General features: G+C 71.7%; 54 protein-coding genes and 1 tRNA gene (1 of these 55 cut by a window edge). 29 read left to right on the top strand and 26 right to left on the bottom strand.

From position 1 onward, the window contains the following. Window positions 1–653 carry the 3' portion of a proline--tRNA ligase gene (locus ABZX11_RS43865; RefSeq protein WP_354924578.1) on the top strand. The gene continues 1,096 nt to the left of window position 1, outside the view, so 653 of the gene's 1,749 nt are visible here — the last part of the coding sequence; its start codon lies beyond the left edge, outside the window; it ends in the stop codon at window positions 651–653. A gap of 1 nt (window position 654) precedes the next feature. Further along, window positions 655–1,470 carry a hypothetical protein gene (locus tag ABZX11_RS43860; RefSeq protein WP_354924576.1) on the top strand — a complete coding sequence of 272 codons (816 nt, stop codon included), beginning with the start codon at window positions 655–657 and terminating at the stop codon, window positions 1,468–1,470. Here the strand turns inward: ABZX11_RS43860 and ABZX11_RS43855 are convergent. Both ABZX11_RS43855 and ABZX11_RS43850 read right to left on the bottom strand, forming a co-directional pair. After that, complete coding sequence (locus ABZX11_RS43855; RefSeq protein WP_354924574.1) at window positions 1,467–5,429, bottom strand: NACHT domain-containing protein; 3,963 nt, start codon at window positions 5,427–5,429, stop codon at window positions 1,467–1,469. The two genes, ABZX11_RS43860 and ABZX11_RS43855, sit on opposite strands and share 4 nt — an antisense overlap. Beyond that, window positions 5,426–5,896 (bottom strand): DUF4231 domain-containing protein, encoded by a 471-nt coding sequence (locus tag ABZX11_RS43850; protein WP_354924572.1) that lies wholly within the window; start codon window positions 5,894–5,896, stop codon window positions 5,426–5,428. Before ABZX11_RS43850 ends, ABZX11_RS43855 begins: the two co-directional genes overlap by 4 nt. 76 nt (window positions 5,897–5,972) lie before the next feature. Here ABZX11_RS43850 and ABZX11_RS43845 point away from each other — a divergent pair, with 76 nt between their 5' ends. Beyond that, window positions 5,973–6,647 carry a hypothetical protein gene (locus ABZX11_RS43845; RefSeq protein ID WP_354924570.1) on the top strand — a complete coding sequence of 225 codons (675 nt, stop codon included), beginning with the start codon at window positions 5,973–5,975 and terminating at the stop codon, window positions 6,645–6,647. On the opposite strand, the gene ABZX11_RS43840 is transcribed toward ABZX11_RS43845, so the two are convergent. Further along, entirely contained in the window at window positions 6,625–8,751 is a 2,127-nt protein-coding gene (locus ABZX11_RS43840; protein WP_354924568.1) for a DUF2156 domain-containing protein, read from the bottom strand. The genes ABZX11_RS43845 and ABZX11_RS43840 overlap by 23 nt on opposite strands. Before the next feature lie 109 nt (window positions 8,752–8,860). Next, entirely contained in the window at window positions 8,861–9,556 is a 696-nt protein-coding gene (locus tag ABZX11_RS43835) for a haloacid dehalogenase-like hydrolase (protein ID WP_176172043.1), read from the bottom strand. Between the two features lie 105 nt (window positions 9,557–9,661). Between ABZX11_RS43835 and ABZX11_RS43830 the strand changes: the two genes are divergently transcribed. Then, window positions 9,662–10,654 carry an ABC transporter permease gene (locus ABZX11_RS43830; protein WP_176172042.1) on the top strand — a complete coding sequence of 331 codons (993 nt, stop codon included), beginning with the start codon at window positions 9,662–9,664 and terminating at the stop codon, window positions 10,652–10,654. Here the strand turns inward: ABZX11_RS43830 and ABZX11_RS43825 are convergent. The 6 genes from ABZX11_RS43825 to ABZX11_RS43800 all read right to left on the bottom strand — a co-directional run bounded on the left by ABZX11_RS43825 (window position 10,592) and on the right by ABZX11_RS43800 (window position 15,801). Beyond that, window positions 10,592–11,002, bottom strand: a complete 411-nt coding sequence (locus ABZX11_RS43825) for a secondary thiamine-phosphate synthase enzyme YjbQ (RefSeq protein WP_014466759.1) — start codon at window positions 11,000–11,002, stop codon at window positions 10,592–10,594. The two genes, ABZX11_RS43830 and ABZX11_RS43825, sit on opposite strands and share 63 nt — an antisense overlap. A gap of 36 nt (window positions 11,003–11,038) precedes the next feature. Beyond that, window positions 11,039–11,683 (bottom strand): response regulator transcription factor, encoded by a 645-nt coding sequence (locus ABZX11_RS43820; RefSeq protein WP_354924566.1) that lies wholly within the window; start codon window positions 11,681–11,683, stop codon window positions 11,039–11,041. Window positions 11,684–11,692: 9 nt separating this feature from the next. Continuing rightward, window positions 11,693–12,982, bottom strand: coding sequence for a sensor domain-containing protein (locus tag ABZX11_RS43815; RefSeq protein WP_354924564.1), 1,290 nt, complete (start codon window positions 12,980–12,982; stop codon window positions 11,693–11,695). A 425-nt stretch (window positions 12,983–13,407) separates the two neighbouring features. Next, a complete protein-coding gene (locus ABZX11_RS43810; protein ID WP_176172040.1) occupies window positions 13,408–13,608 on the bottom strand; it encodes a hypothetical protein in 201 nt (66 codons plus the stop codon). A gap of 7 nt (window positions 13,609–13,615) precedes the next feature. Continuing rightward, window positions 13,616–14,722 carry an acyl-CoA desaturase gene (locus tag ABZX11_RS43805; protein ID WP_354924562.1) on the bottom strand — a complete coding sequence of 369 codons (1,107 nt, stop codon included), beginning with the start codon at window positions 14,720–14,722 and terminating at the stop codon, window positions 13,616–13,618. An 11-nt stretch (window positions 14,723–14,733) separates the two neighbouring features. Next, on the bottom strand, window positions 14,734–15,801 hold the full coding sequence (locus ABZX11_RS43800) for an FAD-binding oxidoreductase (RefSeq protein WP_354924560.1): 1,068 nt from the start codon (window positions 15,799–15,801) through the stop codon (window positions 14,734–14,736). A 93-nt stretch (window positions 15,802–15,894) separates the two neighbouring features. On the opposite strand from ABZX11_RS43800, the gene ABZX11_RS43795 reads away from it, so the two are divergent. The 5 genes from ABZX11_RS43795 to ABZX11_RS43775 all read left to right on the top strand — a co-directional run bounded on the left by ABZX11_RS43795 (window position 15,895) and on the right by ABZX11_RS43775 (window position 20,211). Beyond that, complete coding sequence (locus ABZX11_RS43795) at window positions 15,895–16,554, top strand: TetR family transcriptional regulator (RefSeq protein ID WP_176172037.1); 660 nt, start codon at window positions 15,895–15,897, stop codon at window positions 16,552–16,554. Between the two features lie 123 nt (window positions 16,555–16,677). Further along, window positions 16,678–17,790, top strand: coding sequence for a Re/Si-specific NAD(P)(+) transhydrogenase subunit alpha (locus tag ABZX11_RS43790; protein ID WP_176172036.1), 1,113 nt, complete (start codon window positions 16,678–16,680; stop codon window positions 17,788–17,790). Between the two features lie 5 nt (window positions 17,791–17,795). Beyond that, the gene (locus ABZX11_RS43785; RefSeq protein WP_093952148.1) at window positions 17,796–18,098 is read left to right on the top strand and encodes an NAD(P) transhydrogenase subunit alpha; all 303 of its coding nucleotides are present in this window, start codon (window positions 17,796–17,798) and stop codon (window positions 18,096–18,098) included. Beyond that, a complete protein-coding gene (locus tag ABZX11_RS43780) occupies window positions 18,095–19,483 on the top strand; it encodes an NAD(P)(+) transhydrogenase (Re/Si-specific) subunit beta (RefSeq protein ID WP_176172035.1) in 1,389 nt (462 codons plus the stop codon). The genes ABZX11_RS43785 and ABZX11_RS43780 overlap by 4 nt, the downstream gene beginning before the upstream one ends. Next, a complete protein-coding gene (locus tag ABZX11_RS43775; protein ID WP_176172034.1) occupies window positions 19,480–20,211 on the top strand; it encodes a lipoate--protein ligase family protein in 732 nt (243 codons plus the stop codon). Before ABZX11_RS43780 ends, ABZX11_RS43775 begins: the two co-directional genes overlap by 4 nt. Before the next feature lie 15 nt (window positions 20,212–20,226). On the opposite strand, the gene ABZX11_RS43770 is transcribed toward ABZX11_RS43775, so the two are convergent. Next, window positions 20,227–20,691, bottom strand: coding sequence for an Lsr2 family protein (locus ABZX11_RS43770; RefSeq protein ID WP_354924557.1), 465 nt, complete (start codon window positions 20,689–20,691; stop codon window positions 20,227–20,229). 143 nt (window positions 20,692–20,834) lie between these two features. Here ABZX11_RS43770 and ABZX11_RS43765 point away from each other — a divergent pair, with 143 nt between their 5' ends. Then, window positions 20,835–22,223, top strand: a complete 1,389-nt coding sequence (locus tag ABZX11_RS43765) for an NAD(P)/FAD-dependent oxidoreductase (RefSeq protein WP_354924555.1) — start codon at window positions 20,835–20,837, stop codon at window positions 22,221–22,223. Window positions 22,224–22,227: 4 nt separating this feature from the next. Here the strand turns inward: ABZX11_RS43765 and ABZX11_RS43760 are convergent, their stop codons facing one another. Beyond that, complete coding sequence (locus ABZX11_RS43760) at window positions 22,228–24,381, bottom strand: hypothetical protein (protein WP_354924553.1); 2,154 nt, start codon at window positions 24,379–24,381, stop codon at window positions 22,228–22,230. Between the two features lie 269 nt (window positions 24,382–24,650). Here ABZX11_RS43760 and ABZX11_RS43755 point away from each other — a divergent pair, with 269 nt between their 5' ends. Both ABZX11_RS43755 and ABZX11_RS43750 read left to right on the top strand, forming a co-directional pair. Further along, complete coding sequence (locus ABZX11_RS43755; RefSeq protein WP_013223984.1) at window positions 24,651–25,154, top strand: DUF3145 domain-containing protein; 504 nt, start codon at window positions 24,651–24,653, stop codon at window positions 25,152–25,154. 32 nt (window positions 25,155–25,186) lie between these two features. Further along, window positions 25,187–25,783 carry a hypothetical protein gene (locus ABZX11_RS43750; protein ID WP_354924551.1) on the top strand — a complete coding sequence of 199 codons (597 nt, stop codon included), beginning with the start codon at window positions 25,187–25,189 and terminating at the stop codon, window positions 25,781–25,783. A gap of 51 nt (window positions 25,784–25,834) precedes the next feature. On the opposite strand, the gene ABZX11_RS43745 is transcribed toward ABZX11_RS43750, so the two are convergent. The 5 genes from ABZX11_RS43745 to ABZX11_RS43725 all read right to left on the bottom strand — a co-directional run bounded on the left by ABZX11_RS43745 (window position 25,835) and on the right by ABZX11_RS43725 (window position 30,840). Further along, entirely contained in the window at window positions 25,835–27,085 is a 1,251-nt protein-coding gene (locus ABZX11_RS43745; protein ID WP_176172030.1) for a beta-ketoacyl-[acyl-carrier-protein] synthase family protein, read from the bottom strand. 28 nt (window positions 27,086–27,113) lie between these two features. Beyond that, window positions 27,114–27,359, bottom strand: coding sequence for an acyl carrier protein (locus ABZX11_RS43740; RefSeq protein WP_004559006.1), 246 nt, complete (start codon window positions 27,357–27,359; stop codon window positions 27,114–27,116). 74 nt (window positions 27,360–27,433) lie between these two features. After that, a complete protein-coding gene (locus ABZX11_RS43735) occupies window positions 27,434–28,417 on the bottom strand; it encodes a beta-ketoacyl-ACP synthase III (protein WP_176172029.1) in 984 nt (327 codons plus the stop codon). Next, a complete protein-coding gene (locus tag ABZX11_RS43730) occupies window positions 28,414–29,337 on the bottom strand; it encodes an ACP S-malonyltransferase (RefSeq protein WP_176172028.1) in 924 nt (307 codons plus the stop codon). The genes ABZX11_RS43735 and ABZX11_RS43730 overlap by 4 nt, the downstream gene beginning before the upstream one ends. Before the next feature lie 288 nt (window positions 29,338–29,625). Continuing rightward, complete coding sequence (locus ABZX11_RS43725) at window positions 29,626–30,840, bottom strand: helix-turn-helix domain-containing protein (RefSeq protein ID WP_176172027.1); 1,215 nt, start codon at window positions 30,838–30,840, stop codon at window positions 29,626–29,628. 119 nt (window positions 30,841–30,959) lie between these two features. Between ABZX11_RS43725 and ABZX11_RS43720 the strand changes: the two genes are divergently transcribed. The 5 genes from ABZX11_RS43720 to ABZX11_RS43700 all read left to right on the top strand — a co-directional run bounded on the left by ABZX11_RS43720 (window position 30,960) and on the right by ABZX11_RS43700 (window position 35,713). Then, window positions 30,960–31,868 (top strand): ATP-binding cassette domain-containing protein, encoded by a 909-nt coding sequence (locus tag ABZX11_RS43720; RefSeq protein WP_176172026.1) that lies wholly within the window; start codon window positions 30,960–30,962, stop codon window positions 31,866–31,868. 23 nt (window positions 31,869–31,891) lie between these two features. Then, entirely contained in the window at window positions 31,892–33,085 is a 1,194-nt protein-coding gene (locus ABZX11_RS43715; RefSeq protein ID WP_176177855.1) for an ABC transporter permease, read from the top strand. A 260-nt stretch (window positions 33,086–33,345) separates the two neighbouring features. Continuing rightward, window positions 33,346–34,122 carry a hypothetical protein gene (locus tag ABZX11_RS43710; protein ID WP_176172025.1) on the top strand — a complete coding sequence of 259 codons (777 nt, stop codon included), beginning with the start codon at window positions 33,346–33,348 and terminating at the stop codon, window positions 34,120–34,122. A 202-nt stretch (window positions 34,123–34,324) separates the two neighbouring features. Then, entirely contained in the window at window positions 34,325–35,020 is a 696-nt protein-coding gene (locus ABZX11_RS43705) for an MOSC domain-containing protein (protein ID WP_354924547.1), read from the top strand. A gap of 54 nt (window positions 35,021–35,074) precedes the next feature. After that, a complete protein-coding gene (locus ABZX11_RS43700; protein WP_176172023.1) occupies window positions 35,075–35,713 on the top strand; it encodes a nicotinamide mononucleotide transporter family protein in 639 nt (212 codons plus the stop codon). Here the strand turns inward: ABZX11_RS43700 and ABZX11_RS43695 are convergent. Beyond that, window positions 35,694–37,304: an L-lactate permease gene (locus ABZX11_RS43695; RefSeq protein ID WP_354924545.1), complete on the bottom strand. Its 1,611-nt coding sequence runs from the start codon at window positions 37,302–37,304 to the stop codon at window positions 35,694–35,696. The two genes, ABZX11_RS43700 and ABZX11_RS43695, sit on opposite strands and share 20 nt — an antisense overlap. Before the next feature lie 110 nt (window positions 37,305–37,414). Next, window positions 37,415–38,008, bottom strand: coding sequence for a TetR/AcrR family transcriptional regulator (locus tag ABZX11_RS43690; protein ID WP_354924543.1), 594 nt, complete (start codon window positions 38,006–38,008; stop codon window positions 37,415–37,417). An 83-nt stretch (window positions 38,009–38,091) separates the two neighbouring features. Here ABZX11_RS43690 and ABZX11_RS43685 point away from each other — a divergent pair, with 83 nt between their 5' ends. Further along, window positions 38,092–38,835, top strand: coding sequence for an SDR family oxidoreductase (locus ABZX11_RS43685; RefSeq protein ID WP_354924541.1), 744 nt, complete (start codon window positions 38,092–38,094; stop codon window positions 38,833–38,835). On the opposite strand, the gene ABZX11_RS43680 is transcribed toward ABZX11_RS43685, so the two are convergent. Together ABZX11_RS43680 and aceE are read right to left on the bottom strand one after the other, a co-directional pair. Beyond that, entirely contained in the window at window positions 38,832–40,043 is a 1,212-nt protein-coding gene (locus ABZX11_RS43680; RefSeq protein WP_354924539.1) for an alpha-hydroxy acid oxidase, read from the bottom strand. The two genes, ABZX11_RS43685 and ABZX11_RS43680, sit on opposite strands and share 4 nt — an antisense overlap. A 74-nt stretch (window positions 40,044–40,117) precedes the next feature. Next, entirely contained in the window at window positions 40,118–42,913 is a 2,796-nt protein-coding gene (gene aceE, locus ABZX11_RS43675) for a pyruvate dehydrogenase (acetyl-transferring), homodimeric type (protein WP_176172018.1), read from the bottom strand. Window positions 42,914–43,328: 415 nt separating this feature from the next. On the opposite strand from aceE, the gene ABZX11_RS43670 reads away from it, so the two are divergent. The 4 genes from ABZX11_RS43670 to ABZX11_RS43655 all read left to right on the top strand — a co-directional run bounded on the left by ABZX11_RS43670 (window position 43,329) and on the right by ABZX11_RS43655 (window position 44,907). Beyond that, a complete protein-coding gene (locus ABZX11_RS43670; protein ID WP_003084504.1) occupies window positions 43,329–43,760 on the top strand; it encodes a DUF3052 domain-containing protein in 432 nt (143 codons plus the stop codon). Window positions 43,761–43,833: 73 nt separating this feature from the next. Further along, window positions 43,834–44,295, top strand: coding sequence for a peroxiredoxin (locus ABZX11_RS43665; protein WP_176172017.1), 462 nt, complete (start codon window positions 43,834–43,836; stop codon window positions 44,293–44,295). Window positions 44,296–44,335: 40 nt separating this feature from the next. Continuing rightward, window positions 44,336–44,407, top strand: a tRNA-Val gene (locus ABZX11_RS43660). Between the two features lie 71 nt (window positions 44,408–44,478). Beyond that, complete coding sequence (locus tag ABZX11_RS43655) at window positions 44,479–44,907, top strand: hypothetical protein (RefSeq protein WP_354924537.1); 429 nt, start codon at window positions 44,479–44,481, stop codon at window positions 44,905–44,907. On the opposite strand, the gene ABZX11_RS43650 is transcribed toward ABZX11_RS43655, so the two are convergent. Next, window positions 44,894–46,339 carry an MFS transporter gene (locus ABZX11_RS43650; protein ID WP_354924535.1) on the bottom strand — a complete coding sequence of 482 codons (1,446 nt, stop codon included), beginning with the start codon at window positions 46,337–46,339 and terminating at the stop codon, window positions 44,894–44,896. The two genes, ABZX11_RS43655 and ABZX11_RS43650, sit on opposite strands and share 14 nt — an antisense overlap. A 124-nt stretch (window positions 46,340–46,463) precedes the next feature. On the opposite strand from ABZX11_RS43650, the gene ABZX11_RS43645 reads away from it, so the two are divergent. Together ABZX11_RS43645 and ABZX11_RS43640 are read left to right on the top strand one after the other, a co-directional pair. Further along, on the top strand, window positions 46,464–47,045 hold the full coding sequence (locus ABZX11_RS43645; protein WP_354924533.1) for a short chain dehydrogenase: 582 nt from the start codon (window positions 46,464–46,466) through the stop codon (window positions 47,043–47,045). 175 nt (window positions 47,046–47,220) lie between these two features. Next, window positions 47,221–48,063, top strand: a complete 843-nt coding sequence (locus ABZX11_RS43640) for a hypothetical protein (RefSeq protein ID WP_354924531.1) — start codon at window positions 47,221–47,223, stop codon at window positions 48,061–48,063. Window positions 48,064–48,104: 41 nt separating this feature from the next. On the opposite strand, the gene ABZX11_RS43635 is transcribed toward ABZX11_RS43640, so the two are convergent. Next, window positions 48,105–48,599, bottom strand: coding sequence for a carboxymuconolactone decarboxylase family protein (locus ABZX11_RS43635; protein ID WP_354924529.1), 495 nt, complete (start codon window positions 48,597–48,599; stop codon window positions 48,105–48,107). Between the two features lie 125 nt (window positions 48,600–48,724). Here ABZX11_RS43635 and ABZX11_RS43630 point away from each other — a divergent pair, with 125 nt between their 5' ends. Then, window positions 48,725–49,189 carry a MarR family winged helix-turn-helix transcriptional regulator gene (locus tag ABZX11_RS43630; protein ID WP_354924527.1) on the top strand — a complete coding sequence of 155 codons (465 nt, stop codon included), beginning with the start codon at window positions 48,725–48,727 and terminating at the stop codon, window positions 49,187–49,189. Here ABZX11_RS43630 and ABZX11_RS43625 read toward each other — a convergent pair. Next, window positions 49,186–49,602, bottom strand: a complete 417-nt coding sequence (locus tag ABZX11_RS43625) for a cupin domain-containing protein (RefSeq protein WP_354924525.1) — start codon at window positions 49,600–49,602, stop codon at window positions 49,186–49,188. The genes ABZX11_RS43630 and ABZX11_RS43625 overlap by 4 nt on opposite strands. A 62-nt stretch (window positions 49,603–49,664) precedes the next feature. Between ABZX11_RS43625 and ABZX11_RS43620 the strand changes: the two genes are divergently transcribed. Continuing rightward, window positions 49,665–50,801, top strand: a complete 1,137-nt coding sequence (locus tag ABZX11_RS43620; RefSeq protein ID WP_354924523.1) for an acyl-CoA dehydrogenase family protein — start codon at window positions 49,665–49,667, stop codon at window positions 50,799–50,801. 40 nt (window positions 50,802–50,841) lie between these two features. Then, window positions 50,842–51,789 carry an SDR family NAD(P)-dependent oxidoreductase gene (locus tag ABZX11_RS43615; RefSeq protein ID WP_354924521.1) on the top strand — a complete coding sequence of 316 codons (948 nt, stop codon included), beginning with the start codon at window positions 50,842–50,844 and terminating at the stop codon, window positions 51,787–51,789. Here the strand turns inward: ABZX11_RS43615 and ABZX11_RS43610 are convergent. Then, complete coding sequence (locus ABZX11_RS43610) at window positions 51,786–52,955, bottom strand: aminotransferase class V-fold PLP-dependent enzyme (protein WP_354924519.1); 1,170 nt, start codon at window positions 52,953–52,955, stop codon at window positions 51,786–51,788. The genes ABZX11_RS43615 and ABZX11_RS43610 overlap by 4 nt on opposite strands. 46 nt (window positions 52,956–53,001) lie before the next feature. On the opposite strand from ABZX11_RS43610, the gene ABZX11_RS43605 reads away from it, so the two are divergent. Both ABZX11_RS43605 and ABZX11_RS43600 read left to right on the top strand, forming a co-directional pair. Then, on the top strand, window positions 53,002–53,628 hold the full coding sequence (locus tag ABZX11_RS43605; protein WP_354924517.1) for a GntR family transcriptional regulator: 627 nt from the start codon (window positions 53,002–53,004) through the stop codon (window positions 53,626–53,628). Next, window positions 53,625–54,377: a metallophosphoesterase gene (locus ABZX11_RS43600; RefSeq protein WP_354924515.1), complete on the top strand. Its 753-nt coding sequence runs from the start codon at window positions 53,625–53,627 to the stop codon at window positions 54,375–54,377. The genes ABZX11_RS43605 and ABZX11_RS43600 overlap by 4 nt, the downstream gene beginning before the upstream one ends. Window positions 54,378–54,381: 4 nt before the next feature. Here the strand turns inward: ABZX11_RS43600 and ABZX11_RS43595 are convergent, their stop codons facing one another. Continuing rightward, window positions 54,382–55,101 (bottom strand): hypothetical protein, encoded by a 720-nt coding sequence (locus tag ABZX11_RS43595; protein ID WP_354924513.1) that lies wholly within the window; start codon window positions 55,099–55,101, stop codon window positions 54,382–54,384. Between the last annotated feature and the right edge of the window lie 208 nt (window positions 55,102–55,309).

Here is a 55,309-nt window from a genome sequence, read left to right as displayed (position 1 = left end):
TCGTCCCCGGCACCGCCTGGGTCACCGGGGCCGACAAGGTCGACCACCACGTCGTCGACCTGCTGGCCGGCCGCGACTTCACCCCGGACGGCACCATCGAGGCCGCCGAGGTCCGCGAGGGCGACGCGTCGCCGGACGGGCACGGCACCCTGGTCGCCGCGCGCGGCATCGAGATCGGCCACATCTTCCAGCTCGGCCGCAAGTACACCGACGCCTTCGAGGTCGACGCGCTCGGCCCCGACTCCAAGCCGATCCGGATCACCATGGGTTCGTACGGCGTTGGCGTCTCGCGGCTGGTCGGCGTGCTCGCCGAGCAGAACCACGACGACCTCGGCCTGATCTGGCCGCGCGTGGTGTCGCCGTTCGACGTGCACATCGTCATCGCGGGCAAGGACGAGACCGTCGCGGCCGGCGCCGAGAAGATCGCCGCCGACCTGGACGCGGCGGGCATCGAGGTCATCCTCGACGACCGCAAGGCGACCCCGGGTGTCAAGTTCGCCGACGCCGAGCTGATCGGCGTGCCGACCATCCTGGTCGTCGGGCGCGGCCTGGCCAACGGCGTCGTCGAGGTCAAGGACCGGCGGTCGGGCGAGCGCGAGGAGATCGCGGTCGACGCCGTCGTCGAGCACCTGGTCAAGCTCGTCCGGAGCTGACGTGAACCGGCGTTCCGAAGATGCGACGCCGGGCTACGAGGACAACGCGGCGCTTCGCGGGTTCGGCGGTTACGAACCCGCGGACGCGCCGCGCGCGCAGCCGAAGCGGATCCGGCCGAAGGCGAAGCCGCTGAAGTGGCGGCGCGCGCCGTGGTTCGGGCTGGTGTTCATCGCCCTGGTCGCGGGCGTGCTGAACGCGTTCGGCATCGGCAAGCCGCGTCCGGCGTCGTCCTCGCCGCCGCCATCGCCGCTGGTGGTGACACCTTCGCCGCGCGCGACGGTCCCGCCGGCGGTCGCGGGCTGGCGGTCCGTGGCCGGCGGTGACGGCGCTTACGCCTACGACGTCCCGCCGAACTGGGAGCCGGCCCCGGGCACCCAGCACGGCTGGGACGGGATCCGGCTGATCACGAGCGCGTTCCTGGGCAAGTGCGACGGCGGAGCGGGCATCACCACGGAGCCACTGGCCGACCTCGAGGCAGCGGCCCGCAAGGCGGCGACGGACCTGGCTTCCGGGGCGTACGGCGCGGCGCCCGAGATCGGGCCGGGGTCGGACGCGCAGGTCGCCCGGGCCGACGGCACCCCGGTGCCCGCGCGGGTGGTGGTCGCTTCGGTGACGCCGGTGCCGACGGGGGAGTGCGCGGTCCGGCAGGCGCAGCTGGCGGTGCTGGCGTTCGGCGAGGATTCGGGGACGTCCGGTGTGGTCGTGGCCTACGGGACGTCGGCGCGGGACGAGCTGGAGCGGATAGTGCGGAGCTACCGGTTCGTGCCGGCGGCGGACCGCGGTGTGACGACCCCGCCGCCGACGACAGTCCGTTAGAGCGGGCGGCTTTCGTACGCCTCCAGGTCGCCGACGATCCACCCGTGCGTGAATTCTTCCTCGGCGGGGGACGCGCCGACGACCGAGCGGACGAAGAAGTCTTCCTGGGTGACGTCGAGGTCGTCGTCGAGCATGGCGATGGAGTCGGGCCAGGCGTCGGGAACGTGCTCGGTGAGGATCTGCAGCGGGGCGTTGCGGAGATCGGCGTCGACGCTGGAGCCGGCGAGTTCGAGGTCGATTTCGCGGGGGAGCTTTTCGACGACGTCGAGGGCGTCGTCGTCGAGGGCGATGCAGTTGGTGAGATCGACGTGTTCGAGGGCCTTGAGCGGGTTGAGTTCGCCGATGTCGGTGAGAGAGACGCAGCCGTTCAGGGCGATGCTGCGCAGGCCGGTCATAGCTGCGATGCCGTGGAGGCTTTCGAGTTCGGAGTCAGGGGCGTCGAGGACCTCGAGGTTGGTGCAGCCGGCGAAGGTGTCGAGGTCGGTCAGTGGCCATCCCGGGATACTGAGGGAGCGCAGAGCAGGGAGGGATAGCGCCGCGGTCTCCGTGCTCGACAGTTCGAACCCCTCCAGCTCCAGGTTTTCGAGCTTGCCGAGGGAATCGAGGGCTGCGAGGTTGGTGAGCTTGATTCCGGTGTCCCCGCTCACCCGCAGATCGACCAGGTTGGGGGCGGCAAGGAAGAACCCGCAGTCCAGGATGACATTGGTCGAATCGGCGGTCTTCACGAGTCGCAGGTCGAGGGACGTGAGCGTGTCGTTCCGGGGCAGGAGCGCGCGGATATCGGCGGGACCGAGAACTTCGAGATCCACTGAAAGGTTCTGGAGGCCGGGGATTTCCAGCAACTCGACGAGATCGCCGAGGATGAGTCCGGAGTCGATGGTCACCCCGGACAGCCGTGCGCCGGCGGTCAGGCGCGCAGCCACCCAGATCTCGTTCAGGGAATGAACGTGGACTAGGTAGTCCCTGCCGAGCAGCCCGGTGAAGGGAATGCGGGAGACATCCCGCAGTTCGACCACGGTCGGTGCGTGGAGTTCGGTCAGCACGTGTTCGGCGTACTCCGCGGGCGGGAAGAACGACCAGGCCTCGACCAGGCTCTGCGCGAGTGACCGCCGCAGCGGTACCGGAAGGTCGATCAGGACCTTGAGCGCTCTCGGCGAGCCGATCCGGCCGAGCGCCTCCACACAGCGTTCCGACGCGTAGGCCTCGGTGCTGGTCAGGAACCGCTCGATCAGACCCACGCTGGTGTCCCCACCGGCGACGAGCCGCAACATCGCGTCGCTGTTGAGCGGCGGGACCAGCGACTCCAAGTACGACTCCAGCCTGCGGGTCACGCTCTCGTCCACCAGCAAGCACGCGTCGACGCAGGTCATCACCAGGCTGTACAAGTGTTCCCGGTCGCCGCGGGTGGCGCTTTCCGCCTTCGACAGCAGGTTTCCCAGCAAGCTCGTGGCTTCGGCGGGCCGCGCCATGCCGACCGCCAGCGCGATCACTCCCGCGAACGACGGGTCGCCCGCCCAGTACAGCAACGCGCCGAAGTCGCCCTGGCCGCTCATCCAGCGGGCCGCCAGGAACTCCAGGAACGTCCGGTGGACGAAGTCGACGACGCCCGGCGCCGGCTCGCGAAGAATTGATCGCTCGATCAGGTCGTGCAGGGCCTCCTCCGCGGTGATCGTGTCCTGGCGCAGCAACCGCAACGTCTGCCCGACGTGGCTGAGGGCCTTGTCCTTCGCGATCTCCGACTGGTCGTTGCGGATCAGCCACTGGGCCAGGTCCTGCAGCAGCGCCAGTCGTTCCTCCGGCCCCAGCGGGGAAATCGCGAGGTTGCGTTCCGTGTCCCGCCGCCCGGCCAGCATGACGAGCGTTGTCTCGTACAGGTCGAGACGGCGGCGGGGCAGGCTGCCGACCCCTTTGTGCGCGTACGCCAGTGCGCACAGCACCGCGCAGAGCAGGGGTGTGCGGGCCAGGTCGAGCAGCGCCGGGTTTTGCAGGATGTGCTCGGTGACGAGCTTTCCCTTGGCGCGGTGGCTTTCCTGGTGCTCCTTCGGCAGGGTGGCGCTCGTCGAGACGTGCCAGTGCCGCACCAGGGCCGTGATCTGGTCCGGTCCCATCGGTTCGAGCTGCGCCATGCGGTACTGCCCGAGCTTGAAACCCGGGTGGCGCAGGGCCGCCGGCCGTCCGCTGAGGATGAAGACGTTCTCGGGGAAGGTGCCCAGCAGTTCGTCGAGCCAGCGCTGCACCGCGGGGCGACGGGAAACCGGGAGCTCGTCCAAGCCGTCGATCAGCACGATGGCCCGGCCTTCGGCGAGCAGATCGCTGCACCAGCGGGGCGGCTTCCGGGCGTTGAGGCTCGCCGCCACCTCGTCGGTGAGCGCTTCGACCTCCGGAAGCGGCTGTTCCACGTAGCGGCGGAGCCGGACGGCCAGGGGGACCTTGCCCCTCCAGTGCGCGAGTCTCGGCGGCAGCCGATCCCGAGCAGCGGCCACGGCGATCCACTGCAGCAGCGTCGTCTTGCCCGAGCCCGCCTCGCCGATGAGGACCTGGTGCGTGGCGGCGGCCAGGACGTTCACCACGTCGTTGCGGCGGCCACCCGACCAGGTGTGGTCGTCGTCCCACTGGCCGCTCGCTGCCGACAGGGCCACGAATGCCGGGGTCAGTGCGTACCGCTCCACCGAGCGGGCGAGGTCGATGCCGAGGATTTCGAGGTGGTCGAGGCGGTTGCTGACCGCTCGCAGGTATTCCGTCGTGTACGCGGCGGCCGAGAGCTGGTCGTCGGCTGCCTCGTTGCGGGCTCGCTGCCGGCGGGGGACGCTGCTGAGCGCCGTCTCCAGGGCCTGCGGGAGGTCCGTCTCCCGCTCGATCGCGCCGGGCAGGGCGTCACGGTGCAGGTCCGGAACGCCCAGGTACGCCCCGACCAGGAACGCCGTGACGTCGGACAGGAAATAGCCCTCGACCGGGGACTTCGCTTCACCGAGGAGCGGCCGGAGGACCGCCGTCTCGGCCGGGTGGGTGTGGTCCACCAGCTGGAGGTGGGACGTCACCTGCCGGAAGAACCCGGCGTCCTTGATGCCGTAGGTGTCGGCGGCTCGTTCCAGGTGCTCCAGCAGCACCTCCTCGAGGTCCTCCAGAAGCCGGTCCGCCTTCCGCTTCTCCCTCCGATCCCGGCCCAGCGCAGGGATTTCCTCACGTGACTCCCACCGGTGGAGCCTGAGCAACGCCGACAGCAGAGCGCCGGCGACGTCCTCCAGGGAGTACGCCGTCCGGTCGGCCGCGTCGAGCAGCGCGAACGCGAACTCGGCCGCGTGGCTCGCCGCGGTCTCCTGCCAGCCGGCCTGGTCCGCGTCCGCCTTGCCCGACAGCAGGTCGCTGATCCCGCGGATCACGCCGACCGAGACGCCCGACCGGGCCGACGCCGCCTTGACGAACCCCAGTCCTTCCTGTTCCGTCGCCACCACCTGGCTGTAGTGGCGCCGGATCACCTCCGCGGTGGGGGCCTCGGCGTCCGCCACCACCTTGCCGCCCGCGGCGATCGGCTCGACGACCACCGCGAACCCGGCGGTCAGCTCGTGGCGCAGGTACCGGGCGGCCTGCACGAGGTCGTAGGACGCGGTGCCGACCTGGCCGCGCGGCAGGAAGACGTCGGTGCCCTCCTTGCCGTACTCGTAGCCGTGGACCTCGGTGGCGAACACGACGTCGCCGAGCGCCACGTCCTTGACGCCGCCCGCCACACCGACGAAGAGCGCGACGTCCGGCGAAAAGTGCTGGAGCGCGCGTTCGGTCGAATAGCTCGCTTCTTCGTTGCCGCGGCCGATCTCCGCGACCGCCACCTGCCAGGTTCCCGATGACCCGACGAGGTACCGGCTGCCCTGGGCGTGGGTCTGCCAGACCGCACCGGACAGCCGGGCGGCGACCGCCGTGAACTCGACCGGCAGGGCGGTGAGCACGACCGCCGTGCGGGTCATTCCTTCGGGTCCGCGCCGGATGGTGCGCGCAGGCGGTCCCAGTTCCTGCTGTCGCGCTCGATGGCCCGGTTCAGCTCGCCGTAGATGCGCTCGACGTCCTGCCGGCGTTCTTCCGGCGAACGGTCCTTGCTCATGCAGTAGCGCAGATCCCGCGAAATGTTCTCGAGATCGCGGACGGTCTGCGTCCTGAGGATCCACAGCTCCCGGTGGGAGAAGAAGGCGTCCGCCGCCGCGAGCACGGTGATCAGCGCACCCAGCCCGAGTGCGATGTTCGCGAACAGATCCGTGTAGCCGTCGAAGTTCCGCAAACCGAGCAGGACGCTGATCGTCGCGGACAACAACACCGTCGACAGCCGCAGTGCGAACGCCTTCCGCTTGTCGCGCTTGCGGCGCTTCGTGTACCGGTGCAGCTGTTGGTCGAGTTCGGTGCGCAGAAAGGCAAGCTCGCCGGAGGGCTCGTCGGACACGACGACGAATGTAGCACCGGCGGCGCGGGCGTTTTGCCGCTTCCGCCGGGCGCCGGGATTCGGCAGGCTGCGGTACATGAACGGGGATGAGGAACGACGGCTCGGCCGCGTGCGGGCCGTCGCGTTCGGGGTGCTCGGCGTCGCGGGGTTCGTGCTGCTCTTCGGGCCGTTGCTGGCCAAGGCCGGGAGCTGGCTCGTGCAGCCGCGTGACCCGGACTGGTGGGGCGCCTCGGGCCAGTGGGTCGGGGGCATCGGCACGATCGCGGCCGTGGTGGTGGCGCTGTGGATCGCCATCCGCGACGGCAGGCTCGCCCGCGAGGACCGGCGCGAGCGGGACCTGCGGGAACGGCAGGAACAGGCCGCGAAGGTCACCGCGTGGATCGAATACGCGGGCGAGCGCGGCTACATCATCGTGTCCAACGCGAACGCCGAGGCGGTCAACCACGTCGTCGTCTCGTTCGACCTCGTGCACAACCTGCCGATGACCGGCTCCACGCTGCACCGCGGGCCGGACATCGAAGACGACGAGTACCTCTACGCGATCCTGCCGCCCGGGAAGTGGCGGATGCCGATCCGCGAGGAGTGGCGGCGGCCGGGGATGACGCCCGGGGTGATGCTCGCCTTCACCGACTCGCGGAACGGCCACTGGCTCCGCCTGACCGACGGACGGCTGATCCCGAAGGAGCAGAACGTCGTCAGCAGGCGGAAGATCCGGTTCCCGCAGCGGATCAGCGTGCCCGAGAGCTACTGACCAGCTTCGCCAGCTGCCGCAGGCGGACGTCCGGCAGGTACGCCCGGCTCAGGGCCAGCCCGATGCGCGGGAGGTCGGCCTCGTCGCGGAAAGCCAGGTACAGCGGCACGTGACGCGGCTGGAACTTCGCCTTGAACGCGTGCAGGGAACGGAATCCGTAGTACGGCTCCATCACGCGGCCCAGCGACTCCAGTGCCCGGTCCACCGGGCGGGCCGGGGACCCGTCGCCGCTGCGGGCCAGCGGTGCGCCCGACAGCGAGACGAACCGCGCGCCCTCCTCGCGGAAGGCCAGGCACGCCGAGGCGATCAGGAACTCCATCACCGGGCGGAAGCCGTGGGCGCTGCGGCGCATCACGTCGAGCGTCCAGCCGCCGACCTTGCCCGCGCCCGTATGGACCGGCAGCCACGACGTCACACCGTGCACCGTGCCCTCCGCGTCGACCGCCAGGCCGACCCGGGTCGCCGGGTCCATCGCCTCGTCGAGGCCGCCGAGGGTGAACCCCATCTCCGGCATCGCCTTGCCGGACATCCACTCCTCCGACAGCGCCCGGACCTGGGCCAGGATCGGTTCGGGCTGGTCGGCCAGCCGCACCAGCCGGAACTCGATGTCCTGCTTGGCCGCCTTGTTCAGCGCCGAGCGGACGTCCTGCCACGCCTTGCCGCGGAACTCCAGGCCGTCGAGGTCGAGCACGTTGTCCTCGGCCACCTGGACGTGCTGCCAGCCCAGCTCGCGCGTCGTCGCGACGGTGGCTTCGGTCGCCGAGAACACGCACGGCACCAGGCCGGAGTTCTCGCACATGGCGGCGAACTCGGTGACCGTCGCGGCCGCGGTGCCGTCCGGGGCGATCGGGTCGCCGAGCGCCACCGCGACGCCCGCGTGGCGGCGGTAGGCGAGGTAGGACCGGCCGTCCTCGCGGACGAAGTAGGTGTTGCGCGGCCAGGTCGTCATCCACGACAGCGTGCTGCCGCCGTGGCGGCCCAGCAGGGTGCGGGCCAGCGCCGGCCCCGGACCCTGCGCGTGGCGCCGCAGCCGGCGTCGCGAAGGCACCCGGAAGGCGTGGCGTGCGGCGATCAGCACCGCCAGCTCGACCGTCCACAGGAGATTGTCCACGAAGAACAACGGCAGGCCCGCGGTGTCGTAGTCGCCGCCGAAGAGGTCGGCCACGCCCAGCAGCGTCGCGACGGCGAGGCCCTGCAGCGTCACGAACGCCGAGAGCACCACGGCCCAGCGCCACGCGACGCGGCTGCCCTTGCGCAGCCCGTTGAGCATCGGGACCACCAGCAGCACCAGCACGGCGAGCTCCGGCGCCGACAGCGAAACGCCGTCGTCGGAACCGAACGGGCCGTCTCCGGGCACCAGGAACATCACGATCTCGGCGATGGTGAGCAGCAGCAGCCCGGCCACCGCCAGCACCCGCCACTCCCGCAGGTCGGGGCCCGCCTGCGCCCCGGCCCGGCGCGTGCCGACCAGGCGCTTGCCGAGCGGAAGGGCCAGCAGCAGCGCGAAGAAGTGCACCAGGTCGGCGAGCGTGCCGACGTAGACGATGGCGACCCCGGCGTACACGCACAGCCCGGCCCGCAGCCGCAGCGCCCACGGCGGCCGCAGCGTCGCGCTGGCGATCGCCACCGCGGCGAGCGCGCCACCGGAGAAGCCGACGTCCAGGCTGCCCGCGACCCGCTCGGCCCACAGCCAGCCGGAGTTGCGGGACAGCGCGAGGAACTGGGTCGCGGCGAGCACCGCGACGAACTGGCCGCCGATGGTCACGGCCATCGCGCGCCGCGTCCCCAGCTTCCACTCGGCGAAGCCGGCGAAGAGCGCGAAGCTGCCGACCATCGGCAGGTAGTACCACGGGATGACGGCGAAGAACGGCCCGGTGAGCATCGTCCACCACCGGCCCGCCTCCAGCGACGGCAGCCCGTAGGCGACGAACGGGTACGCCGCGCGGTCTTCGGCGGCGTTCCACAGCGCGCCGGTCGCGACGGCCAGCACCAGCATCGCGAGCGTGACGCCGCTGGTGAACGGCAGCCGCTGTCTCAACACCGCAACCGTGCTCCGGATGCGGCCCCCTCCGGCGGTCCCGGCCGCCGCCCCTGCGTCAGTCATGGGGAAGAGTCTGTCGAGTTCCCGCAGCAGCGGACATCGGGCAAGGGAACGAGATTTCCCCTAGGGGTGTCGTCCTTTCGGCTGAGGGTTTCCCCCTCCGAAGGTTGACTCAGCCGAAGACCGCGCGCCGGACCGCGTCGGTGTCGGTGAGGTCGGGCAGCACCGTGTCCGCGCCCTCGGCCAGCAGTTCTTCGGCCGAGTAGTGCCCCGTGGCGACGGCGACCGAGACCGCGCCGTTGGCCACCGCGGCGCGGACGTCGTTCGGCGTGTCGCCGATGACGACCACCGCGTCCGCGCCGAACTCGGTGCCGTGCTTGGCAGCGGCGAGCCCGACCGCGTGCGGGACCAGGTCCGGGCGGTGCACCGAGAGCGTGCCGTAGCCGCCGATCTCCAGGTCCAGGTGCTCGTCCAGGCCGAACGGGGCGAGCTTGTGGCGGGAGATCTCCGGCAGGTTGCCGGTGACGAGCGTCTGCACGACGTCGCCCTCGGCGGCGAACGCGGCCAGCGCCTCGGCCGCGCCCGGCAGCGCGCGGGCGGTCTCCGCGAACGTGTGCCGGTGGCGCTCGGACTCCGCCACCAGGGCCTTGAACAGCGCCTGGATCGTCTCCTCGGCGGCTTCGAAGCCGTTCGCGGTGAGCAGGTCGGTCGTCGTCGCCCGTTCGGTGCGGCCGCCGAACACCGGGTGCACGCGCAGCTCCGTCCCGGTCGCGGCGGTGAACGCCGTCCCGTACCAGGCCGCGCCCAGTTCGGAGAAGTCCACGAGCGTGTGGTCGATGTCCCAGAGCACCAGCCGCTTCTTTGTCACGAGTCCGAGGCTACCGGGGACGCTATTCAACACGCGTTGACTTTCTGGCGGCCGGGTCGTACCTTGAGGCGTAATTCAACGAGTGACGAATAAGTGGAGGCAGTGATGACCCGTCCCGCAGGGGCGCTCGCCCTGGTCGCCGCCCTGGCCGGCGCGCTGGTGGCGGTGGTGCTCGGATTCCTCACCTTCGGCGCGCAGGCCACCGTCGCGCCCGACGGCGTCCCGGTGGCCGTCGCCGCCCCGCCGGAGATCGCGCAGCGCATCGCCGCGCACGGCGGCGGCCAGCTCGCCTGGACCGTCGCGCCGCCGGCCGAAGCGCGGCAGCTGCTGGAGGACAAGAAGGTCTACGGCGTGCTCGAACTCGGGCCGGGACCGTCCGCCACCGTCGTGACGTCGGGCGCGGTCAACCCGGCGGGCACCCAGGTCGCGCAGCAGGCGCTGACCGGCGCCGCGACCGCGCTGGCCGGCCCGCCCGAGCAGGAGGTCCTGCACCCGGTGAGCCTCGCGGGCCGGGTCGCGCCCCTGGCCGCGAGCGCACTGGCGTGGATCGGCGCGCTCGTCGCCGGGCTCGGGCTGATCCAGCTCGCGAAGCGGTCCGGCCGCACGGTCGGGGCGGCCGCCCGGTTCCTGCAGGTCGCCGGGGCCGGTGTGCTGATCACGGGGGTGGTGGCCGGCTTCTTCGCGCTGTGGGACTCGACGCTGCCGCTGACCGCGGACGTCCTCGGCTTCGTCTTCCTCGCCGCCACGGCGTTCGCGGCGCTGCAGGCCGGCTTGCTGCGCCTGCTGGGCCTGCGCGCGATGGCCGTGCTGGCCCCGCTGTACCTGGTCGCGCCCGCGGTGGCCGGGCAGGTGCCGGAGCTGCTGAACCCGGCCTACCGCGCGCTGCTGTGGTCGTGGACGCCGTTCCGGTTCTCCACCGAAGGCCTGCGCAGCCTGCTGCAGGGCGTGCCGGACGCGCCCGACGTGACGACCGCGCTGTGGGTGCTCGGCGCGCTGCTGGCCGCGGGCCTGGCGGTGGCGCTCTGGCCGGCCCGGTCAGCCCGCCAGGAGGCTGAACCGCACCTTGCGGACGGGGTTGTCGAGGTTGGTGTCCACTAGGCAGATCGACTGCCAGGTGCCGAGCGCCAGGACGCCGCCGAGCACCGGGACCGTCGCGTACGGCGGCACCAGCGCCGGGAGCACGTGGTCACGGCCGTGACCCGGGCTCCCGTGCCGGTGCCGCCAGCGGCCGTCGCGGGGGAGCAGCTCGTCGAGGGCGGTCAGCAGGTCTTCGTCGCTGCCGGCGCCGGTCTCCAGGATGGCCAGCCCGGCGGTGGCGTGCGGGACCCAGACGTGCAGCAGCCCGTCGGTCGCGTCGGCGTCGCGCAGGAAGGCCTCGGCTTCGTGGGTGAGGTCGTGGACGACGGCTTCGGAGCCGGTGCGGACCTCGATCTCGGTGGAGTACATGGGCCCAGCCTAGGGAGCCGCGGGCTCTCCGCGGGTTCAGGATTCGAGGTAGCGCAGCACGGCGAGCACCCGGCGGTTGTCACCCTCGGAGGGTGGCAGGCCGAGCTTGCCGAAGATCGACGTCACGTACTTCTCCACCGAGCCCGGTGACAGGAACAGCCCGGTCGCGATCGCGGAGTTCGACCGGCCTTCCGCCATCAGGCCCAGTACTTCGCGCTCCCGCGGGGTGAGCCCGCCGAGCGCGTCCGTCCGGCGCGTCGCCGAGAACAGCTGGCTGACGACCTCGGGGTCCAGGACGGTTTCGCCGTCCGCGACCCGGCGCAGGGCGTCGAGGAAGTCGGAGACCTCGGCGACGCGATCCTTGAGCAGGTAGCCGACGCCGCCCGCGCGGTCGGCCAGCAGCTGGGCCGCGTACTTCGTCTCGACGTACTGCGAGAACAGCAGGATCGCGCAGCCGGGGAGCTCGCGGCGCAGCGCGATCGCCGCCCGCAGGCCCTCGTCGGTGTGCGTCGGCGGCATCCGGATGTCCACTATGGACACGTCGGGGGTGTGGTCGCCGACCGCTTCGCGCAGGGTGCCGGCGTCCTTCACCGCGGCGACGACCTCGTGGCCGCGGAAGGTCAGCAGCTCGACGAGACCCTGGCGCAGGATGGTGGAGTCCTCCGCGATGACGATCCGCATGCCGCGACCCTAGCGGGGCAACGGCACCCGCGCGGAGACTTCGGTCGGACCACCCGGCGGGCTGGAGACGGTGAGCTCGCCGTCGACCGTCCGCAGCCGCTCGGCGACGCCGGCCAGGCCGCCGCCCGGCACCGTCCGCGCGCCGCCGGGGCCGCTGTCGCGCACCCGCAGCTGCAGGACGTCCTGCTCTTCGGTGACTTCGACCAGGGTCGTCCCACCGTGTTTCGCGGCGTTCGTGAGCAGCTCGGCGGCGCTGAAGTAGACGATCGTCTCCAGCGACGGCGGCGGGCGGCGCGGCAGGTCGACCGCGACCCGCGCGTCGATCCCGGACGTCGCGACGAGCGTGGCGAGGGCGACGTCGAGGCCGGCGTCGAGGGCGGGAGGGTGGATGCCGCGGGCGAGGTCGCGCAGCTCGGTCAGCGCCTGCTTGGCGTTGGCGTGTGCCGCGGTGACCAGCTGCTGCACCTGGGGGAGATCGGCGTGCTCCAGTTCGTCCTTGGCCAGCCCGAGCTTCATCGCGAGGGCGACGAGCTGGGCCTGCGCACCGTCGTGGAGGTCGCGTTCGATGCGCCGCAGCCGCAGGTCGGCGTCCTCGACCGCGGTGGCCCGGCTGGCTTCGAGGTCGCGGACGCGTGCGGACAGCTCCCGCGTGCCGAGCAGGCCGACGACCAGCAGCCGGTCGAGCGAGACGAAGGCGTGCGTGACCCACGGGAGGGCGACGAGCACCAGGAGGCCGGACGCGGACCAGGCGAGCGCGCCGGGCCAGTGGTCGGCGCGGATGCCGAAGGAAGGCAGGTCGTGTTCGCCGAGCGGGAACCAGAAGAGGGAGAAGGTGGTGGCGGCGAGGCCGTAGACGGTCGCGCTCGTGACGGTGAACAGGCCGACGAAGGCGAGGGGGAGGCGCAGGAGGAGGTACCCGGCGGCGCGCCAGCCGGCGGCATCGCCGACGCGCGCCTTGACCCAGCTCCACAGCCCGGGCTTGAGTTCGGGCCGCCCGGGAGCGGGCACGCTGACGCCGAGAAGGGCTCTCGCGAGCCGGCGGTGGGCGGCGCCGAGCCCGCGGGCGTAGAAGACGGCGCCGGCGAGGACGAGGAACCCGAGCAGGACGGGGGTGAGCCAGAGGCCGAGCGCGAGGACGGCGAGGAAGGTGAAGAGCGAGAACGCGGTGAGCGGGCCGGCGAGGCAGAGCCAGAGGTATTCGGCGCAGAAGTCCCGCGCGGAGACGGGGCCCAGGAGGCGGCGGAGCGGGTGGGGGCTGGTCACGGATTCAGTTTCGCGTGGGGCGGGCGGGGGGCCCATCCGGTTTTCCCCCGAGTCGGGGCCGGGGAGGCCGGGCGTGAGGCCGCCGGGTGGCCGCGCGCCGGCCGGATCGGCTGGCGGTCGGGGACGGCCAACCTGATGATGGTGATCAGCGGCATCCCTAGCCTGGCTCGCAGCCAGCAGCCTGGCTTGCTTGCTTGCAGCCCGAGCCTGGCGCGCTCGCAGCCCGAGCGTGGCCCGCCCGCCCGGCCCGCTCGTCGCCCGCTCGAGGTCGGCGATGCCCCGAACCTCGTCTCATCCGGCTGCGCACGCGGGGATCGCGCCGGTCGTCGGCAGCTCCGGCCCGCGGGGGCGCCCCCCGTCTTCCACGCTACCGGCGGGCACCGACAGTTCCGGCGCCCGCGCTGCCCGCGTGGAACGGGTCATCCACAACCCGGAAAGCCTGTGGATGACCCGTTCAGAGCTCAGAGGGCGTCCGGGTCGTCCTCGCGGGCGCGCTGGGCCGCTTCCCGCATCTCGATCACGTCCGTGAGCCACTCGCCCGTCTCCCGGGCGACGTCGCGGATCGCTCCCGTGATGATCGACGCTATGTTGCCGACGTGCGTCGCCGCTGATTCGGTGATCACCTGCAGGGTGTCCTTCTCTCGCTCGAACTGGCCCACCATGTCACCCTCACGCTGCTCGGAGCTGCCGGTCGGGTTCCACGGTAGCCGGGGACTGCGGGGCGGGCAGGGCCAGCTTCACGATCTTCTTCGCCACCGACCAGAGCTGCTTCCGCAGCGGGCCCGTGTGGTACGGCAGTCCGTACTTCTCGCAGATCTCCCGCACCTCGCCGGCGATCTGCGGGTAGCGGCGCGCCGGGATGTCCGGGAACAGGTGGTGCTCGATCTGGTGGGACAGGTTGCCGCTCAGGATGTGGAACAGCGGGCCGCCCGTGATGTTCGCCGAACCCAGGATCTGGCGCAGGTACCACTGGCCGCGTGACTCGGACGCGGTCTCCTCCTCCGTGAAGCTCTCCACGTCCGCCGGGAAGTGGCCGCAGAAGATGATCGCGAACGCCCACAGGTTGCGGGTCAGGTTCGCCGTCGCGTTGCCGAGGAACGTCAGCGGGGCCAGCGGGCCGGTCAGCAGCGGGAACAGCACGTAGTCCTTGCCGATCTGCCGCGACGCCTTCCGCGCGATCCGCCGCAGCACCGGCACGTTGTCCGCCCAGCTCCGGGTGCCCTTGACGACGTTCTCGACCTCGAGGTCGTGCAGCATCACGCCCCACTGGAAGAAGATCGCCAGCAGCGTCGCGTACACCGGGTTGCCCAGGTAGTACGGGTGCCACTTCTGGGCGGTGTCCATCCGCAGGATGCCGTAGCCGACGTCGCGGTCCTTGTCGACGATGTTCGTGTACGTGTGGTGGATGTAGTTGTGGGAGTGCCGCCAGTTCTCCGCCGGCGCCACCGTGTCCCACTCGAACCGCTGCGAGCTCAGCGCCGGGTCGCGCGTCCAGTCGTACTGGCCGTGCATGACGTTGTGGCCGATCTCCATGTTGTCCAGGATCTTGGCCAGCGACAGCGCGCCGACGCCGGCCAGCCACGCCGGCGGGAAGAAGCCGGCGAACAGCAGCGCCCGCCCGGCGACCTCCAGGCCGCGCTGGGTCTTGATGATGGTGTGGATGTAGTCGACGTCTTCCTGGCCGAGGTCGTCGACGATCCGCTGCCGCAGCGCGTCGAGCTCGCGGCCGAACTCCTCGACCTGTTCCGGGGTCAGGCGGTCCTGCAGACCGGTCATGGCAGTTCTCCCTAAGCGTCGATCTCGACGTCCCCGACCGGGACGGAGATGCAGAGCTGGATTTCTTCGTCTTCGTCGCCGGACACCTCGCCGGTGCGCGCGTTGCGGACGCGCCCGGCGGTCTTCAGCTGGGTGCAGGAGAAGCAGATGCCCATCCGGCAGCCGTGCTCCGGCGAGAGCCCGGCCTCCTCGGCCTGCTCCAGCAACGGCTTCCCCGAATTGGCGCACTCCCGGCCGCTGCGGCGGAACCGCACCCGGCCCTCGGCGTCCGCCGTGTCGAAGGTCAACGCCGGCGGCGTGAACTCTTCGGTGTGCACGCGTTCACCCAGCTCCTCGCGGACGGCGTCCATCAGCGGCTTGGGGCCGCAGACGAACGTCTCCGCGTCGCGGAACCACGGCGCGACCCGCGCCAGGTGCTCCGGCGTGAAGAACCCGTTCAGGTCACCGCCCTCGGTGTGGGTGTAGGCGTGCACGACCCGCAGCCCGGGGTGCCGGGCGGCGAGCTCGGCCAGTTCGGTGCGGTACAGCGCGTCGGCCGGGCCGTTCGAGTACTGCACGAACACGATTTCGCCGGGGTGACCCTCGTCGACCAGGGTGCGTGCCATCGCGAGCACCGGCGTGATCCCGCTGCCGCCCGCGATCAGCAGCACGCGGTCCGGCCGGGTGGCAGGCAGCGTGAACGCACCGTCCGGAGTGGACAGGTTGACGACCGAGCCGACACCGATCGCGCGGTTCAGGTGCCCGGAGACCAGGCCCTGTTCCTTGACCGTGAACTCCAGCTCGCCGTCGTGCTGCGAACCGCACGGCGAATAGCAGCGCGTGCGCCGGACGCCGTCGATCTCGACCTGCACGCGGACGTACTGGCCGGCGGTGAAGCCGGGCCACGCGCGGCTCGGCCGGACGGTGAGCGTGACGGTGTCCGGCGTCTGCTTGCGCACCGCCGTGACCAGCCCGCGGATCTCGCGGCGGACCAGCATCGGGTCGACGAGCTCCAGGTACCGGTCCATCCCGTGCGGCGTCAGCAGCGCCTCGGCCAGCGAGGCGAGGCCGCGCACCCGCCGGGGGATGAGCGCCGTCATCGGGGACCTCCTCGATTACAGTGAACGGCTGTACACTCAATAGTGCACTGCAGGAGTGGACACGCTGTCAACGCGAGACCCCGAGGATGTGACGTGAGCAACGCGGTGGACACCCGTACGCTGGAAGACGTGTCCGAACCACTGACGCCGGTGAGCCGCCAGGAGCGCAAACTGCGCACGCGCCAGGCACTGCTGGACACTGCCCTGGAGCTGCTGGCCGACCGGCCGTTCGCCACGCTCTCCCTGCGCGAGGTCGCGAAGGGCGCCGGCCTCGTCCCGACGGCGTTCTACCGGCACTTCGCCTCGATGGAGGACCTCGGCGTCGCGCTCGTCGAAGAGGCGACGCGCACGCTGCGCGGCATGATCCGCTCCGCCCGCGCGGACCGGGAGAGCTACCAGGGGATGATCAGCGCGTCGGTGGCGACGCTGCACCAATTCGTCCGGGCCCACGAGGACCATTTCCGGTTCCTCACCCGCGAGCGGTACGCCGGCGGCTCGCTCGCCGAGGCGATCGGCGTCGAACTGCGGCTGTTTTCCGGTGATCTCGCGATCGACCTCGCGCGGTTCCCGAAGCTGCGCGAGTGGAGCACCGAAGACCTGCACATGCTGGCCGACTTGATCGTTTCCGTGATGCTGACGACCATTGTCGAACTGCTGGAAGCCCGCCCAGGTCAGGACCCGAAAATCACCGGAACGGCGGAAAAGCGGCTGCGTTTGGTCCTGCTCGGCGTCCCGCACTGGAAAAGCAGCTGAACGTTTCCTCGCCGTCACTCGTATCTTCTGGCACAACCGCGAGACTTGCGACCCACGTCACTGGGGACTGTCGGTCCGACGTGGTACAACCCTCGGATCGTGCCTCGCCGATGAGGAGGTCGTGTGACCGACAGCGAACAGAGTCAGCAGCTCACCGTGGGTGTGGTGACCGAATCACGCCACGGGGAGCGGCGGGTGGCCGTGGTGCCCAAGCTCGTCGGGCGGCTGGCGCAGCGCGGGCTGCGCGTCGTCGTCGAGCCGGGTGCCGGCGCCGGTGCGCACCTGAGTGACGACGCGTACACCCAAGCGGGTGCCGAGCTCGGGGACGCCTGGAGCGCGCCGATCGTCGTGAAGGTCAACCCGCCTTCGGCCGCGGAAGTCGCGAAACTGAGCCGGGGCACCGTGCTCGTCGGCTTCCTCGATCCGCGCGGCAACCCGGAGGGGATCGCGAAGCTCGAAGAAGCGGGCTTGCGTGCCTTCGCGATGGAGGCGATCCCGCGGATCTCCCGGGCGCAGGCGATGGACGCGCTGTCGTCGCAGGCCAGCATCGGCGGTTACCGCGCCGTGCTGCTGGCGGCGCAGAAGCTCCCGCGGTTCTTCCCGATGCTCACCACCGCGGCCGGCACCGTCCCGCCGGCCAAGGTGCTGGTGCTCGGCGCCGGTGTCGCGGGCCTGCAGGCGCTCGCCACGGCGAAACGGCTCGGCGCGCAGACCACCGGCTACGACGTCCGGCCCGAGGTCGGCGAGCAGGTCAAGTCGCTCGGCGCGCAGTTCCTCGACCTCGGCATCGAGGCGGTCGGCGAAGGCGGGTACGCCCGCGAGCTGACGGCCGAGGAGCGCGAGGAGCAGCAGCGGCGGCTCACCGAGGCCATCACGAAGTTCGACGTCGTGATCACCACCGCGCTGGTCCCGGGCCGCAAGGCGCCGACGCTGGTCACCGCGGACGCCGTCAAGGGCATGCCTGCCGGATCGGTCGTCGTCGACCTCGCCGGCGAGAGCGGCGGCAACTGCGAGCTGACCAAGCCGGGCGAGGACGTCGTGGAGCACGACGTCACCATCTCGTCCCCGCTGAACCTGCCCGCCGAAATGCCGTCGCACGCCAGTGAGCTGTACGCGCGCAACGTCGTCGAGCTGCTGGAGCTGCTCGTGACGAAGGAAGGCGCGCTGGAGCTGAACTTCGAGGACGAAATCGTCGCCGGTGCCTGCGTGGCCGGGCGCGAAGGGAGCGCGTCGTGAGTCCGTTGGTGCAGAACCTCGCGGTGCTGGTGCTCGCCGGGTTCGTCGGTTTCGCCGTCATCTCGAAGGTGCCCAACACCCTGCACACCCCGCTCATGTCCGGCACGAACGCCATCCACGGCATCGTGCTGCTGGGCGGGCTGGTCGTGCTCGGCCTCGGCGTCGACGGCGTGTTCAACAAGATCCTGCTGGTGATCGCCATCGCCTTCGGCACCATCAACGTCGTCGGCGGGTTCCTGGTCACCGACCGGATGCTGTCGATGTTCAAGGCGAAGAAGCCCGTCGCCGGCGAGGAGGACGAGAAGTGACCGACTTCATCGCGATCCTCTACATCATCGCCTTCGCCCTCTTCATCTACGGCCTGATGGGCCTGACCGGCCCGCGCACCGCCGTCCGCGGCAACTGGATCGCCGCGGTCGGCATGGGCATCGCCGTCGTCGCCACCCTGCTCACGCCGGGGATGGGCAACTGGGTCCTCATCGCGCTCGGCGTCGGGATCGGCGTGGTCGTCGGCGTCCCGTCGGCGCGCAAGGTCAAGATGACCGCGATGCCGCAGATGGTGGCGCTGTTCAACGGCGTCGGCGGCGGCGCGGTCGCGCTCATCGCCTGGGTCGAGTTCAACTCCACCGACGGCTACGCCCACGAGCCGGTGTACATCGCCATCGCGTCGCTGTTCGCCGCGATCATCGGGTCCATCTCCTTCTGGGGCTCGAACGTCGCGTTCGGCAAGCTCCAGGAGCTGATCAGCGGGCGCCCGATCACCCTGGGCAAGCTCCAGCAGCCGGTCAACCTGCTGCTCCTGGCGGTCGCGGTCGTGTGCGCGGTGCTCATCGTCGCCGGCAACGACAGCGAGCTGCTGATCATCGGGCTGCTGGTCGCGGCGGGCGTCCTCGGGCTCACGGTCGTGCTGCCGATCGGCGGCGCGGACATGCCGGTGGTGATTTCGCTGCTCAACGCCTTCACCGGGCTTTCGGCGGCGGCGATGGGCCTGGCGCTGGACAACACCGCGCTGATCGTGGCCGGCATGATCGTCGGCGCGTCCGGCTCGATCCTGACCAACCTGATGGCCAAGGCGATGAACCGGTCCATCCCGGCCATCGTCGCGGGCGGCTTCGGCGGCGGTCCCGCGGTGGCGGCCGGCGGCGGTACGAAGGAAGCCCGGCCGGTTCGCTCGACCAGCGCGGCCGACACCGCGATCCAGATGGCCTACGCCAGCAAGGTCGTCGTCGTGCCGGGGTACGGCATGGCCGTGGCGCAGGCGCAGCACACCGTCCGCGAGATGGCGAAGCTGCTGGAGAAGAAGGGCATCACGGTCGCGTACGCGATCCACCCGGTGGCCGGCCGGATGCCCGGGCACATGAACGTGCTGCTCGCCGAGGCCGACGTGCCGTACGAGCAGCTCAAGGAGATGGACGAGATCAACTCCGAGTTCGCCCAGACCGACGTCGCGCTGGTGATCGGCGCGAACGACGTCACGAACCCGGCCGCGCAGACCGACCCGAGCTCGCCGATCTACGGGATGCCGATCCTGAAGGTCAACGAGAGCCGGTCCGTGATCGTCTTGAAACGCGGGATGGCCTCGGGCTTCGCGGGCATCGACAACGACCTGTTCTACGATCCGAAGACCAGCATGCTCTTCGGGGACGCCAAGTCGTCGGTGGGCGAGATCGTGGAGGAACTCAAGGCGCTATGACGACCGGGTCGGATGTTCGTGCGGCGTTCACGGATCCGGCCGAGAATCTCGCTTTCGACGAAGCGCTCCTCCGGGTTGCGCCCGAGTCACCCGTGCTGTGGCTCTGGCGCAACCCGGTTTGCGTCGTGGTGGGGCGCGGGCAGCGGATCGCCCGCGAGGTGCGGATCGAGGAGTGCGCCCGCGACGGCGTCCCGGTGCTGCGGCGGGCCAGCGGCGGCGGCACGGTGTTCCACGACCCCGGCAACCTGAACGTCACCCTGGTCCTGCCCGGCCCGGCCGACCGGCCCCTGGAGGCGCTCGGCCAGGTGATGAGCGCCGCAGTCGACCAGCTCGGGCTGGTGCCGCGGATCGGTGACCGCGGGCTGTTCGTCGGCGACGCGAAGCTGTGCGGGTTCGCCGTGTTCCGCACGAAGACCGGTCTGCTGGCCCACTCGACGCTGCTGGTCGAGACGTCGGCCGGGTTGGTCGGCCGCTACCTGACCAGCGCGCCGCCGGACCCGCGGCCGCTCGACTCCCACCGCAGCCCGGTGGCGTCGCTGGCCGAGCACGGGCTGCGCCCCGGCTTCCCGGCGGTCGAGGCCGCGGTGCGGGCGGCGGCGTCGCAGCTGCTCGGGACGCTGGTGCCCCGCCCGCCGTCGGCGGCCGAGCTGGCGCGGCAGCGGGCGTTGCTGCACACCCGCTACCACTACCCGTCCTGGCACGCCGACGGCGCTCAGCGTGCGGCCTGACTGTCTGTTGTGGACTTATTCGGCCGCGGAGAACGTGACGGTCGGCACCTTGCGCGCGGCCGCGCGGGTGGTGGTCTTCGGCTCCGCGGCCTTCTTGGTGGGCTCGGCCTTCGCGCGGGCCGGCTTGACCGTGGTGGCGGCCTTCGCCTCGGCGGGGGCCGCTTTGGCGGGCGCAGTCTTCGCGGGCGCTGCCTTGGTGGGTGCTGCCTTGGTGGGTGCTGCCTTGGTGGGCGCGGCCGTGCTGGTGGCCGGCTTCGGCGGTGTCTTCTGCGCGCCGGGGACGGTCCGCGGCCGGTTCTTGCGGCCGCCGGTGCGCCGGCCGGCGTCGGCGTAGCGCTGCAGGAGCGCCCGCAGCGCCTCGGCGTTGGCGACGGAGAGGTCGATGTCGTAGTCGATGCCGTCCAGCCCGAACCCGACGGTCTCCGCCGCGGGCTCGCCGGTCAGATCATCCAGCACCTGCACAGCCGTGTTCCTGGCCACGACAACCTCCCGTGCTTCGAACGTGTGATGTGTTCGCGCGCACCGGGCCCGACGGCACCCGGTGCCGCCGACAACTTGCGACTTCCTGACGGAGGATAGCCGCTGGCTTGCGCGATCCCGCGTGGTGGTGTGCGCTGAACCCCATGGCTGGAGAGACTTTTGACGTAGTGGTGATCGGCGCGGGTCCGGTGGGGGAGGTGGCCGCCGAACGAGCGGCCCGCGGAGGCCTGAAGGTCGCCCTCGTCGAGCACGAACGCTTCGGCGGCGAGTGCTCCTACTGGGCCTGCATCCCGAGCAAGGCGTTGCTGCGGCCCGGAAATCTCCTCGCCGCCGCGAAGCGGGTGCCGGGCGTGCCGGTCGGCGACCGGATCGACCCGGCGGCGGTGTTCGCGCGGCGTGACTGGTTCACCGGCAAGGGCGACGACTCGGGACAGGTCGACTGGGCCCGCGGCGCGGGCATCGAGCCGATCCGCGGGCACGGCGAGCTCACCGGCGAGCGGGAGGTGACCGTCGGCGGCGACCGCGTGCTGACCGCGCGGCACGCGGTGATCGTCTGCACGGGCAGCGTGCCGAGTACGCCGCCGATCCCGGGGCTGGACTCGATCCGGCCGTGGGGTTCGCGGGAAGCGACGTCGGCGTCTTCGGTGCCGGCCCGGCTCGGCGTCCTCGGCGGCGGCGTGGTCGGCGTCGAGATGGCGCAGGCGTTCGCGTCGCTCGGTTCGGAGGTCCACCTGGTGATCAGCGGCCCGCGGCCGCTGCCGCGCACCGCGTCGTTCGCGGGTGACCTCGTGCTGGCGGGGCTGCGTGAGGCGGGTGTCGTCGTGCACACGGAGTCGGGTGTTTCGCAGGTGGCCGCCGGGCAGTTCGGGACCGAGCTGACGCTGAAGGACGGTTCGGCGCTCGTCGTCGACGAGTTCCTGGTGGCGACCGGCCGCCGCCCGGCGACCGCCGGGCTCGAGCGCTTCGGCATCGAGCCGGGGCAGCCCCTGGAGGTGGACGACACCGGCCGCGTGTCCGCAGTGGACGGTGGCTGGCTGTTCGCGGCGGGCGACGTCACGGGCCGGGCCCCGCTGACCCACCAGGGCAAGTACGGCGCCCGCGCGGCGGGGGACACGGTGGCGGCGCTGGCCGCGGGCAAACCGGTGTCCTCGGAGGCGTGGAGCCCGTTCACGGCCACGGCCGACCACCACGCGGTGCCGCAGGTGGTGTTCACCGACCCGGAGGTCGCGGCGGTCGGCCTGGCGGACGCGCGGCCGGACTCGGCGGACCGCGTCGTCGACATCGACATCGCGGTGGCGGGCTCGTCCCTGCACGCGGACGGCTACACCGGCAAAGCCCGGATGGTGGTCGACACCGAGCGGAACGTCCTCCTGGGTGTGACGTTCGTCGGCCAGGACGTCTCGGAACTGCTGCACTCGGCGACGATCGCGATCGTCGGCGAGGTGCCGCTGGACCGGCTGTGGCACGCGGTGCCGTCGTTCCCGACGATCAGCGAGGTCTGGCTGCGGCTGCTGGAGGCGTACGGGCTCTGAGGGGTCACTGGGCGGGCAGGTCGAGGGCGGCCTTGGCCGCCCTGACCAGGCCGGGGTCGTCCGGAGTGGACGGTCCCGGCGCCCAGACGGCCTGCACGAGCCGGACGGAGGAGCCGTCGAGCTTGCTGGCGTAGGCGGCGTTCTCGAAGCGCGGGGCCGGGGTGGCGCCCCACTGGCCGGTCTCGGCGGCGAGGTCGAGGACGCCGCCCCCGCCGGGGGTGTCGGCAACGCCCTTGAAGGCGGCGGCCTGGGCGGCATCGGGGAACTCGACGATCCCGACGGTGACGGCGGCCACCCGCCCATCGACAGTGGCGGCGTAGCTGGCCCGCTTGACGCCGGAGCAGCTGGTCTGCTGCAGGCTGGCCTGGGCATCCCCGAAGGCGTGCGACGCGCACCGCTGATCCCCACCGGCGGCGCGGAGGTCGAACCGGAGGCTCCGGACGGGCGTGGTGGCGGGAGTCGGCTGTACGACGCTGGTCTTGGGCGGAGCGGGCGCGGCGGCGGTGCCATCCCCGGTGGTGGCGACGGCAATGGCGGCCACGACGAGCAGGACAAGCCCCCCGATGGCGGCGAGGGGGAGCCAGCGGACGGTGCGCGAGGCCGGGGTGGTGGGGTCAGGAGCGGGGCGCGGGCGGGGGAAGGGCTGGGGGGAAGGCAGCGGGGGAATCGCGGTTTGCGGTGGCTCGGGTTGGTCGGCTGGGGTGCTGGTTGGCCCGATTTCGGCGGGCTGGGCTGGCCCGGTTTTGGTCGGCGCGGCTTCGGCAGGCCCCGGTCCGGTGGGCTGCGGTTCGGCTGCTCCGGTTCGGGTCGAGTTCGCCGGTGCCGCGGGGCCGGAGTTGCCTGCCTCGGGTTCGGCGGATTCCGCAGGTGTTTGCCCGGCTTCGGCGGGGCCGCCAGGCGCCCCGATCTGCTCGCTGCTCGGCGCGGGAAGGCGGAGGTTTTCGGTGCGCTCGGTCTCGGCCGCAGATGATTCAGCTGTTTCCGGGCCGCTCGAAGGCGGGGACGCAGGCGACAGGGGTGATTCCGCGCCCTCGGTGCCGGGGAAGACCGGCCTGGTCGAGGAGTCGGCGGCCAGCACCTCGGTGGCTTCGGGCTCGGCAGCCGGGGAAGTGGTCTCGTCGCCGGGCAGCACCGGCGCTTCTGCGGGGCGGTCCGGCTCGGTCGGCGAGAGAACCTCGGTCGCGGGAACCTCGGCTTCAGCGCCGGGGAAGACCGGCCCCGCCGATGATTCAGCGGGACGGGTTGGCTCCGCCTGGGCGGGCGAGGGAAGTTCGGCGGCCGGAGGTGTTGTCTCGGTGCCGGGGAAGGCCGGCCGTGCCGGCTGCTCCGTCTCCGCTTGCCCGGCCGGGCGGTCCATTTCACCCTGAACGGGTGACGAATCTCCCTCGGCAACCGAAAAAGCAGAAGCTTCCTCGGCCGCTGCCGGGAGAACCGGGAGCGGCGTCTCGGTCCGCCAATCCGTCCCACCCACCGCCGTCACCCCGGCCGGCGTCAGCACCGCCGCCGGAGCCGCCGCCGGTCCGTCCCAAAGGGACTCCGGTGGCGCGTCGTCCGTCAAGCGGCTGAAGCCTTCACCCAGCAGGACCTCGTCCGACAGCTCCGGCGCCCCCGGCGCCAGCCCGCGGATCAACGCCCGGACCTGGTCCACCGACCGCGGCCGGTGGGCCGTGGCCAGCGATACCGTTGCCGCCAGCATCGTCGTCGGGGTCGGGTGGAGGACCCGGACCGGGCCGGCCAGGTCCGTTGCCGGCTGGTCGACCGTCTCCACGTACGGCCCCACCGCGATGATCGTCCCCACCGGGGCCGTTCCCGGGACCAATTCGGCAATTCGCCGTTCGCAAGCCTGGGAAACGTCGAGTGCCTCCGTGGCCGGGTTCACCGACTCGTCGTCCGCGACCAGGGGCCAGCCGTCCGCCTTCCACGGGCCTCCGAGGGGGGCCTCCAAGCGCAGGGCCGGGTCCGGGAGATCCACGCCGATCACGATGATCACGCCGTGGGGGAGCAGCACCACCGCCTCGATCGGGCGGTCCGTCACCCCGCCCACACCGACCAGGGCCACCCCGCCGATCACGGTGCTGCCGCGGCCCAGGGATGCCAGCGCCGCCCGGATGTCGTCCGCCACCCGGGACTGCTGCCGCTCCAGGCGCACCAGTCGCACCGCTCGTCCTCCCTGCTCGTCGTTCCGGGTCAACACGCTAGCGCGCCCAGCGCAATGATCCGTGCGACACGGGCGCGCCGCGGCCGCTTGCCCTCCGAAAGTGGGGCGGCGGGTGACTTGTGGTGTTCATGTGGCCAAACAGCACGGTTGGGGTGCAGAATGTGCTACAACGCATCGGAGGCGGCATTCGGGAGCCGCGCTGAGGCCAAGCTGCAGCTCGAAGTAGGGCGTAGGGGAAGACGTCCCTCGTCGAGCAAGCGGAGGTAGCAGTGAGCACCCGTGGCAGCACCCGAGGTGTGGTGTACGTCCACTCGTCGCCGTCTGCGGTGTGTCCGCACGTCGAGTGGGCCATTTCGGGCACCCTGGGTGCCCGCGTTGACCTGAAGTGGACGGCGCAGCCGGCCAGTCCGGGTCAGCTTCGCGCCGAATGCGGTTGGCGCGCGCCCGCGGGCACCGGCGCCAAACTGGCGTCCGCCCTCAAGGCGTGGCCGATGATTCGGTTCGAGGTGACCGAAGAGCCCAGTGCGGGCGTCGACGGCGAGCGGTTCTGCTTCGCGCCCGGCCTCGGCCTGTGGCACGGCCGGACCAGCGCCAACGGCGACATCGTGGTGGGCGAGGACCAGCTGCGCGCGCTCGTCAGCATGACCCGCGGCGGCGAATCCCTCGCGCACAAGCTGGACGAGCTCCTGGCCGCCAGCTGGGACGAGGCGCTCGAGCCGTACCGCCACGCCGGCGACGGCGCGCCGGTGACCTGGCTGCACCAGGTCGGCTGAGCCACGGGACGGGGGCCGGTACGCTCTGGCGCGTGACCACCCCCGCCCCCAGCTCTCGCCAGCGCTGGCTGGTGCCCGTCGTGGTCGTGGTGCTGTCCGTGACCGTCGGCGGTGGCCTGCTCGCGCGCGAAATCTACCGCCGCCCCGACCAGCCGGTCGACGACACCTCCGTCGCGGTCTCGACGCCTTCGCCCTCCACCGTCGGCGCGCCGTCCGCGGTGGACGACGACGTCCGGATGACCGACGACGCCAAGCGGCACCCGCAGGGCGACGCCGTGCGCCGGGTGCTGCAGAAGTACTTCGCGGCCATCAACAGCAAGCAGTACCAGCAGTGGGTCGCCGTGGTCACCGACGAGCGGGCCGCCGGCCAGTCGCAGAGCGACTGGAAGAAGGGCGTTCGCACCACAAAGGACAGCGACGCCCTCGTCTACCGGATCGAACGCGCGTCCGGGAACTCGCTGCGGGTCCTGGTGGGGTTCACCAGCAGGCAGAGCGTCGAGGACGCCCCGCTGTTCTTCCGCGAGCCGTGCATCAAGTGGCGGCTCGTCATCCCCATGGAGGTCGACGGCAGGACGCTGAAGGTCGCCGCCGTCGACGGCGGGCCACCGCCCGAACACGAAAAGTGCTGAAACGGACGAAGGGCCCGGCCGAAGCCGGGCCCTTCGTCGGTTCCGGGGCGGTCAGGCCGCCGGGGTGAACAGCAGCGCGGTGTTGTGGCCGCCGAACCCGAACGAGTTGCTGATCGCCGCGGTGAGCTCGACCTTGCGCGGCTCGCCCGCGACGACGTCCAGCTGCACCCGCGGGTCCAGGTCGGTCAGGTTCCGGGTGGCCGGCACCAGGCCGTGGTAGAGCGCGAGGATCGTGATGATCCCCTCGACCGCGCCTGCGCCGCCGACCAGGTGGCCGAGCGAGCCCTTCGGGGCCGTCACGACCACGTGGTCCCCGATCGCGTTGCGGATCGCCGCCGCCTCGCCGATGTCACCGACCACAGTGGACGTCGCGTGCGCGTTCACGTGCCCGACGTCCGCCGGGGTCACGCCGGCCATCTTCATCGCCGCGCGCATCGCGGCGATCTGGCCGATGCCCTCGGGGTGGTTGCCGGTGATGTGGTAGGCGTCCGAGGTGATGCCGTGCCCGGCGAGCGTCGCGTAGACGCGCGCCCCACGGGCCTTCGCCAGGTCCGCGCGCTCCAGGATGACCACGCCGGCGCCCTCGCCGAGGACGAAGCCGTCGCGGCTGGCGTCGAACGGCCGCGACGCGCTCTCCGGGTCTTCGTTGCGCGTGGACACCGTGCGGGCCTGGGCGAACCCGGCCAGCGTGATCGGGTGGATGCACGCTTCGGCGCCCCCCGCGATCACGACGTCGGCGCGCCCGGAGCGGATCATCTCCACGCCGCTGGCGATGCCCTCGGCGCCCGAGGCGCAGGCCGAGGCCGGGGAGTGCACCCCGGCCCGCGCCTTGAGGTCGATGCCCACGTGCGCGGCCGGGCCGTTCGGCATCAGCATCGGCACGGTCAGCGGCGACACCTTGCGGAGACCCTGCTGGTGCAACAGGTCGTTCTGGGTGAGCAGGGTGACCGGGCCACCGATGCCGGTGCCGATCGACACGCCGAGGCGGTCGGGGTCGACGTCGGTGTGCTCGTCGGTCGGCTCGCTGTACCCGGCGTCGGCCCACGCCTGCCGGGCCGCGATCAGCGCGACCTGCTCGCAGCGGTCCAGCCGGCGGGCCTGCACCCGCGGGAGGACCTCCGAGGGATCGACGGCCAGCTGGCCACCGATCTTGACGGGCAGCTGCAGCTCCTCGACCCAGTCGGCCTCGATCGCCCGGACCCCGCTCCGCCCGGCCAGCAGACCGTCCCAGGTGGACGTGACGTCCCCACCGAGCGGTGTGGTGGCGCCGAGACCGGTGATCACGACGTCGAAGTTGCTCATTCGAGTCTCCTCAAGGAGGGAAGAGGACTTACTTGGAGTTGGCCGACACGTAGTTCACGGCGTCGCCGACGGTCTTGAGGTTGGCGAGCTCGTCGTCCGGGATCTTGACGCCGAACTTGTCCTCGGCCTGCACGGCGATCTCGACCATCGACAGCGAGTCGATGTCCAGGTCGTCCACGAACGACTTCTCGGCGGTGACGTCGTCCTGAGCCACACCGGCGACCTCTTCGACGATCTCGGCGAGGCCGGCGAGGATCTCAGCGTTGTCAGCCATGGGGTAGTTCCCTTCTCGGTCCATCTGGGGGTCTGTTTCCCTCGGGCGAGTGCCCGCGGGGAGCGTAACGGTGATCAGGGGCAGATGAACGCCTGCCCGGCGTAGGACAGGCCCGCGCCGAACCCGACCGCCAGCACCACGTCACCGGACTTGGCCGTCCCGGCCTTGCGCATGTGGTCCAGCGCGAGGGGGATGGACGCCGACGAGGTGTTGCCGGAGTACTTGATGTCGTCGGCGACGACCATGTCGTCGCGGGCGCCGTTGGCCCGCAGCTTCTTCGCGATCGCCTCGACGATGCGCAGGTTGGCCTGGTGCGGGATCAGCACGTCCACATCGGACGGCTTCAGCCCGGCGACGTCGAGCGCCTGCATCGCGATCGGCGCGATCTTCGTGGTCGCCCACCGGAAGACCGACTGGCCCTCCTGGTAGATGTACTTCTCGTCGCGCATGTAGATCAGGTCGACCAGGTCGCCCGCGCTGCCCCAGGACACCGGGCCGATCTGCGGCTCGTCGGACGCGCCGACCACCGCGGCACCCGCGCCGTCGGCGAAGATGATCGCGTTGGCCCGGTCGGTCGGGTCGACCGAGTCGGTGAGCTTCTCCGCGCCGATGACCAGGACCTTCTTCGCCGAGCCCGCCCGGATCAGGTCCGAGGCGACACCCAGGCCGTAGCAGAACCCGGCGCAGGCGGCGTTGAGGTCGAACGCGCCGGGCGCCGGGATGCCGATCCGGGCGGCCACCTGGGCGGCGGCGTTCGGGATCAGCGTCGGCATGGTGCAGTTCGGCAGGATGACCGTGTCCACTTCGGACGGGTCGACGCCGGCGTCTTCGAGCGCGGCCTTGCCCGCGGCGACGGCCATGTCGGTGAGCAGCTCGTCCTTCTCGGCGAACCGGCGCTCCACGATCCCGACGCGGGTCTGGATCCACTCGTCGTTGGTGTCCATGACCTGCGACAGGTCGTCGTTGGTGACGATCTTCGCGGGCTGGTAGCTGCCGACGCCCAGCACACGGCTGCCGCGGGAGCCGGGGTTGAGGCTCAGGGCGGGTCGGTCGGTCACGAGGCGTCCTCCTGGCGCAGCGCCGCCAGCTCGGCCGGCGTCTTCAGCGCGGTGGTAGTGGTGACGACGCCCTTGAGCTGCCGCTTGACCAGGCCGGTCAGCGTGCCCGCGGGCGCGAGTTCGATCGTGCGGGTGACGCCGAGGGAGACCAGGCCGTCCATCGTCAGGTCCCAGCGGACCGGCCGGGTGACCTGGGAGACCAGCCGCGCCAGGTACTCGGCCCCGCTGGTGACGACCGTGCCGTCCGCATTGGACAGCAGCGGGCGGGTGGGGTCGGCCGGGGTCAGCTCGGCGGCGTGGGCGCGCATCGCCTCTTCGGCGGGCGCCATGTAGTGCGTGTGGAACGCGCCGGCGACCTTGAGGGCGCGGATCTTCGTGCCTTCGAGGGGCTCGGCGACGATCTTCGCGATCGTGTCGGCGGCACCGGAGGCGACGATCTGCCCGGCGCCGTTGCGGTTCGCCGCGGTCAGGCCCTGCTCTTCCAGCCACGCGACGACCTGCTCGGGGTCCCCGAGCATGACCGCGGCCATCGACGTCGGTTCCAGCGCGCACGCCTTCGCCATCTCGGCCCCGCGGACGGCGGCGAGCGCGACGGCGTCTTCGGGCTTCAGCACCCCGGCGATCGCGGCGGCCGCGAGCTCGCCGACGGAGTGGCCGGCGACCGGCGCGTCCGCGGGCACCGGCGCGGTGGCCTGGAGGTGCTCGAAGGTGAGCAGCGACAGCGCGACGATCAGCGGCTGGGCGATCGCGGTGTCCTGGATCTCGTCGGCGTCCGACTCGGTGCCGAGGCGGAGCAGGTCGAGCCCGGCGCGCTCGGACCACTGCGCGACGCGCTCGCGCGCGCCGTCGAGGTCGAGCCAGGGCGTGAACATGCCGGGGGCCTGGGACCCCTGACCGGGAGCGAGGACTGCTGCTGTCACCCTTCAAGACAACACTCCGGGGTGCCTTCTCGGGGATGCCGACGTTCACAGTGTCTGTGCGGCGTCTTTGTCGGAACCCTCCAAAGACGCGCCGCAGAAGCTCGCGCGTAACCCGGATGCCTTGTCGGGTTCAATCACCTTTCGCTGTTAAGTCCATCACGTGACGGCGGTCTCGGCAAGGCTCGGTCCCGCGGGGTGGGGGCGCGGGTGCAGGCCGGTCCGGCGGCCGGTTGTGGCGAGGATGAACGTGCGCGCACCCCGCCCGGCTCGTGGCCCGTGCCGCCGGGGTCACCAGAGGCCGCGGGCCCTCGCCAGCCGTCCCACCGTCAGCGCGATCCGCAGCACCAGCGCGTCCCGCGGGTCCGTCGCCTGGCACCCGGTCAGGTCCGCCGCCTTCCGCAGCCGGTACCGGACCGTGTTCGGGTGGACGAACAGCGTCTTCGCGCACGTCTCGAGCACCCCGCCGCTCTCGAGGTACGCCTCCACCGTGCGCTGCAGCGTCGGCCCCGCCTCTTCCAGCGGCCGCGCGATCTTGTCCACCAGCAGGCGCTCGGCCTCCGCGTCGCCCGACAGCGCGCGCTCGGGCAGCAGGTCCGCCGACCGGACCGGCCGGGGCGCGCCCGGCCAGCCGACCACCGCCCGCAACCCCGACAACGCCTCGGTCGCGCTGTGGTGCGCCTCCGCCAGCGTCGGTACCGTCGGGCCGGCCACCACCGGGCCCTCGGCGAACGCCACCGACATCCGGGTCAGGATCTCCCGCTCCTTCACGCCGCCGTCGGTCGGGCCGCCGACCACGACCACCAGCCGGGAGCCCTGCACCGACAGCAGCACCGGGCGGCCGACGCGGGCCGCGCGGCTGCGGACCTCGAACACCACCGTCGGCGGGTCCTCCGACGGCGGGTTGCCGACGAGCACCGTGGCGGCGGCGGAGGGATCCCAGCCGAGTGCGGTGGCGCGCGAGAGCACCGACTCCTCGGCGTCGCCGCGGACGATGCCGTCGACGACCAGTGCCTCCAGCCGGGCGTCCCAGGCGCCGCGCGCTTCCGCCGCGGCCGCGTAGGAGTTCGCCGCCGCGAAGGCGATTTCCCGGCCGTAGCGCAGGATTCCCTCGATCAACGCGGCGCGTTCGGCTTCGTTCGCCGCGAACTCCGGCAGCTGCTCCTCGAACACCTCGATGGCCAGCCGCACCATGGCGACGGCCTGGCGCAGGCTGATCCACCGCGACAGCTCGGCCGGCGCGTCGCGGAACGCCTCGGTCGTCAGCTGCAGTGCCCCTTTGGAGTCCCGCAGCCAGTCGACGAAGCCGGCGGCTCCGGCCTGGGTGATCAGCAGGACGCTCGCGCGCTGGTCGGCGGGCAGGCGGGCGAACCAGGTCAGCCGCCGCTCCATCACCGCGATGCTCGCACTCGCCAGGCTGCCGGACGCGTGCTCCAGCCGCCGGAGCGTCTTCGCGGACAGTCCGTGGTGCTTCGGCACCCGGCGCGGGGCGGTGGTTCCATCCATGGCGCCCGCGATCCTACGTGCCCGCAACTTTGGTAGCCCTTCGCGGCAACGCGCGAGGGTAGGCGGCGCGTGTACGCACTGCCTAGGATCGGGGCCACACGAGAACGGGGGAACCGGAAATGACCGGTTTGGAGATCGACGGGATATCCAAACGCTACGGCGACGTGGTCGCCCTGCGCGAAATGACGTTCGACGTCCGGCCGGGCGAACTGTTCGGCTTCGTCGGCAGCAACGGCGCCGGCAAGACCACGACCATGCGGATCGCGCTCGGGGTGCTGTCCGCCGACGCCGGCGAAGTCCGCTACGGCGGCACGCCGGTGACGCACGAAACGCGCCGCCACATCGGCTACATGCCCGAAGAACGCGGCCTCTACCCGAAGATGAAGGTGGCCGAGCAGCTGACCTACCTCGCGCGGCTGCACGGGATGCCCGCCGCCGACGCGCAGGCGTCGGCCGACAAGTGGACCGAGCGGCTCGGGGTCGCCGCCCGCCGCGACGACGAGGTGCAGAAGCTGTCGCTGGGCAACCAGCAGCGTGTCCAGCTGGCCGCGGCGCTGGTGCACGAGCCGCGCATCCTGGTGCTCGACGAGCCGTTCTCCGGCCTCGACCCGGTCGCCGTCGACGTGATGAGCCAGGTGCTCAAGGAGAAGGCGGCCGAGGGGGTGCCGGTCGTGTTCTCCAGCCACCAGCTGGATCTGGTGGAGCGGCTCTGCGACCGGGTCGGGATCGTCCGCAGTGGACAGATGGTGGCCCGGGGCACGGTCGACGAGCTGCGCGCAGGCGGCGCGGTGCGGCTGCGGGTCGACGTCCCCGACGCCGAGGACGGGTGGGCCGACGGCCTGCCCGGCGTCAAGGTGCTCGGCCGGACGGGCTCGGTGACCGAGCTCGAACTCGGCGAGGGCGCCGACGACCAGGCCGTGCTCAAGGCGGCGCTGGCCACCGGCCCGGTCCGCGAGTTCGCCCGCGAGCAGCCGTCGCTGACCGAACTGTTCCGTTCCGTCGTCACGACCGAGGAGGTCCCCGCGTGAGCACCCCGGTTCCGGACGTGCGGATGAGCCCGATGGCGGCGGTGGGCCTGGTCGCCTCCCGCGAGATCAGCACCCGCGTGAAGTCGAAGGCCTTCCGCGTCGGCACGGTGATCATGCTGCTGCTGATCGTGGTCGGCATCCTGGTGATCAAGCTGATCACCGGGAGCGGCGGCGCGGACTCGACCGTCGGCTACACCCCGGCCACCGCGCCGCTCGCCGCGCCGCTGAAGGCCGGCGGCCAGGCCGTCGACGAGAAGATCGACACCGTCCAGGTCGCCGACGAGGCCGCCGGGCGCGCGAAGCTGGCCGACGGCTCGCTCGACGCGCTGCTCACCGGCGACGGCAAGAGCGTGCACGTCCAGGTGAAGAAGGACCTCGACGGCAAGCTCGCGAACGTCCTGCAGCTGGTGTCCCAGCAGGTGGCGGTGAACCAGCAGGTCACCGCGCTGGGCGGGGACCCGGCCCGGTTCCAGGCGGCGATCGCGTCCGCGAAGTTCGTCGAGGACCCGCCGCTGGAGCAGCCCTACGACTACAACGGCCAGCAGCTGGTCCTCGGCATCATCGCCGGCATCCTGATCTACATGTCGCTGCTGCTCAACGGCCAGAGCGTCGCGCAGGGCGTCGTCGAGGAGAAGACGTCGCGGGTGGTCGAGCTGCTGCTGTCGACGATCAAGCCGTGGCAGCTGATGGCGGGCAAGGTGCTCGGCATCGGCGTGGTCGGGCTGATCCAGATGCTCGTGATCGGCGTCGGCGGGGTGGCCACCGGGCTGGCCACGGGCGTGCTCACCATCTCCGTCTCGGCGGCCGTGGGCACGGTCGTCTGGCTGGTCGTGTGGTACCTGCTCGGGTTCTTCATGTACTCGATCGTGTTCGCCGCGCTCGGGGCGCTGGTGTCCCGCCAGGAAGACGTCGGCGGCGCGACCATGCCGGCGCTGATGTTCGTGATCGCCGGGTACGTGATCGGCATTTCCGTGCTGCCGTCGGACCCGGGCAACACGTTCGTCGAGGTGCTTTCGGTGATCCCGGTGTTTTCGCCGACGCTGATGCCGATGCGGCTGGCGATGGGCGGGGTGCCCGTTTGGGAAGCCGTGGTGTCGGTGGGGCTCGTGGTGCTGCTGATTCCGGGCTTGATCTGGCTCGCCGCGCGGATCTACCGGAACGCGGTCATGCGCACCGGCGCAAAAGTGAAGCTGCGCGACGCCCTGCGCGCCGCCTGAAGTTTTCCCGCGGTTCATCCGGCCCCCGGCGCCCCCGGGGGCCGGATTCGTGCCGGTTTTGCGGCAAATGCTCGAGGCCGCCCGGCGCTTGCGGTTTACGCTGCGCCGGACGGCCTCGTCTCCCCGGTCCCCACCGGTACAACCAGTATGGCCACGGGTGATCTTCGCGCGCCAGTCGTCTCACTCGATCGTGGGGCGCACGAGTTGCCGCCCCTGGGTACTTGACCGACGATCCGGTGCAAATCCGTGAAGGGAGTCGTATGGGCGAGCAACTGAAGGACGGGCTCGGGCAGGCGTGGGCGATGGTGGCCACGTTCGTCCCGAAACTCGTGGGATTCCTGATCATCCTGCTGATCGGCTGGTTGATCGCGAAAGCCGTCTCGAAAGGGCTGGCGCTCGTGCTCGGGAAAGCCGGATTCGGGAAACTGGTCGAGCGCACCGGGCTGAGCGGAAAGGTCGGGCAGCAGAAGATCGACGCGACCGGGATCCTGGTCAAATTGGTCTACTACTTCATTCTGCTGATCGCGCTGCAGCTGGCGTTCGGCGTGTTCGGGCCGACCAACCCGGTGAGCCAGCTGCTCAACGACATCATCGCGTTCCTGCCGCGGATCGTGGTGGCGCTGGTGCTCGTCGTGGTGGCCGCGGCGATCGCGAAGGTGGTCCGGGACGTCGTCGCGTCCGCGCTGTCCGGCCGCGGGGCGGCCCGGCCGCTGTCGATGGCGGCCTACTGGCTGATCATGGCGTTCGGCATCATCGCCGCCCTCGGCCAGGTGAACATCGCGACGGCGATCACGGGCCCGGTCCTGATCGCGGTACTGGCCACGATCGGCGGCGTGATCGTGGTCGGCTTCGGCGGCGGCCTGATCAAGCCGGCCCAGGACCGCTGGCGCGGCTGGCTGGCGAACATGGAGCACCAGCTGGAGACCCCGGCCCAGCGCACGGGCGAGATGGGCACGGGCCCGTCGGCCCCGCGTGCGGCGGTCGGCGTGGACAGCACGCCGACGTCGCCGGTGGGCACGCCGCGCCCGCAGGGCTGAGCGGGCGGTGAGCTGGTGCGGGCCCGGCGGTCGGGGAAGCCGCCGGGCCCGCGCTGTGCCCGGGGGCCTTCGATGCGCGGGGTTGCTCCCGCGGCTCGGGCCCTGCGGCACGACAAGCCGCCGCCGGTGCAGGGCAGTTTCGGTGTGCAGGCAGACCCAGGCGTGCGGTCCGCAGCCGCGCCGCGCCGTTAAGCTCGCGGGCATGGGGGTCGTCGCGGCGCTGTGGCGCTATCCGGTGAAGTCGATGGCAGGCGAGCCGCTGGCCGCCGCGGTGGTCGGCGAGCGCGGCTTCGAGGGCGATCGCCTCTACGCCGTCCGCGACCCCGACGGCAAGCTCGGCAGCGGCAAGAACACCCGCCGCTTCCGGCGGATGCCCGGCCTCAACACCTTCGCCGCGCGCTACACCGGGGACGTCCCGGCGGTGACCCTGCCGGACGGGCGCACCGCGCGGGGCGACGCCGACATCGCGGCCGCTCTCGGCCGCCCCGGCGTCGAACTGACGAAGGAAGCGGACGTCCCGCACCACGACGAGGCGGCCGTCCACCTGGTGACGACGTCGTCGCTGGCCTGGCTCGCCGAGCGGGCCCGCGTGGCCGAGATCGACGCGCGGCGGCTGCGGCCCAACATCCTGCTCGACACCGGCCCGGCGCCGGAACTCGCCGAAGACGCCTGGGTGGGGGAGCGCCTCCGGATCGGTGCGGTCGAGCTGGAGGTCGTCGGCAAGGCCGTCCGCTGCGTGATGGTCGACCTGCCCTGGGAGGAGCTCCCGGCGGCGCCGGGGCTGCTGAAGGCGATCACCGGCACGACGCTCGGCGTGCACGCGCGGGTCGTGCGCGGCGGCACGCTGCACCTCGGCGACGTCCACTCCGTGGGATGTCTCGCCCCTCACACTCCCTAGGGAATTCACCCCGTCCGGAGCATGTTGGGAGCGGTAGGACGAAAGGGGCGTCACGTGGACTTCCTGCTGCACCACGGGATCACCGTGCTCGGTCAGTGGATTTCGATCGCGGAGCTCGCCGGGCAGGTGTTCGCGCTCGCCGTCGTGTTCCTCGCGCAGCGTCGCACCCTGTGGACGTGGCCGGTGCAGGTCGGTGCGACCGTGCTGCTGTTCGCCGTCTACGTCTCCGCGCACCTCGGCGGGCTCGCCGCGCGGCAGGTCGCCATCCTCGCCATCTCCGTCTACGGCTGGTGGGCCTGGACTCGCCGCCAGGACCCCGTGTTCGGCGTCGTCGTGCGCAAGGGCCGGCTCGCCGAACGGCTGGCCATGCTCGCCGCCTTCGCCGTCGGCACCACCGTGATGGCGCTGGTCCTCGACGCGCTGCACGCGTCGTGGGCGCCCTGGCCGGACGCCGCCATCTTCGTCGGCACCCTGGTCGCCTTCGGGGCGCAGGGCCTCGGGCTGGTCGAGTTCTGGCTGGTCTGGCTGGCCGTCGACGCGATCGGCGTCCCGCTGCAGATCTCCTCCGGGCTCTACTTCTCCGCCGCGATCTACATCGTCTTCGCCGGGCTCGTCGTGCACGGCTGGTGGAGCTGGAACCGCTCCGCCCAGCGCGTCGCCGCCCGGCCCGGGGTCACGGCAGCATCCAGCTGAGCGCCGCGGTGCTCTGACCCCACACGATCAGGCACATCACCAGCAGCAGCCCGACGCTCCACGGCAGCACCTTCCGCAGCAGCTTCCCCTCCTCGCCGGGCAGGTTCGCCGCGACGCAGGCGATCGTGAGGTTCTGCGGCGAGACCATCTTGCCGAGCACGCCGCCGGAGCTGTTCGCCGCGGCCAGCAGGTCCGCCGGCAGGCCCGTCTGGTGTGCCGCCGTCACCTGCAGGGCGCCGAACAGCGCGTTGGCCGAGGTGTCGGACCCTGAGACGGCGACGCCGAACCAGCCCAGCACCGGCGAAAGGAACGCCAGGCCGGCGCCCGCGGCGGCGATGAACGTGCCGATCGTGGACGTCTGGCCGGACAGGTTCATCACGTAGGCCAGCGCGAGCACGCCGGTCACGGTGAGGATCGCGAACCGCAGTTCCTTCACCGTGGCCAGCCACTCGCTCGCCGCGCCGCTCGCCCGCACCGCCAGCAGCGCCGCCGTGATCACCCCCGCCAGCAGCACCAGCGTGCCGCCGGTGTTGAGGATCGGCAGCGAGAACGTGTTGCCGGACACCGGTTTCCCGTTCGGCGCCACGACGTTCAGCCCGGGCCAGTGGAACTTCCAGGTCGCTTTGTCCAGCAGCCGCTTGACCGGCGGCAGCACGGCGATCGAAAAGATCACGATGATGAGCAGGTACGGCAGGTACGCCTTGACGACGTCGTCGCGGGAGTCTTCCGGCGGCGCTTCGGCCGTCGCCGTCCCGCCGGTGCCGATCCGGACCGCCTCGGGCACCGGGCGGCGGGTCTGGGGGAGGGCGACCAGCGCGGCCGCGCCGGCGAGCGCCGCGCCGATGTCGGCCAGCTGCGGGGACACGAAGTTCGACGCGAGGAACTGCACGAGCCCGAACGCGACCCCGCAGACCAGCGCTGGCAGCCAGGTGTCCTTCAGGCCGCGTCTGCCGTCGACGATGATCACCAGCAGCAGCGGGACGACCAGCGCGAGCAGCGGCGTCTGCCGCCCGACGATCGACGAGACCTCCTGCATTGGCAGGCCGGTGACCTGGGCGAGGGTGACGACCGGGGTGCCCATGGCGCCGAAGGCGACCGGCGCGGTGTTGGCGACCAGCGCGACGACGGCGGCCTTGACCGGGTGGAAGCCGACGGCCACCAGCATCACGGCGCTGATCGCGACCGGCGCCCCGAACCCGGCGAGCGCCTCCATGAGCGCGCCGAAGCAGAACGCGATGATCAGCGCCTGGATCCGCGGGTCGTCGGAGATCCGGCCGAACGACCGGCGCAGCACGTCGAAGTGCCCGGTCCGCACGGTGAGCCGGTAGATCCACAGCGCGTTGACGACGATCCACATGATCGGCCACAGCCCGAACGCGGCACCCTGCAGCGCGCCCGAAACGGCCTGCACGACCGGCATCCCGTACGCGGCCACGCCGACGACGAGCGCGACGAGCAGCCCGATCAGGGCGGCGTGGTGCGCCCGCATCCGGACGGCGCCGAGGAGGACGAGGACGGTGGCCAGCGGGAGGACGGCCACCAGCGCGGACAGGCCCAGCGAGCCCAGCGGAGTGAGATCCTGCACGAACACGGGCAACCTCCGTTTTCCACGATGCGAAAACGGCCTTTCGGCGGGTGCCCGAGATCTTCGTCACAAACCAGGCGGTCCGTCAAGAAGTTGAGACCGGTTGGCCCAATCCGTCAACGCTTGACCGGCAGCACCGCGAGGGCGGTCTCGGCGATGCCGCGCAGGTCGGCCTGGTCGCAGCCGCCCTTGCCGAGTGCTTCGATGCCGCGCATGGTCGCCAGCAGGAGTCCGGCCAGGCGGGCCGGGTCGTGGTCGTCGGCGATGTCCCCCGCGCGCTGGGCCCCCGCGACGCAGGCCGTCAGCAGCCCGTTCAGTTCGCGGAACGCCGCGCGGGCGCGGTTCGCGATCTCGGTGTCGTGCTCCGCGCACTCGGCCGCGGCTTTCGCGATGAGGCAGCCCCGGTGGATGTCGTCCGCGACGACGGCCTCGGCGTCGGCCAGGACGTAGTCGCGGAGCCGCTGGTAGGCCTCGCCATCGGGGCCCTCGAGCTTGCGGCGCGCGCCTTCGATCGCGGCGGTGCAGTGGTCGTCGAAGATCCGCACGAAGAGGGCGTGCTTGTCGCCGAAGGCGCCGTAGAGGCTGCCTTTGCCGAGGCCGGTCGCGGCGGCGATGTCGTCGATCTTCGTGCCCGCGTAGCCGGTCGACCAGAACCGGTCCCGCGCCGTGCGCAGGACCGCGCTCTCGTCGAAGCTGCGGGGTCTCGCCATGGCTCCAGGATAGGCATTCTTGACTGTCTCGTCCAGAACGGCGTACGTTCTGGACGAGACAGTCAAGAATTCGGGAGGGCAGCATGAAGCTGGCGAACAAGACCGCGCTCGTGACCGGCGCCGGGACCGGCATCGGGCTGGGGATCGCGAAGCGGTTCGCGGCCGAAGGCGCGCACGTCGTCATCACCGGGCGGCGCAAGGAGGTCCTCGACGACGCCGTCGCCGAGATCGGCGGCTCGGTGCAGGCGATCCGCGCCGATTCCGCGAACCTCGCCGACCTGGACGAGGTCTACCGCGCGATCGCCGAACGCGGCCGCGGCCTGGACGTCGTGGTGGCCAACTCCGGCGGCGGCGTCAACGCCCCGCTCGGCGAGATCACCGAGGAGCAGTTCGACCGCACCTTCGGCACGAACGTCAAGGGCGTGCTGTTCACCGTGCAGAAGGCGCTGCCGCTGCTCAACGAGAAGGCGTCGGTCATCATCACCGGGTCGACGACGTCGACCCGGGTGGCGCCGGGGATGAGCGTCTACGCCTCGACGAAGGCCGCCGTCCGCAACTTCGCCCGCACCTGGGCGCTCGACCTGCAGGGCCGCGGCGTGCGCGTGAACGTCTTGAGCCCGGGACCGACGCTCACCCCCGGCCTGCTCGGCCTGGCCGAACCCGGCGCGGAGCAGGCGATGGTGGAGCGCATGGCGGAGGCGGTCCCGCTGGGCAGGCTCGGTGACCCGGCGGAGATCGCGGCCGCTGCGCTGTTCCTGGCCACCGACGAGGCGAGCTTCGTCAACGGCGTCGAGTTCTTCGTCGACGGCGGCCAGGCGCAGGTTTAACGCAGGGTGGCGTGGCTCGGCGTCAGGTCCTTCAGGGTCCGGACGCCGAGCAGCTGCATCGTGCGGACCATCTCCGTCCGCAGGATGTCGACGCACCGCTGGACACCGCGCTCGCCGCCGGCCATCAGGCCGTACAGGAACGCGCGGCCGATCAGCACGGCGTCCGCGCCGCGGGCGATCGCCGCCACGATGTCGCCGCCGGAGAGGATGCCCGTGTCGATCCAGACCTCCGCTTCGCCCTGGACCTCGTCCAGCACCGCCGGGAGCAGCTCCAGCGGTGTCGGCGCGCGGTCGAGCTGGCGGCCGCCGTGGTTGGAGATCAGCACCGCGTCCGCGCCGTGCTTCACGACGTCGCGGGCGTCGTCGACGTTCTGCACGCCCTTGACCACGAGCTTCCCCGGCCAGGTCTGCCGGACCCAGTCGAGGTCGTCGAAGTTCAGCGTCGGGTCGAAGAGCTTGTTCAGCAGCTCCGCGACCGTGCCGCCGAAGTGGTTGAGCGAGGCGAACTCGAGCGGCTCGGTGGTGAGCAGGTTGAACCACCACGCCGGGTGCGTCGCGCCGTCGAGGAACGTCTTGAGCGTGAGGGCGGGCGGGATGGTCAGGCCGTTGCGGACGTCACGCAGGCGGGCGCCGCCGACCGGGGTGTCCACGGTCAGCATGAGCGTGTCGTAGCCCGCGGCCCACGCCCGATTCATCAGATCTTCGCCGGCGCCGTGGTCGCGCCAGACGTAGAGCTGGAACCACTTGCGCGCGTCCGGCGCGGCTTCGGCGAGGTCCTCGATCGAGGTCGTCGCCATGGTCGAGAGCCCGACCGGGATGCCGTTGCGCTCGGCCACGCGGGCCACCGCGCGCTCGCCCTCGTGCTGCATCATGCGGGTGAACCCGGTGGGGGCGAAGGCGAACGGCAGCGCCGACGTCTTGCCGAGGATCTCGCGGGTGGTGTCCACATCGGACACCCCGCGCAGCACGTTCGGGTGGAATTCGACGCGCCGGTACGCCTGCCGGGCGCGGAGCAGGCTGTCTTCGAGCTCGGCCGCGCCGTCGGTGTAGTCGAACGCCGCCCGCGGGGTGCGCTTGCGGGCGATCATCCGCAGGTCGGCGACGGTGTGCGCGTTCGCCAGCCGCCGGTCCGTCGGGTTCAGCACGATCGGCTTCGGCCGCAGGATCTGCTGCAGCTCACTCGGCTTCGGCAACCGGCGTTTCGTCAACCTTCATCACTCCCTACGTGCCACGGGACCCGGCAGACATCGGATGTCTGCCGGGTCCCGAACCTAGCAGCAGATCACGCGTTCCCGGAATCCGACGTCTGCGGCCCGGCGGCCGCGATGTCGTCGAGCCGGTACTTCGTGGCCGCCTCCAGCACCTTCGCCTGGTCGACCTCGCCGCGCTTGGCCAGGATCGACAGCGCGCCGACGGTGATCGACTCGGCGTCGATCAGGAACTTCCGCCGCGCCGCCGGCCGGGTGTCGGAGAAGCCGAACCCGTCCGTGCCGAGGGTGAGCATGTCGGTCGGGACGTACGGGCGGATCAGGTCCGGCACCGCGCGCATCCAGTCCGACACCGCCACGACCGGCCCGTTCGCGCGTGAGAGCGCCTCGGTGACGTACGGCACGCGCGGCTCGCTGCCCGGGTAGAGCAGGTTGTCGTGGTCGATCTCGACGGCCTCGCGCCGCAGCTCGGTCCACGACGTCGCCGACCACACCGCGGCCCGCACGCCCCACTCCTCGGCCAGCATCTTCTGCGCCTTGAGCGCGTCCGGCATCGTGACGCCCGAGACCAGGATCTGCACCTCCGGCCCCTCGCCCGCGGGGGCGTCGGCGTACTTGTAGAGGCCCTTGAGCAGGCCGTCGACGTCGAGGTTCTCCGGCTCGGCGGGCTGCTGGTACGGCTCGTTGTAGATCGTCATGTAGTAGAAGACGTTCTCGCCGTTGCCGTCCGGGCCGCTCTCGCCGTACATCCGGCGCAGGCCGTCCTTGACGATGTGCGCGATCTCGAACGACCACGCCGGGTCGTAGGCCACCGCGGCCGGGTTGGTCGCCGCCAGCAGCAGCGAGTGCCCGTCCGCGTGCTGCAGACCCTCACCCGTCAGGGTGGTCCGGCCGGCGGTGGCGCCGAGGACGAACCCGCGGGCCATCTGGTCGGCGGCGGCGTACAGGCCGTCACCGGTCCGCTGGAACCCGAACATCGAGTAGAAGATGTAGATCGGGATCATCGGCTCGCCGTGCGTCGCGTACGACGTGCCGACGGCGGTGAACGACGCGGTCGAGCCGGCCTCGTTGATGCCCTCGTGCAGCAGCTGGCCCTTCTCGGACTCCTTGTAGGCCAGCATCAGGCTCGCGTCGACCGACGTGTACGTCTGGCCGTGCGGGTTGTAGATCTTCGCCGTCGGGAACATCGAGTCGAGGCCGAAGGTGCGGGCCTCGTCCGGGATGATCGGGACGACCCGCTTGCCGATCTCGGAGTCCTTCGCCAGCTCGCGGACCAGCCGGACGAACGCCATCGTGGTGGCGACCTCCTGCTTGCCGGAGCCCTTCCGGATGCCCTCGTAGACCTTGTCGCCGGGCAGCACCAGCGCCTTGGCGGCCTTGGGACGGCGTTCCGGCAGGAAGCCGCCGAGCGCCTTGCGGCGGCCGATCATGTACTCGATCTCGGGCGAGTTCGCGCCCGGGTGGTAGTACGGCGGCAGCTTCGGGTTGCGCTCGAGCTCCTCGTCGCTGATCGGGATCCGCTGCGAGTCGCGGAACAGCTTCAGGTCGTCGAGGGTGAGCTTCTTCATCTGGTGCGTGGCGTTGCGGCCCTCGAACGCCGGGCCCAGGCCGTAGCCCTTGATCGTGTGGGCCAGGATCACCGTCGGCTGGCCGTGGTGCTCCAGCGCCGACTTGTACGCCGCGTACACCTTGCGGTAGTCGTGGCCGCCGCGCTTGAGGTTCCAGATGTCGGCGTCGGAGAGGTCCTTGACCAGGTCCTTCGTCCGCGGGTCGCGGCCGAAGAAGTGCTCGCGGACGAAGGCGCCGTCGTTGGCCTTGTACGTCTGGTAGTCACCGTCCGGGGTGACGTTCATCAGGTTGACCAGCGCGCCGTCGCGGTCGGCGTGCAGCAGCGAGTCCCACTCGCGGCCCCAGATGACCTTGATGACGTTCCAGCCGGCGCCGCGGAAGTAGGACTCCAGCTCCTGGATGATCTTGCCGTTGCCGCGCACCGGGCCGTCGAGCCGCTGCAGGTTGCAGTTGATCACGAAGGTCAGGTTGTCGAGGCCCTCGCCTGCCGCCACATGGATCAGGCCGCGGGACTCGGCCTCGTCCATCTCGCCGTCGCCGAGGAACGCCCAGACGTGCTGGTCGTCGGTGTTCTTGATGCCGCGGTCGCGCAGGTAGCGGTTGAACCGGGCCTGGTAGATGGCGTTCATCGGGCCGAGGCCCATCGACACCGTCGGGTTCTCCCAGAACTCCGGCATCAGCCGCGGGTGCGGGTACGACGGCAGGCCGCCGCCCTCGCCGGCGTGGCTGTACTCCTGGCGGAAGCCGTCGAGCTGCGACTCGCTGAGCCGGCCCTCGAGGAACGCGCGGGCGTAGATGCCGGGGGAGGCGTGGCCCTGGATGAAGATCTGGTCGCCGCCGCCGGAGTGGTCCTTGCCGCGGAAGAAGTGGTTGAAGCCCACCTCGTAGAGCGCGGCCGACGAGGCGTAGGTCGAGATGTGGCCGCCGACGCCCACGCCGGGACGCTGCGCGCGGTGCACCATGATCGCCGCGTTCCAGCGGATCCAGGCGCGGTAGCGGCGCTCGATGTCCTCGTCGCCGGGGAACCACGGCTCGTTCTCGGTGGGGATCGTGTTGACGTAGTCCGTCGAGGTCAGGGCCGGGACGCCGACGTTCCGCTCCCGGGCCCGCTCGAGGATCCGCAGCATCAGGTACCGGGCGCGCTGCTGCCCGCCCCTCGCCAGAGCCTCGTCGAAGGAGTCCAGCCACTCGGCGGTCTCCTCCGGGTCGATGTCGGGCAGGTGCGCCGCCAGTCCGTCACGGATGACGCGTACGCGTGCCGGGGTCTCCTTGCCGGAGGCGCCGTCGTTCTGCGGGGCCAAGGGGTCTCCTTGCGAAAAGTTGTAGCCGGTGCTGCTCGTACGCGGGGGTGTACGACTCTCCATCGTCGTCTTCCGTCCCGGCTTCCGCACCGCTACTTGGCGGTAACATGAGCCGACCCGGTCGAGCCACTCCCAGCGCGCGGTGTATCGCGCGCGCGTTTTTTCTCTCCCACCCTAGGGGACGACCCTTCCCGGGGTGGCAGACCGGGGTCTCCGAGCACCCGAAACGCCGTCGCGGAGGCCCGGTGGCGGGCCGTATCCTGCGACACGAGTTGTCAAAGATCCGGTGTGGACGGTTGCGCGCGGAGCCTCACCAGTGTTCGCTATCGGCAACCGGGTAGCCGAGTGTGGCCCAGGTGTACCCATCGAGGGTGCGCCGGCGCCACGCTCCGTCGTAGTTGGAGGAGTGAAAGCAGTGGTCGCCGCGGGAGACGCTGATCAGAGCAGCGTCGCCGAGAGGCTCGGCATCAAGCCCGAGATGGTGGTCCAGGAGATCGGCTGGGACGAGGACGTCGACGACGACGTCCGCGCGGCGATCGAGGAGCAGATCGGCGGGGACATCCTCGACGAGGACGCCGACGAGGTCATCGACGTGGTGCTGCTCTGGTGGCGCGAGGACGACGGCGACCTGGGCGACGCGCTCATCGACGCCAGGGGCCCCCTGGAGGAGACGGGTGTGATCTGGGTACTGACCCCCAAGACGGGACAGCCCGGGCACGTCGAGCCGAGTGAGATCGCCGAAGCGGTGCCCGCCGTCGGCCTGGCCCAGACCGCCAACATCAGTGTCGGCCCGAACTGGATCGGCACCCGCCTGGTGTCGCCGAAGTCGAAGTCGAAGCAGCGCTGAGCCGGTCCCGCCGGACGGACACGATAGGGTTGTCGTCGCAGGCACGTGTCCGTTCGGGAGAGGAAACGCTGGTATGACCGTCGAGGTCGGTTCTGAGGCCCCTGACTTCACGCTCAACGACTACAACAAGCAGCCGGTCCAGCTGTCGTCGTTCCGCGGTGACAAGCCGGTGCTGCTGGTCTTCTACCCGTTCGCGTTCAGCGGCATCTGCACGGGCGAGCTGTGCCAGCTCCGCGACGAGTTCGCGGACTACGACAACAAGGGCGTCCAGGTACTGGGCGTCTCGGTCGACACGCCGTTTTCGCTGAAGGCGTGGGCCGAGAAGGAGGGCTACCAGTTCCCGCTGCTGTCCGACTTCTGGCCGCACGGCGAGGTGGCTCGCGCTTACGGCGTCTTCAACTCCGACGCCGGCTTGGCGGTGCGCGGGACGTTCCTGATCGACACGTCCGGCGTGGTCCGGTTCGCCGAGGTCAACGCCCCGGGCGAGGCCCGCGACCAGCAGGGCTGGAAGAAGGCCGTCGCCGAACTGGTTTGATCTTCCGGCCGGCGGTCTCCGTCTCGGGACCGTCGGCCGCGGGCGCATAGCTCAGCGGAAGAGCACTCGGCTTACACCCGAGCGGTCGCAGGTTCGAACCCTGCTGCGCCCACCTGGTCGGCGCCCCTCCGGGGGGCGTAATCCGCCGGCCCGCCCCCGGCGTGTGTCACTAGCCTCCGCCGGGTGATCCACGAAGATCCGCGCGCCTATCTGCTCGGACTCGAAAGCATGGCGTTGCTGCGGGCATTCACCGGAGAGTTCGGCCGTGGGTTGCCCTCGATGCTGCGTGCGGGACCGGCCGCGATCCCGCCCGTGCGGTGTACGGACGGGCGACCCGGGCGGCTGAGCAGCTACCGCCACCCGATCGGGGACTATCTGCGGGCCGCGCTCGCGGCCGGGCTGCAGCTGCGGCGCTGCGAGGAACCGCTCGTACCGGCCGGTGAGCGGCCGGCACGAGCCGATCCGTCGGCCACCTTCGGGCCAGTGGGACCGTGGGAGCTGTGGCCGTGGAGCCTGGCCGGCCTGGTGCCCGAAGCGGCCTATGCCGTCAACGCGGGGGCGCCGGCGCTGGTCGTCTGGCACTTCCAGGCGGGCGAGCTCACGCCGCCGTGACCGGCTCGGGGGCGGCCGCCGCGGTGCGGCGCATCGTCGTGACCAGCATGGCCAGCCCGGCGAACAGCACTGCCGCGATCACGCCCGTCACGTTCAGCGCCGTCGTGAACGCCGCCTTCGCCTGCTCGGCCACCTCGGGCCGGGTGACGTCGACCGCGAGCGTCGTCCCCGCCGGGAACGCGCCGCGGTACACCGCCGATGCCGTCAGGCCGATCAGGGCCAGGCCCAGCGAGCCGCCCAGGTAGTTGCCGGTGTCGGCCATCGACGCCGCCGAGCCCGCGCGCTCCGGCGGGACCGCGCCCAGCACCAGGCCGATGCCCAGCGCGAACAGCGGGCCCGTGCCCAGCGTCAGCACCGTGATGCCGAGCACGACCGGCACCAGGCCGTCGGTGACCGCCAGCAGGAGGCCGCCCGCCGCCGACACGGCCAGGCCGCCCGCGATCGCCGTGGCCGGGGTCGTGAACCGGGTCAGGGACGGCGCCGTCATCGTGCCCGCGGCCACGCCGAGGCCCATCGGCGCGAACAGCAGGGCCGAGACGAGCGGGGAGTGACCGAGGACACTCTGCAGGTACTGCGTCACCAGCAGGCCGACGCCGGCCATCGCGACCCCGGCGAACACCAGCGCCACCAGCACCGCGGTGAACGGGCGGTTCCGGAACAGCCGCAGGTCCAGCAGCGGCGCCGCCGTGGTCAGCTGGCGGCGGGTGAAGACGGTGCCCAGCAGCGTCCCGGTGGCGATCGCGGCGAGCGGCAGCAGCAGCGAGCCGGTGGCCAGCTGCTTGAGGCCGAACACGATGAGCAGCACGGCGGTCAGCGAGAGCGCCACGCCGGGCAGGTCCAGCCGCCCGGACGCCGGCGCGCGGAACTCCGGCAGCAGGAACGGGCCCGCGACGAGCAGCACGACCACCGCCGGGACGGCGACCAGGAATACCGAGCCCCAGGAGAAGTGCTGCAGCAGGAAACCGGCGAACACCGGGCCGGCCGCACCGCCGGCGAACTGGCAGGTGGCCCAGATCGAGACGGCCCGCCCACGCTGCTCGTCGTCGCGGAACATGCTGGTGATCAGGGCGAGCGTCGACGGCATCAGCGTCGCCCCGGCCACGCCGAGCGCCCCGCGCACGAGGATGAGCATGACCGGCCCGGTCGAGAACGCGGCGACGATCGACAGCAGCCCGAAGGCCCCACCCCCGGCGAGCAGCAGCCGCCGCCGTCCGATCCGGTCGCCGAGGGTCCCCATGGTGATGACGAACCCGGCGACGACGAAGCCGTAGCTGTCGGTGATCCACAGCTGCTCGGTGCCACTGGCCCCGAGATCCGCGCTGAGCTGCGGCAACGCGAGGAACAGCGACGTCATGTCCATCGCGACGAGCAGGGTGGGCAGCACGAGCACCGCCAGTCCCAGCCACTCCCGCCGTCCGGCCGGCTTCTCCATGTCCGCTCCTTGTCCGTGGGGCTGTTTGCCCAGGGGTCGGAGCCGGCGCGGCGGACCGGACACGGGTGCGGGGGATTTTTCGCGTGTGCCGAAACGCGGTTGCCGTGGCCGTTAGCGTCGGGACGTGAAGATCCTCCTGCTGGGCGCCACCGGGCTCGTCGGCCGAGCCGTGACCGCCGCCCTCGAACCGCGCCACGAGGTCGTGCCCGTCTCCCGGACTTCCCCTCTCGCCGCGGACCTGGCCGACCCCGCGTCGCTCGACGCGCTCTTCGGGACCGCCCCGGACGCCGTCGTGTGCTGCGCCGCCAACGTCCCGCTGCGCCCGCTCGCCGAGCTGACCGACGGGCAGGTGCTCGACGACCTGCGGGGCAAGCTGCTCGGCCAGGTCGCGCTCGCCCGGCGCGCCGTGCGGCACCTGCCCGCCGCGGGCTCGGTCACGCTCACCGGCGGGACGTTCACCGAGCCGATCCCGGGCAGCGGGCTCGGCGCGCTCGTCAACGCCGGGCTCGAGGCCTTCGTCCGGTCGGCCGCCGCCGAATTGCCGGCAGGCCCGCGGATCAACGTCGTGAGCCCCGGCTGGATCAGCGAGACCCTCGAGGCGATGGGCGAGGACGGCCGCCGGGGGACACCCGTGGCCGTGGTCGCCGAGGCCTACCGCGCCCTCGTCGAAGGCGACGCGAACGGCCGCACCGTCGTGCCCCGCTGACCGGGATCTTTGTCAAAATCCGCGCACGGAACCCCTATCTTCCTGTGCGAAAAGCAAAAACCCGTAACGGGTGGTCGATGGTGGCCGACAGGCTGGACGGCAAGTGACCAACTCACCCGAGGGGGAACCTGTGAAGGGTTCAGGGTTTTTGCAGCGAGCCGCCGCCGTTGTCGCGGTGCCCGTGTTCGCCTTGCTCGTGGGGACGGTGCCGGCGCAGGCGCAGGCCGTCGCCTCCGGATCGCTGTCGTTCAGCGGTGATCCGGGCGACTGGATCAGCGGGGGCGGCACCTACGCCTACTCCACGGACGCGAAGGACCGGCTCACGGTCAACGCGACCGAGGACCACAACCACATCGCCGTCAGCGTCAGCGGCTTCAACAGCGACTGGTGGTCGCTCGACCTGGCCGCACCCAGCGGCACGGGCCTGACCGCCGGCACCTACGACGGGGCGACCCGGTGGCCGTTCCAGGGTGCGAACGCGCCGGGGCTGGACCTGAGCGGCAACGGCCGGGGGTGCAACACCTCGACCGGGACGTTCACCGTCCAGAACGTCGTCTTCGGGCCGCACGGGTACGTCCAGACGCTCGACGCCACCTACGAGCAGCACTGCGAAGGCGGCACGGCCGCCGCGCGCGGTGAGGTGCACATCGCGAACCCTCCGGCGCCGGCGGAACTCGGGATCGGGCTCAAGGTGGCCACCGACGGCACCGCCAGCACGCTCAACGGCAACGCGTACCTGCACGGAACCGTCGAGTGCACCGGCCCGGCCGCGGTCACCCTGAGCGGGACCGCGACGCAGGTCAAGCGCAACGTCATCATCCGCGGCAACTACTCGGCGCAGGTGGCGTGCACGCCGGGCGCGGCGGTGCCGTGGCAGGCGACCGTGGTCCCGGCGGGCACCACGCCGTTCCAGAAGGGCCAGGCCGAGGTCGTCACCCAGGCGACCGCGCTCGACCCGAACTACAACACCAACGTCTCGGTCGACAACACCACGGTCGTCACCTTGGCGAAGGGCTGAGTTCCCGGCCGTGGGGCCGCCTCCGCGGCGGCCCCACGGCCTCAGGCCGCGTGCCAGGCGTGCTCGGCGAAGACGTCGGCGAGCGGGGCGCGGGTGAGCCGGTTCGCGTACGTCGACAGCGTGTACGTCCCGATTCCCAGCACCACCTCCAAGGCATTGCGCCGGCTGTAACCGGCGCCGGTGAACGCCTCCAGCGCTTCGGGCGGCGCCTCGCCGCGGGTGTCCATCACCGCGTGGACGAAGACGCGCAGCGCCTCCAGCCGCGGCTCCGGCAGCGGGGCCTTCGCCCGCAGCGCCGCCACCAGTTCCGCCGGCGCGTCCAGGCGGGTCAGCGTGGCCGTGTGCATGGCCACGCAGAGGTGGCACTCGTTGCGTGCGGCCACGGTCATGATCAGCACTTCGCGTTCCAGCGCGGTCAGGGTGGTGGCCTCGAAGATCGCGCTGAGCTTGAGGAATCCGTTCAGCAGCTCCGGTGACGTCGCCAGCCGCGCAACGGCGGCCGGAACGCGCCCGAACTTCTTCGCGGTGGCCGCCATCGCGGGACGGGCGGCGGGGGGTGCAGACTCCGGGGTGTGATCGGCGAACAAGGCGTCTCCAGACGTAGGATCGACAACGTGGTTGTCGAAACCGTAAACCTGGTTGTCGAGTTTGGCAAGGCGCCATGACCGACACGCCGGGGTACGAGCTGCCCTTCCTGCTCTTCGGCGGCTTCCGCACGCTCATCGACCGCCTCCACGCCGAGCTCGCCCGCCGAGGTCACCCGCACGTCCGGCCGTCGTACGGCTTCGCGATGCAGGCGGTCGGGGTCCAGGGGGCGACGGCCTCGGAGATCGGCCGCCGCTTGGGCGTGTCCAAGCAGGCGGCGGGGAAGACGGTCGAGCGCCTCGAGGCGCTGGGGTACGCCGAGCGCGCGGACGACCCGGCGGACGCCCGCCGCAAGATCGTCCGGCTGACGGAGCACGGCGTCGACGCGTTGCGGAAGTCGGCGGAGATCTTCGACGAGCTGCGCGCGGAGTGGGCGCGGGTGGTCGGTGCGGAACGGATTGCCGCACTGGAGAACGATTTGCGCGCGGTCGTGGGCCCGGCGGCGTACCGGCTGGACGCGGCCGGGTGGCTGGCGAGCTAGAAGTCGCAGCCCGGGTTGGGGGCATCCTCCGAAAGCGGGCTCCCCTTCGGCAGCACGTACAGCACCTCCAGCACCAGCGGCGTCGCCCCCAGGTTCCGGCCGATGTGCACCTGGTCCGGCTTCTCGGTGAACGCGCGCCCAGCACCGAAGACCCCGTCGACACTGCAGTCGGCCAGGTTGTGCGTCAGCGTTCCCGCCTTCACGTACGCGTACAACGTCCCGTCGTGGAAGTGCCAGCCCGTGTAACCTCCCGGCTGGATCGTGATCTCGCGGAGCGTGTAATCCGTCTGCCCGATGGTCTTCTGGGCCAGGATCGTGCCGGCGACGCCGCTGCCGGGCGTGGCCGAGGCGGTGGCGGGCAGCAGGACCGCGGCGAGCGTGGCGGCGGCGACAACGGTGATCGGCTTGCGCATCGGCCCAAGCTACCGCGTCCGGGCGTGCCCTCGGGGGCAGAGATCCGGGTACCGTGCCGCCCATGGACGCGGACGTTTTCGAGCAGGTTCTCGGCGCGGTGCGGGAGTTCGTGCGCAAGGAGGTCGTGCCGCGCGAGGCTGAGATCGACGCACGGGACGAAATCCCCGCCGAAATCCGGGAAAAGGCCGCCGAGCTCGGGTTGTTCGGCTGGGCGCTGCCGGAGGAGTACGGCGGGCTCGGGCTCGGCATGGCCGAGGACGTCCGGCTCGCGATCGAACTCGGCTGGACGACACCGGCCTTCCGGTCCCTCTTCGGCACCAACAACGGCATCGCCGGCCAGGCGATCGTCCACCACGGGACGCCGGACCAGCGCACCCGCTGGCTGCCGCGGCTGGCCGCCGGCCGGTCGATCGCGTCGTTCGCGCTCACCGAAGCCGAAGCGGGCTCGGACCCGGGCGGCCTGACCAGCCGCGCGGTCCGCGACGGCGATCGCTACCGGCTCTCGGGCACCAAGCGGTTCATCACCAACGCGCCGCTCGCCGAAGTGTTCGTCACGTTCGCGCGTACCGGCCCGGAAAGCACCGGCAGCCACGGCATTTCCGCGTTCCTGGTGCCCGCCGGCGCGCCCGGCGTCACCGTCGGCCCGCACGACGCCAAGATGGGCCAGGCCGGCGCGTGGACGGCGGAAGTGGTCTTCGACGACGTCGAGCTGGCCGCCGACGCGCTGGTCGGCGTGGAGGGCAAGGGCTTCGGCATCGCGATGGCGTCACTGGCCCGCGGCCGACTGCACATCGCGGCGCTCTGCGTCGGCCTGGCCGAACGGGCGCTCGCCGAAGCCGTCGAATACGCGCGGACCGCGCGCCAGGGCGGCCGGGTGATCGGCGAGTACCAGCTGGTGCAGGCGCTGCTGGCGGAGTCGCACGCCGAGCTGGCGGCCGGCCGCGCGATGGTCCACGAAGCCGCCGCGAAGTACGACTCGGGCGAGGACCGCAAGCTCGGGCCGTCGTCGGCGAAGCTGTTCTGCACGGAGATGCTCGGCCGGGTCGCCGACCGCGCGGTGCAGGTCCACGGCGGCACGGGGTACGTCCGCGGGGTGACGGTCGAGCGGATCTACCGCGACGCGCGGCTGTTCCGGATCTACGAAGGGACCAGCGAGATCCAGAAGCTGGTGATCGCCCGGCAGCTGCTGAAGGGCTGAACTTGCGCTGGAGCGCACTCCAGGTCATAGCGTCGGTGGCATGACCACCGCACAGCACAAGATCGGCTCGGGGTTCGGCGCCACCACCACGGCGGCCGAGGTCCTGGCCGGCGTCGACCTGACCGGCAAGCTCGCGATCGTCACCGGCGGCTACTCCGGCATCGGCCTGGAAACCACGCGAGCGCTGACGGCCGCGGGCGCGCACGTCGTCGTCCCGGCCCGCCGCCGCGCGACCGCCGAAGAAGCGTTGCAGGGCCTGGAAAACGTCGAGATCGGCGAACTCGACCTCGGTGACCTCGAGAGCGTCCGCGCGTTCGCCGAGCGGTTCCTGGCTTCGGACCGCCGCATCGACGTCTTCATCGGCAGCGCGGGCATCATGGCGCTGCCCGAGACCCGCGTCGGGCCGGGCTGGGAGGCGCAGTTCGCCACCAACCACCTCGGGCACTTCGCGCTGGTCAACCGGTTGTGGCCGGCCTTCACGCCCGGGGCACGCGTGGTCTCGGTGTCTTCGCGCGGCCACCACTACGGCCCGGTGCGGTTCGACGACCTGAACTTCGAGCAGGGCTACGACAAGTGGCTCGCCTACAGCCAGGCGAAGACCGCGAACGTGCTGTTCGCCGTGCACCTCGACACGCTCGCGCGCGAGTCCGGCGTCCGCGCGTTCGCCCTGCACCCCGGCCGGATCCTCACCGACCTCGTGCGTCACCTGGACCGGCAGGAGCTCGTCGACGCGGGCATGCTCGACGAGGCCGGCCGGGTCACCGGCGGGGCGAAGACACCCGAGCAGGGCGCCGCCACCCAGGTCTGGGCGGCGACGTCGCCGCAGCTCGACGGCCTCGGCGGGGTGTACCTCGAGGACTGTGACATCGCCGAACCCGCACCGGCCGACGGCACGCGCACCGGCGTGAAGGACTACGCGATCGACCCCGTCCTCGCCGAACGGCTCTGGTCGGTGTCCGCCGAGCTGACCGGCGTGAACGCCTTCTAGAGCTTCTCCACCTGCCGCACCAGCAGGTCGATCTCCTCCTCGGTGTTGTAGTAGTGCACCGACGCCCGCACCAGGTCCGGCAGGGCGCGGGCGGTGAAGTCGTACTGCGCGGAGGTGCGCGTCGACAGCGACGTGTTGATGTTCGCCTCCGCCAGCCGGGCCTTGACCTCCGCCGCCGGGGTGCCGTCGACGCTGAAGGTGACCAGGCCGCACTTGCGCGCTCCGGCGTCGTGGACCCGGGCGCCCGCTTCGGTCAGCCGGTCCCGCAGCGTCGCCGCCAGCGAGGCGACGCGGGACTCGATCGCCGGCAGGCCCCACCCGAGGGCGTAGTCGACGGCCGCGCCGAGGCCGAGCACCGCGGCGAAGTCGCGCTCCCACACCTCGAAGCGCTTGGCCGTCGGGTCGACGACGTACTCCGTCGGCGATTCCCAGCTCGCCGAGTGCAGGTCGAGCATCGCCGGCTCCAGCCGCTCGCGCAGCCGCGGGTGCACGTACAGGAAACCGGTGCCGCGCGGGCCGCGCAGGTACTTGCGGCCGGTCCCCGACAGCGCGTCGCACTTCAGGCGGGTGACGTCGAGGTCGAGCTGGCCCGCCGACTGGCAGGCGTCCAGCAGGAACGGGATGCCTGCCGCCTCGGCGACCGCGCCGATCTCCTCGGCCGGGTTCACCAGGCCGCCCTGGGTCGGCACGTGGCTGACCGCGATCAGCTTGACGTCGCCGTCGACGCGCCGCCGCAGCTCCTCGACGTCGAGTTGCCCCGACTCGTCGTCGCCGATCACCTCGACCACCGCGCCGGTGCGCCGGGCGACCTGCAGGAACGCGATCGCGTTGCTGGCGTATTCCGCCCGCGAGGTCAGGATCCGGTCCCCGCGGCCGAACGGCAGCGCGTAGAACACCGCCTGCCACGAGCGGGTGGCGTTGTCGGTGAGCGCGATGTCGTCGGCTCCGGCACCGAGCAGCCGGGCCACCGAGGTGTACACCGCGGCCAGGCGGTCGGCGGCTTCGGCGGCTGCTTCGTAGCCGCCGGTCAGCGCTTCGTGCCGCAGGTACTCGACGACGGTGTCGGTCACGACGGCCGGGGGCAGCGCCGCGCCCGCGTTGTTGAAGTGGACCACCTCGGCGCAGCCGGGGGTCTCGCGGCGCGCGCGTTCGACGTCGATGCTCATACCAACTGAATACAGTAGATGACTATTGTATGCAATACTGCCCGGCATGGCCCGCACCCCGTTGCGCAGCGACCTCATCGAGCAGATCACCGCCCGCGTGCTCGACCGGCGGCTCGCGGCCGGCACCCGGGTCAACGAGGTACACCTGGCCCGCGAGCTGGGCGTCAGCCGGACGCCGTTGCGGGAGGCCCTGATCGGGCTCGCCGACCGCGGCCTGCTGGTCTCCGCACCCGGCCGCGGGTTCCTGGTGCCGCCGTTCGACCCGGACGAGGCGCGCCGGCTCTACCCGCTGGTGGCCGAGCTCGAAGCCCTCGCGCTGCGTTGGACGTCACCGCTCGAGCTGGCCGGGCTGCCGGACGCGCTCGACGCCGTCGCTGCCGAAATGGCGGCCGCGGACGGCGCCGATCTGTCCGCTTTGGACGATCGGTGGCACGCCCTGCTGCTGTCCCGCTGCCCGAACCCGCACCTGCTGCGGCTGATCGAGCAGACGAAACCCCTGCTCAAGCGCTACGAATCGGCGTACTTCGCCCGGCACGGCCACGCCGGGGAGAGCATCGGCGAGCACCGCCGCATCGCCGCGGCCCTGCGTGACGGCGACCTCGCCACCGCGTCCTCGGTGCTCGTCGCCAACTGGGTGAAAGCCCTGGCCTACCTGGGGAAGGACGAAAGATGATCATCGCGCACCTGAGCGACCTGCACCTCGACGGCGGCGCACGGGCGGAAGCCCGCGTCGCGGCCGTGCTGGACCACCTCGGCGGGCTGCCGGTCGACGCGGTCGTCGTCACCGGCGACATCGCCGACCACGGCGCGGCCGAGGAGTACGCCCGCGCCGCCGAACTGCTGAAGCACCCGGCGCCGGTCCTGGTGTGCCCCGGCAACCACGACGTCCGGGCGGCGTTCCGCGCCGGCCTGCTCGACCTCCCGGCGTCCGACGGCCCGATCGACCTCGCCCACGAGGTCGGCGGCGTGCTGTTCGCCCTCTGCGACTCGACGATCCCGGGCCGCGGCGCGGGTTTTCTCGCCGACGAAACCCTGTCGTGGCTCGACGGCGTCCTGTCCGGCGGCGACGGCCCCGCGTTCGTGGCGTTCCACCACCCGCCGGTCGAGGTCGGCGTCCCGCTGGTGGACGCGATCCGCCAGTCCGGCGAGGACCGGCTGGCGGCCGTGCTGCAGCGGCATCCCCGGGTGAAGGCGCTGCTGGCGGGTCACGTGCACACGGGCGCCTCGACGACGTTCGCCGGTGTGCCGCTGCGCATCGCGCCGGGTGTCGTTTCGGGCTCGCTGCTCCCGATCGAGCCGGGCGGGGACAGCGGCTGGGACGACGGCGGCCCGCTGGAGTACGACCGCCCGCCGTCCCTGCTGCTGCACGTGCTCCACGACGACGGCCGGGTGACCAGCCACCACCGCGTGGTCCCGCTCTGAGGGCTCAGCCGGAGATCTTCGCGCTGTAGACCGTCTTTCCGCAGAACGCGCCGCCGTAGCCGGTGACCTCGATGCGGCCGGAGACGCCGCCGCCCGCGGTCACCCGCAGCCGTCCCGACACCGGGAAGAACGGGCACGCCGCGATGCTCGACGACGACGTGAAGACGTTGCCGCCGGTGGCGGCCATGTTCTCGACGGGCTCGACGGTGACCGTGTCCCCGTCCACCTCGACGGTCGCCAGGTCCAGGTGCCCCGCGCCGGCGCCGGGGGCGCAGCCGGAGTTCGAGCCGAACCAGATCGCACCCGGCTGCGGCCGCCCGGCCGGGTTGCCGGACACCAGGCAGACGTCGACCGGGTTGACGTCGTTCGTGGTGCCGCTCGAGGAGATCGTCTCGACGATGCGGAGGGTGGCGGACCGGCGGAACGAGGTGCCCGAGACCGAGCCGGAAATCGTGACGTCGTAGGAGCCGGTCGGCGTCCGTGACGCCTCTTCGGTCTCCGAAGTGGTCGTTTCTTCTTCGGTGGTCGTGGTTTCCGAGGTGTCCGTCGGGGGCGTCTCGGTCGTGGTCTCCGCCGTGCTGGTCGGAGTCGTCTCGGTGGTCGACGCCGCCGTTTCGGTCGTCGAGACCGGCGCCGGGCTCGCGACCTGCTCGACGCCGCCGCAGCCGGCGGTGAGCAGCAGCCCGGCGGTCAGCGCGGAGACGATCTTTCGGTTGCTGATCAAGGGAATCCCGATCTGACAGAGGCGGGGCGGTGCTGTCACCGGCGTAGACGCGGGCGGCCGCGGAGACGTTACGGCGGGTTTTGTAACGGCTTGGCCCGCCGGCGCGACTCGTGGGGGGGGGGCCCCCCGGGGGGGGGTGCGCCAGGGGGGGGGGGGGGGCCGGGGGGGGGCGTGGGGCCGGGGGGGGCGCGCCCCAGGTAGGAGGGAC

Origin of the sequence: Amycolatopsis sp. NPDC004169, from assembly GCF_040610315.1 — a bacterium.
In the GTDB taxonomy this organism is placed as follows: Bacteria; Actinomycetota; Actinomycetes; order Mycobacteriales; family Pseudonocardiaceae; genus Amycolatopsis.
Note: the sequence above shows the minus strand (reverse complement) of the source record. Positions and strands in the feature narration are given on the sequence as shown.

What these genes read in the sequence shown, in the direction of transcription:
- ABZX11_RS43855 (WP_354924574.1), bottom strand. Translation starts at nt 5,429, where the DNA reads ATGACCCGCACGGCGGTCGTGCTCACCGCCCTGCCGGTCGAGTTCACG.
- ABZX11_RS43765 (WP_354924555.1), top strand. Translation starts at nt 20,835, where the DNA reads ATGGCTGGAGAGACTTTTGACGTAGTGGTGATCGGCGCGGGTCCGGTG.
- ABZX11_RS43710 (WP_176172025.1), top strand. Translation starts at nt 33,346, where the DNA reads ATGGGCGAGCAACTGAAGGACGGGCTCGGGCAGGCGTGGGCGATGGTG.
- ABZX11_RS43800 (WP_354924560.1), bottom strand. Translation starts at nt 15,801, where the DNA reads ATGACGGCGCTCATCCCCCGGCGGGTGCGCGGCCTCGCCTCGCTGGCC.
- ABZX11_RS43685 (WP_354924541.1), top strand. Translation starts at nt 38,092, where the DNA reads ATGAAGCTGGCGAACAAGACCGCGCTCGTGACCGGCGCCGGGACCGGC.
- ABZX11_RS43820 (WP_354924566.1), bottom strand. Translation starts at nt 11,683, where the DNA reads ATGCGGATCGTCATCGCGGAGGACTCCACCATCCTGCGCCAGGGTCTC.
- ABZX11_RS43705 (WP_354924547.1), top strand. Translation starts at nt 34,325, where the DNA reads ATGGGGGTCGTCGCGGCGCTGTGGCGCTATCCGGTGAAGTCGATGGCA.
- ABZX11_RS43830 (WP_176172042.1), top strand. Translation starts at nt 9,662, where the DNA reads ATGACCCGTCCCGCAGGGGCGCTCGCCCTGGTCGCCGCCCTGGCCGGC.
- ABZX11_RS43805 (WP_354924562.1), bottom strand. Translation starts at nt 14,722, where the DNA reads ATGACCGGTCTGCAGGACCGCCTGACCCCGGAACAGGTCGAGGAGTTC.
- ABZX11_RS43840 (WP_354924568.1), bottom strand. Translation starts at nt 8,751, where the DNA reads ATGACTGACGCAGGGGCGGCGGCCGGGACCGCCGGAGGGGGCCGCATC.
- ABZX11_RS43715 (WP_176177855.1), top strand. Translation starts at nt 31,892, where the DNA reads ATGAGCCCGATGGCGGCGGTGGGCCTGGTCGCCTCCCGCGAGATCAGC.
- ABZX11_RS43775 (WP_176172034.1), top strand. Translation starts at nt 19,480, where the DNA reads ATGACGACCGGGTCGGATGTTCGTGCGGCGTTCACGGATCCGGCCGAG.
- ABZX11_RS43810 (WP_176172040.1), bottom strand. Translation starts at nt 13,608, where the DNA reads ATGGTGGGCCAGTTCGAGCGAGAGAAGGACACCCTGCAGGTGATCACC.
- ABZX11_RS43690 (WP_354924543.1), bottom strand. Translation starts at nt 38,008, where the DNA reads ATGGCGAGACCCCGCAGCTTCGACGAGAGCGCGGTCCTGCGCACGGCG.
- ABZX11_RS43665 (WP_176172017.1), top strand. Translation starts at nt 43,834, where the DNA reads ATGACCGTCGAGGTCGGTTCTGAGGCCCCTGACTTCACGCTCAACGAC.
- ABZX11_RS43745 (WP_176172030.1), bottom strand. Translation starts at nt 27,085, where the DNA reads ATGAGCAACTTCGACGTCGTGATCACCGGTCTCGGCGCCACCACACCG.
- ABZX11_RS43610 (WP_354924519.1), bottom strand. Translation starts at nt 52,955, where the DNA reads ATGAGCATCGACGTCGAACGCGCGCGCCGCGAGACCCCCGGCTGCGCC.
- ABZX11_RS43825 (WP_014466759.1), bottom strand. Translation starts at nt 11,002, where the DNA reads ATGTACTCCACCGAGATCGAGGTCCGCACCGGCTCCGAAGCCGTCGTC.
- ABZX11_RS43635 (WP_354924529.1), bottom strand. Translation starts at nt 48,599, where the DNA reads ATGGCGGCCACCGCGAAGAAGTTCGGGCGCGTTCCGGCCGCCGTTGCG.
- ABZX11_RS43720 (WP_176172026.1), top strand. Translation starts at nt 30,960, where the DNA reads ATGACCGGTTTGGAGATCGACGGGATATCCAAACGCTACGGCGACGTG.
- ABZX11_RS43740 (WP_004559006.1), bottom strand. Translation starts at nt 27,359, where the DNA reads ATGGCTGACAACGCTGAGATCCTCGCCGGCCTCGCCGAGATCGTCGAA.
- ABZX11_RS43620 (WP_354924523.1), top strand. Translation starts at nt 49,665, where the DNA reads ATGGACGCGGACGTTTTCGAGCAGGTTCTCGGCGCGGTGCGGGAGTTC.
- ABZX11_RS43615 (WP_354924521.1), top strand. Translation starts at nt 50,842, where the DNA reads ATGACCACCGCACAGCACAAGATCGGCTCGGGGTTCGGCGCCACCACC.
- ABZX11_RS43605 (WP_354924517.1), top strand. Translation starts at nt 53,002, where the DNA reads ATGGCCCGCACCCCGTTGCGCAGCGACCTCATCGAGCAGATCACCGCC.
- ABZX11_RS43650 (WP_354924535.1), bottom strand. Translation starts at nt 46,339, where the DNA reads ATGGAGAAGCCGGCCGGACGGCGGGAGTGGCTGGGACTGGCGGTGCTC.
- ABZX11_RS43630 (WP_354924527.1), top strand. Translation starts at nt 48,725, where the DNA reads ATGACCGACACGCCGGGGTACGAGCTGCCCTTCCTGCTCTTCGGCGGC.
- ABZX11_RS43600 (WP_354924515.1), top strand. Translation starts at nt 53,625, where the DNA reads ATGATCATCGCGCACCTGAGCGACCTGCACCTCGACGGCGGCGCACGG.
- ABZX11_RS43725 (WP_176172027.1), bottom strand. Translation starts at nt 30,840, where the DNA reads ATGGATGGAACCACCGCCCCGCGCCGGGTGCCGAAGCACCACGGACTG.
- ABZX11_RS43815 (WP_354924564.1), bottom strand. Translation starts at nt 12,982, where the DNA reads ATGGGCCCCCCGCCCGCCCCACGCGAAACTGAATCCGTGACCAGCCCC.
- ABZX11_RS43625 (WP_354924525.1), bottom strand. Translation starts at nt 49,602, where the DNA reads ATGCGCAAGCCGATCACCGTTGTCGCCGCCGCCACGCTCGCCGCGGTC.
- ABZX11_RS43845 (WP_354924570.1), top strand. Translation starts at nt 5,973, where the DNA reads ATGAACGGGGATGAGGAACGACGGCTCGGCCGCGTGCGGGCCGTCGCG.